44 protein-coding genes and 3 tRNA genes (2 of these 47 cut by a window edge) are annotated in these 57,671 nt (G+C 39.9%); 21 read left to right on the forward strand and 26 right to left on the reverse strand.

The window, feature by feature from the left end:
• Window positions 1-150 carry the 5' portion of a BamA/TamA family outer membrane protein gene (locus C1721_RS13490; RefSeq protein ID WP_234347469.1) on the reverse strand. It extends 1,137 nt beyond the left edge of the window, so only the first 150 of its 1,287 coding nucleotides appear in the window; its start codon is at window positions 148-150; its stop codon lies off the left edge, out of view.
• Window positions 151-519: 369 nt separating this feature from the next.
• Here C1721_RS13490 and rlmB point away from each other — a divergent pair, with 369 nt between their 5' ends.
• The 7 genes from rlmB (at window position 520) to C1721_RS13525 (ending at window position 9,647) form a co-directional block, all read left to right on the forward strand.
• Window positions 520-1,263 (forward strand): 23S rRNA (guanosine(2251)-2'-O)-methyltransferase RlmB, encoded by a 744-nt coding sequence (rlmB, locus tag C1721_RS13495; protein ID WP_102408756.1) that lies wholly within the window; start codon window positions 520-522, stop codon window positions 1,261-1,263.
• A 29-nt stretch (window positions 1,264-1,292) separates the two neighbouring features.
• Window positions 1,293-1,673, forward strand: coding sequence for a RidA family protein (locus tag C1721_RS13500; protein WP_102408757.1), 381 nt, complete (start codon window positions 1,293-1,295; stop codon window positions 1,671-1,673).
• An 84-nt stretch (window positions 1,674-1,757) separates the two neighbouring features.
• Complete coding sequence (locus tag C1721_RS13505) at window positions 1,758-3,890, forward strand: hypothetical protein (RefSeq protein ID WP_234347471.1); 2,133 nt, start codon at window positions 1,758-1,760, stop codon at window positions 3,888-3,890.
• A gap of 13 nt (window positions 3,891-3,903) precedes the next feature.
• Window positions 3,904-5,619 carry an N-acetylmuramic acid 6-phosphate etherase gene (locus C1721_RS13510; protein ID WP_102408758.1) on the forward strand — a complete coding sequence of 572 codons (1,716 nt, stop codon included), beginning with the start codon at window positions 3,904-3,906 and terminating at the stop codon, window positions 5,617-5,619.
• Window positions 5,620-5,711: 92 nt separating this feature from the next.
• Entirely contained in the window at window positions 5,712-8,486 is a 2,775-nt protein-coding gene (locus C1721_RS13515) for an alpha-L-rhamnosidase (RefSeq protein ID WP_102408759.1), read from the forward strand.
• Between the two features lie 40 nt (window positions 8,487-8,526).
• On the forward strand, window positions 8,527-8,871 hold the full coding sequence (locus tag C1721_RS13520) for a glycoside hydrolase family 78 protein (protein ID WP_102408760.1): 345 nt from the start codon (window positions 8,527-8,529) through the stop codon (window positions 8,869-8,871).
• The gene (locus C1721_RS13525) at window positions 8,850-9,647 is read left to right on the forward strand and encodes an alpha-L-rhamnosidase-related protein (RefSeq protein WP_159063593.1); all 798 of its coding nucleotides are present in this window, start codon (window positions 8,850-8,852) and stop codon (window positions 9,645-9,647) included. The genes C1721_RS13520 and C1721_RS13525 overlap by 22 nt, the downstream gene beginning before the upstream one ends.
• A 1-nt stretch (window position 9,648) precedes the next feature.
• Here C1721_RS13525 and C1721_RS13530 read toward each other — a convergent pair whose 3' ends face one another.
• The gene (locus C1721_RS13530; RefSeq protein ID WP_102408762.1) at window positions 9,649-11,463 is read right to left on the reverse strand and encodes a YgiQ family radical SAM protein; all 1,815 of its coding nucleotides are present in this window, start codon (window positions 11,461-11,463) and stop codon (window positions 9,649-9,651) included.
• A gap of 214 nt (window positions 11,464-11,677) precedes the next feature.
• Between C1721_RS13530 and C1721_RS13535 the strand changes: the two genes are divergently transcribed.
• Window positions 11,678-12,679 (forward strand): malate dehydrogenase, encoded by a 1,002-nt coding sequence (locus tag C1721_RS13535; RefSeq protein WP_102408763.1) that lies wholly within the window; start codon window positions 11,678-11,680, stop codon window positions 12,677-12,679.
• A gap of 83 nt (window positions 12,680-12,762) precedes the next feature.
• Here C1721_RS13535 and C1721_RS13540 read toward each other — a convergent pair whose 3' ends face one another.
• On the reverse strand, window positions 12,763-14,049 hold the full coding sequence (locus C1721_RS13540) for an O-acetylhomoserine aminocarboxypropyltransferase/cysteine synthase family protein (protein ID WP_102408764.1): 1,287 nt from the start codon (window positions 14,047-14,049) through the stop codon (window positions 12,763-12,765).
• Window positions 14,050-14,219: 170 nt separating this feature from the next.
• Here C1721_RS13540 and C1721_RS13545 point away from each other — a divergent pair, with 170 nt between their 5' ends.
• Complete coding sequence (locus C1721_RS13545) at window positions 14,220-14,681, forward strand: Lrp/AsnC family transcriptional regulator (RefSeq protein WP_102408765.1); 462 nt, start codon at window positions 14,220-14,222, stop codon at window positions 14,679-14,681.
• A gap of 59 nt (window positions 14,682-14,740) precedes the next feature.
• On the opposite strand, the gene C1721_RS13550 is transcribed toward C1721_RS13545, so the two are convergent.
• The 7 genes from C1721_RS13550 to C1721_RS13580 all read right to left on the reverse strand — a co-directional run bounded on the left by C1721_RS13550 (window position 14,741) and on the right by C1721_RS13580 (window position 23,955).
• Window positions 14,741-17,233, reverse strand: a complete 2,493-nt coding sequence (locus C1721_RS13550; RefSeq protein WP_102409477.1) for a S9 family peptidase — start codon at window positions 17,231-17,233, stop codon at window positions 14,741-14,743.
• Window positions 17,234-17,248: 15 nt separating this feature from the next.
• Window positions 17,249-17,827, reverse strand: coding sequence for a class I SAM-dependent methyltransferase (locus tag C1721_RS13555; RefSeq protein WP_102408766.1), 579 nt, complete (start codon window positions 17,825-17,827; stop codon window positions 17,249-17,251).
• Entirely contained in the window at window positions 17,824-18,630 is an 807-nt protein-coding gene (gene ispE / locus C1721_RS13560) for a 4-(cytidine 5'-diphospho)-2-C-methyl-D-erythritol kinase (protein ID WP_102408767.1), read from the reverse strand. Before ispE ends, C1721_RS13555 begins: the two co-directional genes overlap by 4 nt.
• Window positions 18,631-18,794: 164 nt before the next feature.
• Window positions 18,795-20,231, reverse strand: coding sequence for an MFS transporter (locus C1721_RS13565; protein ID WP_102408768.1), 1,437 nt, complete (start codon window positions 20,229-20,231; stop codon window positions 18,795-18,797).
• 21 nt (window positions 20,232-20,252) lie between these two features.
• Window positions 20,253-21,563, reverse strand: a complete 1,311-nt coding sequence (locus tag C1721_RS13570; protein WP_102408769.1) for a bifunctional folylpolyglutamate synthase/dihydrofolate synthase — start codon at window positions 21,561-21,563, stop codon at window positions 20,253-20,255.
• Between the two features lie 110 nt (window positions 21,564-21,673).
• A complete protein-coding gene (locus C1721_RS13575) occupies window positions 21,674-22,357 on the reverse strand; it encodes a response regulator transcription factor (protein ID WP_102408770.1) in 684 nt (227 codons plus the stop codon).
• 14 nt (window positions 22,358-22,371) lie between these two features.
• Complete coding sequence (locus tag C1721_RS13580) at window positions 22,372-23,955, reverse strand: sensor histidine kinase (protein ID WP_102408771.1); 1,584 nt, start codon at window positions 23,953-23,955, stop codon at window positions 22,372-22,374.
• A 194-nt stretch (window positions 23,956-24,149) separates the two neighbouring features.
• Between C1721_RS13580 and C1721_RS13585 the strand changes: the two genes are divergently transcribed.
• The 5 genes from C1721_RS13585 to C1721_RS13605 all read left to right on the forward strand — a co-directional run bounded on the left by C1721_RS13585 (window position 24,150) and on the right by C1721_RS13605 (window position 31,438).
• Window positions 24,150-26,504 (forward strand): outer membrane beta-barrel protein, encoded by a 2,355-nt coding sequence (locus C1721_RS13585; protein ID WP_102409479.1) that lies wholly within the window; start codon window positions 24,150-24,152, stop codon window positions 26,502-26,504.
• A 320-nt stretch (window positions 26,505-26,824) separates the two neighbouring features.
• Window positions 26,825-28,150: a PhoH family protein gene (locus tag C1721_RS13590; protein WP_102408772.1), complete on the forward strand. Its 1,326-nt coding sequence runs from the start codon at window positions 26,825-26,827 to the stop codon at window positions 28,148-28,150.
• A gap of 92 nt (window positions 28,151-28,242) precedes the next feature.
• Entirely contained in the window at window positions 28,243-29,139 is an 897-nt protein-coding gene (locus tag C1721_RS13595; RefSeq protein WP_102408773.1) for a cation diffusion facilitator family transporter, read from the forward strand.
• A gap of 21 nt (window positions 29,140-29,160) precedes the next feature.
• Complete coding sequence (gene guaD, locus C1721_RS13600; RefSeq protein ID WP_102408774.1) at window positions 29,161-30,465, forward strand: guanine deaminase; 1,305 nt, start codon at window positions 29,161-29,163, stop codon at window positions 30,463-30,465.
• Between the two features lie 169 nt (window positions 30,466-30,634).
• Window positions 30,635-31,438, forward strand: a complete 804-nt coding sequence (locus tag C1721_RS13605) for an endonuclease/exonuclease/phosphatase family protein (protein WP_234347480.1) — start codon at window positions 30,635-30,637, stop codon at window positions 31,436-31,438.
• A gap of 87 nt (window positions 31,439-31,525) precedes the next feature.
• Here C1721_RS13605 and C1721_RS13610 read toward each other — a convergent pair whose 3' ends face one another.
• From C1721_RS13610 to C1721_RS13625, 4 genes are all read right to left on the reverse strand, one after another.
• The gene (locus C1721_RS13610; protein WP_102408775.1) at window positions 31,526-32,785 is read right to left on the reverse strand and encodes a phosphoglycerate kinase; all 1,260 of its coding nucleotides are present in this window, start codon (window positions 32,783-32,785) and stop codon (window positions 31,526-31,528) included.
• 93 nt (window positions 32,786-32,878) lie between these two features.
• Window positions 32,879-33,343 carry an alanyl-tRNA editing protein gene (locus C1721_RS13615; protein WP_102409483.1) on the reverse strand — a complete coding sequence of 155 codons (465 nt, stop codon included), beginning with the start codon at window positions 33,341-33,343 and terminating at the stop codon, window positions 32,879-32,881.
• A 54-nt stretch (window positions 33,344-33,397) separates the two neighbouring features.
• On the reverse strand, window positions 33,398-33,784 hold the full coding sequence (locus C1721_RS13620) for a GxxExxY protein (RefSeq protein WP_102408776.1): 387 nt from the start codon (window positions 33,782-33,784) through the stop codon (window positions 33,398-33,400).
• A gap of 60 nt (window positions 33,785-33,844) precedes the next feature.
• Window positions 33,845-34,381, reverse strand: a complete 537-nt coding sequence (locus tag C1721_RS13625; protein ID WP_102408777.1) for a GNAT family N-acetyltransferase — start codon at window positions 34,379-34,381, stop codon at window positions 33,845-33,847.
• A gap of 160 nt (window positions 34,382-34,541) precedes the next feature.
• Between C1721_RS13625 and panB the strand changes: the two genes are divergently transcribed.
• Complete coding sequence (panB, locus tag C1721_RS13630) at window positions 34,542-35,369, forward strand: 3-methyl-2-oxobutanoate hydroxymethyltransferase (protein WP_102409485.1); 828 nt, start codon at window positions 34,542-34,544, stop codon at window positions 35,367-35,369.
• A gap of 94 nt (window positions 35,370-35,463) precedes the next feature.
• The gene (locus tag C1721_RS13635; protein WP_102408778.1) at window positions 35,464-36,039 is read left to right on the forward strand and encodes a DNA-3-methyladenine glycosylase I; all 576 of its coding nucleotides are present in this window, start codon (window positions 35,464-35,466) and stop codon (window positions 36,037-36,039) included.
• A 36-nt stretch (window positions 36,040-36,075) separates the two neighbouring features.
• Here the strand turns inward: C1721_RS13635 and C1721_RS13640 are convergent, their stop codons facing one another.
• Window positions 36,076-37,365, reverse strand: a complete 1,290-nt coding sequence (locus C1721_RS13640; RefSeq protein WP_102409487.1) for a phosphatase PAP2 family protein — start codon at window positions 37,363-37,365, stop codon at window positions 36,076-36,078.
• A gap of 207 nt (window positions 37,366-37,572) precedes the next feature.
• On the opposite strand from C1721_RS13640, the gene C1721_RS13645 reads away from it, so the two are divergent.
• Together C1721_RS13645 and C1721_RS13650 are read left to right on the forward strand one after the other, a co-directional pair.
• Window positions 37,573-38,898, forward strand: a complete 1,326-nt coding sequence (locus C1721_RS13645) for a cobyrinic acid a,c-diamide synthase CobB (RefSeq protein WP_102408779.1) — start codon at window positions 37,573-37,575, stop codon at window positions 38,896-38,898.
• Window positions 38,895-39,461: a cob(I)yrinic acid a,c-diamide adenosyltransferase gene (locus C1721_RS13650; protein ID WP_102408780.1), complete on the forward strand. Its 567-nt coding sequence runs from the start codon at window positions 38,895-38,897 to the stop codon at window positions 39,459-39,461. Before C1721_RS13645 ends, C1721_RS13650 begins: the two co-directional genes overlap by 4 nt.
• Here the strand turns inward: C1721_RS13650 and ybaK are convergent, their stop codons facing one another.
• From ybaK to C1721_RS13700, 10 genes are all read right to left on the reverse strand, one after another.
• Window positions 39,462-39,956 (reverse strand): Cys-tRNA(Pro) deacylase, encoded by a 495-nt coding sequence (gene ybaK / locus C1721_RS13655; protein ID WP_102408781.1) that lies wholly within the window; start codon window positions 39,954-39,956, stop codon window positions 39,462-39,464.
• Window positions 39,953-42,082, reverse strand: coding sequence for a Tex family protein (locus tag C1721_RS13660; protein WP_102409489.1), 2,130 nt, complete (start codon window positions 42,080-42,082; stop codon window positions 39,953-39,955). The genes ybaK and C1721_RS13660 overlap by 4 nt, the downstream gene beginning before the upstream one ends.
• 72 nt (window positions 42,083-42,154) lie before the next feature.
• Window positions 42,155-43,510: an ATP-binding cassette domain-containing protein gene (locus C1721_RS13665; RefSeq protein ID WP_102408782.1), complete on the reverse strand. Its 1,356-nt coding sequence runs from the start codon at window positions 43,508-43,510 to the stop codon at window positions 42,155-42,157.
• A 5-nt stretch (window positions 43,511-43,515) separates the two neighbouring features.
• Entirely contained in the window at window positions 43,516-44,421 is a 906-nt protein-coding gene (locus tag C1721_RS13670; RefSeq protein WP_102409490.1) for a substrate-binding domain-containing protein, read from the reverse strand.
• Between the two features lie 69 nt (window positions 44,422-44,490).
• Window positions 44,491-44,564: transfer RNA gene (locus C1721_RS13675), tRNA-Arg, on the reverse strand.
• Window positions 44,565-44,573: 9 nt separating this feature from the next.
• A tRNA-Arg gene (locus tag C1721_RS13680) sits at window positions 44,574-44,647 on the reverse strand.
• A gap of 24 nt (window positions 44,648-44,671) precedes the next feature.
• Window positions 44,672-44,748 (reverse strand) — tRNA-Arg (locus C1721_RS13685).
• A gap of 76 nt (window positions 44,749-44,824) precedes the next feature.
• Window positions 44,825-47,143, reverse strand: coding sequence for a patatin-like phospholipase family protein (locus C1721_RS13690; protein WP_102408783.1), 2,319 nt, complete (start codon window positions 47,141-47,143; stop codon window positions 44,825-44,827).
• Window positions 47,144-47,315: 172 nt separating this feature from the next.
• A complete protein-coding gene (gene htpG, locus C1721_RS13695; RefSeq protein WP_102408784.1) occupies window positions 47,316-49,367 on the reverse strand; it encodes a molecular chaperone HtpG in 2,052 nt (683 codons plus the stop codon).
• Window positions 49,368-49,829: 462 nt separating this feature from the next.
• The gene (locus C1721_RS13700) at window positions 49,830-52,373 is read right to left on the reverse strand and encodes an ATP-dependent Clp protease ATP-binding subunit (RefSeq protein ID WP_102408785.1); all 2,544 of its coding nucleotides are present in this window, start codon (window positions 52,371-52,373) and stop codon (window positions 49,830-49,832) included.
• Between the two features lie 205 nt (window positions 52,374-52,578).
• On the opposite strand from C1721_RS13700, the gene gyrA reads away from it, so the two are divergent.
• Window positions 52,579-55,179 carry a DNA gyrase subunit A gene (gene gyrA / locus C1721_RS13705; RefSeq protein ID WP_102408786.1) on the forward strand — a complete coding sequence of 867 codons (2,601 nt, stop codon included), beginning with the start codon at window positions 52,579-52,581 and terminating at the stop codon, window positions 55,177-55,179.
• Between the two features lie 40 nt (window positions 55,180-55,219).
• On the forward strand, window positions 55,220-56,437 hold the full coding sequence (locus C1721_RS13710) for a tetratricopeptide repeat protein (RefSeq protein WP_102408787.1): 1,218 nt from the start codon (window positions 55,220-55,222) through the stop codon (window positions 56,435-56,437).
• 345 nt (window positions 56,438-56,782) lie between these two features.
• Here the strand turns inward: C1721_RS13710 and C1721_RS13715 are convergent, their stop codons facing one another.
• Window positions 56,783-57,139 (reverse strand): Hpt domain-containing protein, encoded by a 357-nt coding sequence (locus tag C1721_RS13715; RefSeq protein WP_102408788.1) that lies wholly within the window; start codon window positions 57,137-57,139, stop codon window positions 56,783-56,785.
• Between the two features lie 197 nt (window positions 57,140-57,336).
• On the opposite strand from C1721_RS13715, the gene C1721_RS13720 reads away from it, so the two are divergent.
• Window positions 57,337-57,671, forward strand: the start of a protein-coding gene (locus C1721_RS13720) for a helix-turn-helix domain-containing protein (protein WP_102408789.1). It continues 523 nt past the right edge of the window; the window shows 335 of its 858 coding nt (coding positions 1-335); it begins with the start codon at window positions 57,337-57,339; its stop codon lies off the right edge, out of view.

Raw genomic sequence — 57,671 nt, forward strand, 5'->3', positions numbered from 1 at the left:
GGAAACTGCAGACACAACTGTATCTTGTGAAATAACAGTCGTGTTATTTGAAGATTGAGACGGCGTAATTTCTTGTTGCTGTGCTTGAATGAAGTGGATAGATGCCATTCCTATTATTCCCAAGCAAATAAGTAACCTCCTATGATACATGTATTGGTTTGTTTAAGTTGATTTAAACTGAGCGGCAAAAGTACAAAATGGAAATGATAACTCCGAATGTATTGACATTTAAAGCATCTTTTAAGATAACTGACATATCTTTCTGTCTTTTTACTTCCGTATTATTAATAGGCCGACCTGTGTCAGCCTATAGATCGACATTAGTCGGCTTATAGGTTGACAAGGGTCGTTCTATAGACCGACAGCTGTCGGTTTATTAATAATTGCTTATCTCAGTGCTAGTATAATAGTATTCATGAACTAAAAAGTATAGTGTTTTCTTTGTATATTTGCGCAATGTTGTGATATATTGCACAGCTTGACAAATAAGCATTTGATATTCAATTAAGAATATAACACATGAGAGAAAATGAAATGGTTTTTGGCATACGTGCCGTGATTGAAGCTATACAGGCAGACAAAGAAATTGATAAGATATTAGTAAAACGGGAGTTGCAAAGTGATCTTTCGCGTGAACTGTTCGGCGTACTGAAAGGACGTGATATAGCCGTACAGCGTGTTCCGGCCGAACGCCTGGATCGTTTGACGCGTAAAAACCATCAGGGCGTAATCGCTTATATGTCTGCTATAACCTATCAAAAACTGGAGGATATTATTCCGTTCCTGTATGAACAGGGCAAGAATCCATTTATCGTATTGCTGGACGGAGTAACGGATGTACGCAACTTTGGAGCTATAGCCCGTACTTGCGAATGCGCCGGTGTAGATGCCGTTGTTATCCCTTCAAAAGGAAGTGTAACGGTAAATGCCGATGCGATTAAAACATCGGCCGGCGCTTTACATATATTACCTGTATGTAAAGAAAGAAGTATAAATGAAGCGATTCGTTTCTTGCAATCGAGTGGCGTAAAGGTATATGCCGCCAGTGAAAAGGCTGCCGAGAACTATACGGCTGTTCAATACGAAGGGCCTGTTGCCATAGTGATGGGGGCGGAAGATACGGGAGTATCAATGGAAAATCTTCGTATATGCGATAAAATGGTAAAGATTCCGCAATTCGGAACAATCGGGTCGCTGAACGTATCGGTAGCATCTTCTATTCTGATATACGAAGTGGTGCGCCAACGGATGAATAAACAATGATGTTATTAATTATATAAATGATAAACACGATGAAAAAAGTTATTGCGACAACAAATGCACCTGCGGCAATAGGTCCGTATAGCCAGGCTGTACAAGTGGGAAATATGCTGTTTGCTTCCGGCCAACTGGGTATTGATCCGGCTACAGGGAATTTTGTAGAAGGTGCTGTTAAGGAACAGACAGCACAGGCTTTTAAAAATGTACAGGCTATTCTTTCTGAAGCCGGTTATACTATTAACGATGTAGTTAAGACTACTGTTTTTCTGGCTGATATGGGTGATTTTGCTGCCATGAATGAAGTGTATGCAACACCGTTTGACGGAGCTTTTCCTGCACGTTCGGCAGTGGCTGTAAAGACGTTGCCTAAAAACGGCCTGGTAGAAGTAGAAGTGATAGCCGTTAAGGCTTAATTATATTTAGAGGGAATACGTCAAAGCATACAGGAACGTATTCCCTTTTTTATTTTGAAAATAAACCACAAAATAACAGCAAGAATGAAATTATATAACCACAAATCATTACTGCAAATATTTATTTTATTTGTTTTCCTGAGCCAAAACATACTGGCTCAAAAAGTCATAAACATCTCTGCTCACACGGACAACGACCTTTTTCTGCTACTTACGGAAGAGGGAATGGATGTGAAACGTTATGATACTCCGGCTCAAACTATTGAAGAAGCCGCTAAAGGAAGCGGCGTAATTATAACTGCAACCGGATATCCTGATAGGCCAACCGTAATCACAAAAGAGCTTTACGATTTGGCCGCGCGAAAGCATTTAAGGTTATATGTAGAGTTTGTAAACGAATATCCCGGAATACAAATCGCGAAAGATTTATACACAGGCAAGTTGGAACGGGGCGTTATCTCTTCTAAATTCTTTTTACCGTTACAACCCATGAGCCTGTTGGCATTGAACGATTGTCATATTTATAAGGCAGAAGTGAAGAATCCATATATTTCATTTGCTAAAGTTGCAGGTTATGACGTGGCCCAGTATGGCTTATCGGATACGGAGGTTTTTCCTCTTTTATTTAAAGAGAAGAATACGATGATAGCAATGTCGTGCTTATCTAATTTTAAAACAGCTCGCTATGCTCCGAACGCTTCCTGGAAATCGGTTTGGGAACATATACTTTCATGGGTAACTAACCGGAAAGATATTTCCTTAACCAAATGGGAATCCGATCCGCAACCGTCTTATGCGGAGAATGCCATACTGCCGGAAGATGCCCGCACTACATCCATACGGAAAGGGGCAGGCTGGTTATACAATGGTCGTTTCCTTATTCATCCTTCATGGAAAGAACGGGCTTTGGAGATACAAGGAGACGGATTAATGCCTGTTGGTCCGCCTGTTCCTTTGGATGCGCTGGTAGGGAATGGCAGCGACGGTGTTTTGGAAGGACATGCTTCTACTATTTATTATGATGGAACAGAGCAATACCGTTACTGGCTACGTAACGATGTACAGGGGGAAGTGGCATTTTTGTTGGCTTCCGCAGGGAGCTTACTTAATAATGATAAATATGATGAAACATCGGAACATTTGATGGATTATATGTTTTATGAAGCCAATTTCAGACAAGGTCCTCGTGCCAACAAAGACAGCGCTTCATATGGTTTGCTGGGCTGGTCTGCCACTCATCCGTATGTTTTTTATAATGATGATAATGCCCGCTCACTGCTTGGAGTAATAGGAGCTTCGGCTTACTTAAAGAATGAACGTTGGAATAAATTTGTTGTAGAATGTATTTTGGCCAATCTAAGAATATCCAGTAAGCAAGGTTTCCAGGGTGGACGATTGGAAGAACCGCAGATATTGGAAAACGGCTGGAAGTTCTATGGTGAGCGGGATTACGTTAATCCGCATCCTCACTTCGAGTCATGGATGTGGGCTTGTTATTTGTGGCTGTATAATAAAACCGGATATAAACCTTTGTTGGAGAAGGCTAAGACGGCTATCCGTATCACAATGGAAGCATATCCTGATAAATGGGGGTGGACAAACGGCATTCAGCAAGAACGTGCCCGTATGATTCTTCCACTGGCTTGGCTAGTCCGCGTAGAAGATACGCCGGAACACCGTGCTTGGCTGGACACGGTTGTACAAGAGGTTTTGAAGAATCAGGTTGCGTGTGGCGCTATTCGTGAGGAATTGGGAAGCAGTGCTACGGGTATGTTTGGAGGTGCTAAATCGAATAAAGATTATGGATTGCATGAAGCTCCGTTAATTGCTAAAAACGGAGATCCGGTAGCGGATATGTTATATACATGTAACTTTGGATTCTTTGCGTTGAATGAAGCCGCTCATGCCACCGGCAACCCGCAATATAAAGAAGCGGTTGATAAACTATCAGACTTTTTAATTCGTATTCAGGTAAAGAGTGATAAGCATAAAGACCTTGATGGAGCATGGATGCGTGCATTTGACTATAACCGTTGGGATTATTGGGCTTCTAACGCGGATGCCGGATGGGGAGCTTGGTCTACGCTTACCGGTTGGATTCAGAGCTGGATTGTTGGTACACAAACCTTAGTAGAGAAGAATCAGTCTTATTGGGATATTACGCATGATATAAATGTATCGCAAGAGATGCAGGATGCTATGTGGATGGTGGAATAATACATAATTGAATATGAAACGAGTATATTTATCTTTAGACATTGGGGGTACGTGGGTAAAAGGCATTGCCGTACCTTGTAAGGACCGTATAGAAGAGTACAAAATAAATCCGGAAGAAATAAAACGGGTAAAGAGCCGTTTGGGAGTAAATAAAACCGCAGATGATTTTATTGCCGCGCTTCAGGAGTTAATGGATATATTGGTGTGTCCTGATTGTAAGGTATGCGCTATTGGTATTTCTGTAGCCGGAATAGTTGATTATGCCGGAACTAAAATATTATTCTCGGCAGATCATTTAGCTCCGTTGCGGGGTAGTAAATGGATTGATTGGCTCAAAGATAAATATCATGTTCCTGTAGTTTTGTCAAATGATGCGGATGCGGCGGCTGTAGGAGCGGCGGCAGCGGGATACTTAAAAGGATTCCGTACTATAGGCGTGATGCCTATAGGAACAGGCTTAGGATTCTCCCTTTGGAGAAACGGACGCAGGTGGGCTCCGTTTTATAGTCATCCATTGTTGGGCAGTATAGAAACACCTGCCGGCAGTTATGATGAATTAGCCAGCGCTTCTTTATTGGCTTCTGTACATCCGGATAATAACTTGGTTGCTGTATTCAAGGAAGAAGCATATCAAAAGGAGGTGGAAAGTTATCTGGAACGTTTGGTGCAGATCATACGGACTACTTACTATCTTTTCCGTACGGATCTCATATTGATAGGAGGCGGCTTGGCCCACGTGGTACAGATCGCGGATTATCCTTTGGTGGAACGGCTGACGACTAAGTTGCAAAAAGAACCGGTCTTGACCGGAGATACTATAGAAATCCGCTTAATGCCGGAAGCGAATGAATTGCCTTTGCTGGGCATGCTATTAATTGCCGCCGGCGAACAACATGCTCAGTCATTACAAAATATTCCCGAATATAAAACGCTTGTTACGGAAGAACCTTACGATTCTTCTATCCATTTGCATAAAATGGGAACAACGGAACTTGCTTCTCTTTTATGGAAAACAGAACAGGAAGCAGGCAATATACTATCAGAATCTTTAACGGATATAGCAGAAGCCGCAGACAGGATAGCCGACTGCTTAAGTAAAGGCGGCCGTCTTATATATGTCGGTGCCGGAACCAGTGGGCGGTTGGCTGCTGTAGATACGGTGGAAATAGCCTGTACTTTCGGATTTCCTCGCGAACATGTTCTTACATTAATAGCAGGAGGAGTAGCGGATGCTGCTATTGATATTGAGACAAACTTTGAAGAAGATGCGAGCAGTGTGCCTGAAATGGTATTGGCTAACGTATCGGAAAAGGACGTTGTGATTGGCATCTCTGTAAGCGGATGTGCTTATTTTGTGCAGTCGGCATTGGCCTATGCAAAGACGGTGGGCGCTTACAGTGTTTTTATACAGGAAGATGTGTCGTCAGTTCCATTCAGCGACAAAGTTATTGCTTTGCGTACAGGCAACGAGGTGGTAGCCGGTTCTACCCGTATGAAGGCTGGCACAGCTACCAAAAAAGTACTTAATTTCTTATCAACCATAGCAATGATACGGCTTGGGAAAGTACATGGCAGTTATATGACGGAAATGGAATGTATAAACAATAAACTTATCCAACGCGCGAAGAAGATATTGCATGTATTATTCCAATTGCCGGAAGAAGAAGCTGTCAGGCTGCTGGAATCCCATAATTACAAATTGAATGATGTAATAAAGGAATTATTATAATAGAAACGAGTGTGTGTCTTAAGAAGGATATGTAAAACTTGTATTTATGACAGTAACAATTTCTTTCTTGAATTTAATCTGATAATAGAATTATGAAAACAAAGATGACCTTTATTCTCTGCCTGTTTCTTATGCTGATTTCTTGTAATAATAAGACAGGAATATCAAGTCTCAAGTGTGAAATGTTAACCAATCCTTTAGGTATTGATTGTTTAGCTTCGAGATTGAGTTGGGTTATTACCGGAGAGGAGAGAGGTATCAAACAACAAGGGTATCATATACTTGTTGCTTCTTCTTTGGAGCTGCTGGATAAAGAACAAGGAGATTTATGGGACTCAGGAGATGTTGTTTCCGACCAATCAATTCAAGTTGTATATGCAGGAAAAACGTTAAGTAGCAGGCAGACCTGCTATTGGAAAGTGAAAGTTTCTACTACTAAAGGCGAAAGTTCATGGAGTGAACCTGCTTATTGGTCTATGGGGTTGCTGGATGAAAAAGACTGGCAAGCACAATGGATAGGTTTGGACAGAGCTTTCGAATGGGATAATCCGGATACGCAATATACAAGATTATCTGCCCGCTATTTTAGAAAAGAATTTATGACAGAGAAGCAAATGAAGAAAGCAACTCTATATCTGTCAGGCCTCGGATTGTATAAATTGTATCTAAATGGTGATGTCATTGGAGATCAGGAATTATCGCCGACTCCCACTGATTATTCAAAATCTATTAAGTATAATACATTTGATGTAACAGAACAACTCCTAAATGGAGAAAATGCGATTGGTGTTGTTTTGGGTAACGGACGATTCTTCTCGATGCGTCGTCGGGATAATTATTATCCACCCGGACATCATTGGTTGTATAATGTACGTAATTTCGGCTTCCCTAAAATGATATTGCAACTGGAGATTGAATATACTGACGGGGAAAAGCAAGTAATTGTGAGTGACAATACCTGGAATGTTACTGCCGATGGCCCTATAAGAAGTAATAATGAATTTGATGGGGAAGAATATGACGCAACTAAAGAAATGGCTGGATGGAATCAACCCCGATTTGATGACAGTATTTGGCTGCAAGCTGATCTGACAGAATCTCCGGGCGGTAAATTAGAAGCACAAATAAATCCGAATATAAGGATTATGGAAACTATTAAACCTGTTGGAATTAAAGAACAGGCTTCCGGAAAATACATCATGGATATGGGACAAAATATGGTGGGATGGCTACAAATGCGCGTAAAAGGCCAGAAAGGAGATTGTGTCACCTTACGTTTTTCCGAGACCTTAAATCCGGATGGCAGTCTTTATATGGCAAATATACGGGAAGCGCAAGTTACCGATAAATACACCCTAAAAGGAGGGAATGAAGAAACATGGCAACCGATGTTTACTTATCATGGTTTCCGCTATGTTGAAATAACCGGATATCCGGGAATTCCCCGATTGGAAAGCTTTGAAGGGAAAGTCCTTTATGATGAGATGGAGACTGTTGGTACTTTTGAGACTTCGGATTCTACGATTAATCAAATATATAAGAATGCTTATTGGGGAATAAGAGGCAATTACCGTGGCATGCCTACCGACTGTCCGCAACGTGATGAACGGATGGGATGGTTAGGTGATCGCGCAACCGGCTCATTGGGGGAAAGTTTTATTTTTAATAACAATAACCTCTATGCCAAATGGCTGGACGATATAGAGCAAGCCCAACTTGAAAATGGTAGCATACCGGATGTTGCGCCTAATTATTGGGATGCGTATAATAATAATATGACCTGGCCTGCCGCCTATATCATTATAGCAAATATGTTATATGAGCAATATGGAAATTCAGAACCAATAGCCAAGCATTATGCTTCAATGAAAAAATGGTTGGATTACATGAAAGAGAATTTTATGGTTGATTATCTTATAACACGCGATACATATGGAGACTGGTGTCTTCCTCCTGAACGACCTGAAATTATATTCTCGGAAGATCCGGCAAGGAAAACGGATGGACTATTGATTGGTACGGCTTTCTATTATCATTTATCAAATTTAATGAACGGTTTTGCAACCCTTTTGGGAAAACCGGAAGATGCTGTCTATTTTTCCGAACTGTCAAAGAATATTCGGCAAGCGTTTAATGACAAATACCTGAACAAAGAAGTTCCTCAGTACAGTAACAATACCGTTACCGCTAATTTAATGCCACTCTGTTATGGTATGGTTCCGGCTGAATATGAAAAAGAAATATTTAAACAAATCGTAAGTAAAACGGAAAATGATTTTAACGGACATGTAAGTACCGGCTTAATAGGTATCCAATGGTTAATGCGTGGATTGAGCGAACATGGGCGTGCTGATCTGGCTTTTCGTATCGCAACGAATCGTGATTATCCAAGTTGGGGCTACATGGTTGAGAATGGAGCAACTACTATTTGGGAACTATGGAATGGTAATACAGCTGATCCGGCAATGAATTCGGGAAACCATGTGATGTTATTGGGAGACCTCGTTACCTGGTTTTATGAATATTTAGCCGGTATTAGAAATAAGCAAGGATGTATAGGTTTTAGTCAAATAGAGTTGAAGCCGTATCCGGTGGACGGACTAAATGAAGTAAAGGCATCTTTTCTTTCTCCATACGGTTTAATTCAAAGCGCATGGCTAAAACATGGAAATGACTTTCAATGGGATATAACTATTCCTTGTAATACGACTGCACGTGTTTGTATTCCCGCAACAACAGGGGACGCTATTACTGAAAATAATAGAAATATATCTGAGGCGGAAGGAATTGAATTTGTAGGTATGGAAGGTGAATATGCGGTCTTCAATGTCATGTCGGGATCCTATCACTTTGTATCGTCCAAATAGTTTTTATGAATAGATTGTCTTCATTATTAAAAATCACTTCATGAGAAGAATAGAAATACTTGTTTGCTTTCTAACTGTATTTACATTATTGGGAAATGCTGAACCTTTTAAGCTAAAGGGATTAACATGTGAGTATATAGAAAACCCGTTGGGAATAGATGTATATACTCCGGTACTTGGTTGGCAATTGGAGTCGCAGGCACGTAATCAGACGCAATCGGCTTATGAAATACAGGTATCCTGTGAGGAAGGAGACTTGAAAGATGGGAAAAGGTTAGTTTGGAAAAGTGGGAGAGTAAACAGCCCTCAGAATATAAATATCGTTTACTCCGGTAAAAAACTAAAGCCATTTACCAGATATTATTGGCTGAGTTCGCCTCTCTAACAAAACATACTAAAGACACAGAAATATACAGCCAATTAGCGTCTGAGATAAAAGACGCTTTTATTAAAGAGTTTCTGGAAATTGGTACAGGTAAAGTCGGTAATTATACCCAAGCCGCCCAGGCAATAGCTTTATTTTATGATTTACTTCCTGATAATGAAAAGGAAGCCGCCTTCGATGTCCTGCTACAAGCCATTGATAAACGGGACGGACATGTATCTTCCGGAATCTTTGGTGTGCCGGCTGTTTTAAGTGTGTTAAGCCAAAATAACCGGAATGATATAGCTTATGGAATGGTAACGAAGAAGACTTTCCCAGGCTGGGGCTATATGCTGGAATCCGGTGCAACCACATTATGGGAAACTTGGAAATATTCAGATAATGTATTTTCCCAGAACCACCCGATGTTTGGAAGTGTAGGAGAGTGGCTCTATCAATCTTTGGGAGGAATTCATCCGGCAGCTCCCGGATTTAGTAAAATAATAATTAAGCCACAGCCTGCGGGTGACCTTAATTGGGTGAAATGCAGTTACGAATCAATCTATGGAACGATTGAAAGCAATTGGAAGAAGGAAGAAGGCTTGTTTGAACTTCAAGTAACTATACCGGCTAACACATCGGCACAGATTTATCTGCCGTCTTCCAAGAATGCAACCATAACAGAAAACGGCCATTTTATAAATTCATCACAAGACGTAAAGGCTATATTCTATTCAGATGGCTATACGCTGCTGGAAGCAGGTTCCGGTTCTTATAAATTCAAGGTATGGAAATAGTTTACCTTCCGAACAGTTTGTTGATAAGGTCTTTTCTTCCCATCTTTTGTAAAACCTGTGTTATCTGCCTGCGGAACTCCGGCTTGTACCAAAAGAAGAATTGACGTTGCGCCAGTTTCTGTTCCTTGCTTCGTGCCGTATATACCTTCTCCAACGTATAAGGATGATAGCCGGTGTAATACATTTCGGTGGCCAGCGTCATAGGGGTGGGGGTGAAATCCTGTACCTGTTCCAGTTGGAAGTGCAAGCCTTTGGTGATAACGGCCAGCTCCGCCATATCTATTTCCGTACACCCCGGATGGCTGGAAATGAAGTAAGGAATGAGTTGCTGGTTTAGCCCATGTTGCTTATTAACCTTATCGAATATCTTTTTGAACTGTCCGAACAATTGGAAAGACGGTTTGCGCATGAGGTTCAACACCTCGTCTTGCGTATGCTCGGGCGCTACTTTCAGACGACCGGAAACGTGGCGGACTATCAACTCTTCCGTATAGGTGCGTGCGGCCTGGTTCAACTCTTCATCTGCATAACGGTGTAACAACAAATCGTAACGCACGCCGCTGCCTATAAAAGAACGTTTGATTTCCGGCATCTTGTCTACCGCGTTATAAATATCCAGCAGTGGAGTATGATCTGCGTTCAGGTTTTTGCACACTACCGGCGAGATACACGAAGGCTTCTTGCATTGGCTGCATATACGTTCATCTTTTCCTTTCATTCGGTACATATTGGCCGAAGGTCCGCCCAAATCACTCAGATAACCCTTAAAGTCGGGCATCTCCGTCACAGCCTTTACTTCCTTCAATATGGATTCTTTGCTTCGGGAGACAATAAATTTCCCCTGATGGGCAGAGATTGTACAGAATGCACATCCGCCGAAACAACCCCGGTGAATATTAACCGAGTGCTTTATCATCTCGAAAGCCGGTATCACTTTCCCTTTGTACTTTGGATGCGGCAAACGGGTGTAAGGTAAATCATAAGAAGCATCCAGCTCTTCTTCCGACATGGGAGGAAAAGGCGGGTTCACGACTATTGCCTTTTTACCAACCTTCTGCAGAATCCGCGAAGCATTGTATTTATTCGATTCCTCTTCTATGTGCCGGAAGTTCTTTGCCTGTTTTAGTTTATCTTTCAGGCATTCTTCATGCGAGTAAAGTTCTATATCTTCCGGCAATGCAGCCTCCTGTTCTGCCAGATAAGCTGTTTGCCGTATATCTTTTATCCGGTTGAACAGTTCACCGGCTTGCAGTCGGCGTACCAATTCTTTAAGAGGCATTTCTCCCATTCCATATACGAGCAGGTCGGCAGGGCTGTCGGCCAGGATGCCCGGACGCAGTTGATCTTGCCAATAATCGTAATGGGTAAGGCGGCGCAGGGAGGCCTCTATTCCTCCCAGTACAACAGGAACATCGGGATAGAGTTCTTTTAATATCTTCGTATATACGATGCTTGGATAATCCGGACGCATGCCGGCGCGTCGGTCGGGCGTGTAGGCGTCGTCACTGCGCAAGCGTTTGTTGGCCGTATAATGATTAATCATGGAATCCATAGCTCCGGCAGACACTCCAAAGAAGAGGCGGGGAGCGCCCAGCTTCTTAAAATCCCGGTAGTCGCCACGCCAATCCGGTTGCGGAACAATGGCTACGCGAAGCCCTTCGGCCTCCAATGTCCGTCCGATAACGGCCGCGCCAAAAGAGGGATGGTCTACGTAAGCATCGCCGCTAAAAAGGATTACATCGATGTAATCCCAGCCTCGCGCTTCCACTTCTTTCTTGGTTGTTGGCAACCAGGCATCAGGTCTGAATGTTTTCATGCTGCAAACTTACATAAACATTTTTGATTTTTATGTGAGTTAAATCCAAATCAAGGTTACTTATGCTTTTGCCGTGTACGGCGCAAAAGTTTTGCGGTGATAACTTCCTATTATGGAATATTCATATTAGTGATTGGCTTAATTGGCTATTAACTTATATCTTTGTTGCCAGGTAGAAAACAGTTCACATTATATATACTTAAAACATTATTTTATGAAGATGCTAACAGACGAGAAACTCACCATCGTGGGTGCAGCAGGTATGATTGGTTCAAACATGGCACAGACTGCCATTATGATGGGTTTAACTTCAAACATTTGCCTGTACGACCCGTATGCTCCGGGATTGGAAGGTGTAGCGGAAGAATTATTCCATTGTGGTTTTGAAGGTGTGAATATCACATTTACTTCCGACATAAAGGAAGCATTAACCGGTGCCAAATATATTGTAAACTCCGGAGGTGCTGCCCGTAAAGCAGGTATGACCCGTGAAGATTTGCTGAAAGGCAATGCTGCTATTGCCGAAGAATTCGGTAAGAATGTAAAAGCATATTGTCCGGATGTTAAACACATTGTCGTTATTTTCAATCCTGCTGATATTACCGGCCTTATTACATTATTGTATTCAGGTTTGAAACCTTCTCAGATTACTACTTTGGCAGCATTGGATAGTACACGTCTGCGTAGCGAACTGGCTAAACATTTCGGACTTTCTATGGATTTGGTGGAAAATTGCCGTACGTATGGCGGTCATGGCGAACAAATGGCCGTATATGCTTCAACTGCTAAAGTAAATGGCAAGAAGCTGATAGACATCATTGGCACTGCCGACTTGACGAAAGATCAATGGGCCGAGATCCAGGCAAAGGTAACCAAAGGCGGAGCGAATATAATTGCTTTGCGCGGTCGTTCTTCTTTCCAAAGCCCGTCGTATGTGTCTATCGAGATGATTGCCGCCGCTATGGGAGGTAAACCATTCCGTTGGCCTGCCGGAGCTTATGTGTCAAACGGTAAGTTCGATCATATCATGATGGCTTGGGAAACTTCTATTACAAAAGAGGGTGTTGCTCTGAAAGATGTAAAAGGAACTCCCGAAGAAGAAGCTGCTTTGGAAAAGAGCTATGAACATCTTTGCGCTTTGCGTGACGAAGTGATAGCGATGGGCGTGTTGCCTGCAATTTCAGAATGGCATAAGCTGAATCCGAATATCAAATAAGTTTTTCTTACATAACAAACTTACTATATAAATCCCGCCTGTTGCGTATGCAGCAGGTGGGATTATCATTTAAATACTGGTTACTAAATCGCATCCAATGCTTGTGAAATATCATCCAGCAGGTCTGCAATATGTTCCGTTCCGATGGAAAGGCGGACAGTTCCCGGAAGGATATGTTGTTCTTTCAGCTCGGCTTCACTCAATTGGGAATGAGTAGTGCTGGCGGGATGAATTACCAGTGATTTGACATCGGCAACATTAGCAAGCAGGGAGAATATTTCAAGGTGGTCGATAAACCGTTGTGCATCTCCGGCTCCGCCTTTTATATCTATAGTAAAGATAGAACCTGCCCCGTGAGGGAAATAACGCTGGTAGATAGCATGGTCGGGATGTTCCGGCAGGCTTGGATGGTGCACGGCCGCCACTTTGGGATGTTGCTTTAAATAGTCCACTACCTTCAACGCATTTTCCACATGGCGTTCTACGCGCAGTGACAAAGTTTCCAATCCTTGTAATAACAGAAAGGCGTTAAAAGGACTTATTACTGCACCGGTATCGCGTAACAATATTGCACGGATACGTGTTACGTAAGCCGCTTTTCCGGCAACGTCCGCAAATATGGCTCCATGATAGCAAGGGTCGGGCTGCGTTAATTGCGGAAACTTGTCGGAAGCAGTCCAGTCAAAACGTCCGCCGTCCACAATTACTCCTCCTAATGAAGTTCCGTGTCCGCCAATAAACTTGGTGGCGGAATGTACTACAATATCTGCTCCGTGCTCAATAGGACGAATCAGAAACGGCGTACCGAATGTGTTATCTACAATAAGTGGAATCTGATGATCGTGCGCTATTTTTGAGACTGCATCTATATCAATTATATTGGAGTTCGGATTGCCCAGCGTTTCAATGAAGATAAGCTTTGTTTCCGGACGAATAGCACGCTCGAAGTTTTGTAAGTCAGAAGGATTTACAAACGTAGTTGTTATCCCCGAGGCAGGAAGAGTATGTGTCAGAAGATTATAAGTCCCACCGTAAATTGTATTGGCGGCTACAATATGGTCTCCTGCTTTCGTTATATTCTGAAAGGCGTAAGCAATAGCAGCCGCGCCTGATGCAACAGCTAATGCGGCAACACCACCTTCAAGAGCTGCAATGCGTTTTTCTAATACATCTTGGGTAGAGTTTGTTAGACGCCCATAGATATTACCCGGATCTTGTAAGGCAAAACGTGCAGCCGCATGTGCGGAATTATGAAATACATATGATGTTGTCTGATAAATAGGCACAGCACGTGCATCTGTTGCGGGATCGGGTTGTTCTTGTCCAACATGAAGTTGTAACGTCTCAAAATGCAATTGTTTTGTATTCATCGTCTATTATCGTTTAGTTGTTTATACTTTGCAAATCTATACTTAAAGAAAATAATACACAATACAATGCGTAAATATGAAAAATATTCCTATTTTTGTTTGCTTACATAGAAAATGTATCGTTTATAGACGGTCTAGTGAAATGAAAACAGAATATTATTCTAAATGAGATGGAAACGTTAGATCAAACAGACTTGCAAATATTGCGGATATTGCAGGCAAATTCCAATCAAACGACAAAAGGATTGGCTGCACAAGTGAATTTATCGTCTACTCCGGTATTCGAACGATTGCGCAGATTGGAGAATGAAGGTTATATAAAAAAGTATATTGCCGTACTGGATGCAGATAAACTGAACCAGGGTTTTATGGTATTTTGTAATGTTAAATTGAAACAGTTGAATACGGCTATCGCCCATGAATTTACAGAAGCTATCCGTCATATACCGGAAGTGACGGAATGCTATAATATCTCCGGAGATTATGATTATCTGCTAAAGATCCGTGCCCCTAATATGAAAGCATATCAGGAATTTCTTATTAATGTATTGGGGAAATTGGATTGTCTGGGTTCTTTGAAAAGTGTATTTGTTATGGATGAAGTGAAGCAATCCTATGGTTTTCCATTATAGGGTATGAAATAAGAAAGATTAAAGGGGATTTGTTACGTAAACAAATCCCCTTTAATTTATTATAAAGTCCGTTCAGGATACATAGCTGTCCACCATTCCGGTTCGTCTTTCAGCCATTTAGCGAACCAGGCAAAAATTGTATTTTGCCATCCGATTCGTTTACTATATCCCATAATACCGTGGTTTTCTCCATCTACCTGGACAAATTCTACCGTTTTACCTAAAATCTTCAAGGCGGCAAACATCTGTATACTTTCTCCTATAGGTACGTTTGTATCTACGTTACCATGAAGAAGCAGGATTGGAGTATTTATTTTATCGGCATTAAACAAAGGACTTTGTTTGGTAAAGAATTCCGGATTATTCCACGGATATGTGCCTTTGTTTGCTACCGAGCAATATCCATATCCCCAATAACCTTCTCCCCAATAACTGCTTAAAGCACTGATTCCTGCATGACTGATAGCAGCAGCAAATATATCCGTACGTGTCTGCAAGTATTGTGTCATAAAACCGCCGTAGCTGGCACCGATACAACCAATCTTTTTGTCGTTCACGAAATTATGTTCTTTACAGAACAACTTTGTTCCTTTAATGATCTCGTCGGCAGTTTTTATTCCCCAAGCATTTACGTGACGAGCGGCAAACTCTTGTCCGAAACCGGTTGTCCCACTTGGATTCAATGTATAAACAACATACCCCAAGGCTGCATACATGTGCATGGAATAACGCATCTCCAACATACGGTTTGTAGGGGCCGTTCCTCCATAATAATACACAATCATAGGATATTTTTTACTCGGATCAAAGTGAGGAGGCAAGTAATAACGTCCCTGAATAGTTGTACCGTCGTCAGAAGTAAAATTCCAATCATGTACTTCTCCTAATACAATATCTTTTAATTTGTCGGATGAAAGATCATACATGAGCTTACTCTTTCCGCCTTTCAAGTCATAGGCATATAAACGATTGGCATTAGAAGCGCTTTGCCCATAATAAAATAATACGGGCGCAGCATTTGCCAATGAATAGCCTGATATAACCTCTTCGGAGGTGACAATTTGCTTGATCTTACCATTAACCGGATTGCAGGTGTAGATATACTGGCAATCCTGATCTTCCGTCAGAATATAAATTTGTCCGTCATAGCGGTTCCATACGGCATTCATTACATTCGGATTGAAGTCTTTTGTAAGCGGGGTTGCTTTACGATCAGTAAGATTATATATGAATAACTGCCCGTCGAAATCATTAGATAATTGTCCTTCTTTAATGTTCAGGCCGATACCATCAAACGCATCTCCCGATCCGGTTACCAATAGTTGTTTCCCATCAGGAGAGAACGCAGCCTGATTAACATACGGAGCTTTTTCCCAAATCGTATCGACAGCCATATTTGTTAAGTCCATCTTGTATAAAGAACTGCGTGTGTGTGGCAATTCCGTATATGTATTCTCGTCTATACTGAATAGCAGGTAACGACCGTCTGCACTAATATCATTAATATAAGTATCTTGATAACCGAATGTCAGTTGTTCGTAAAGACCTGAACGAAGATCATAACGCCAAATGAACGAGCGATCACGGAAGCCGGGCAGACGATCATTCGGTTCCAGTACCCGGATTAATTCATTTCCTTCTTTAGGCCCTTCCTCTTCAACTGTAAAAAGCAAAGATGCTTCATCCGGAGTAAACTTAAACGTACCTTCCGGCAGATTATCAACCAAAACAGTTTCCCTCATGTTTGTAGGATCGACGGTTATCAGTTCTTTTCCATTCAAACCTTTACGGGTATAATATAACAGATTGCTTTTGGGCATCCAACGGGCATTAGTCAAAAATCCGTTATCTTGTAGTAAAACACGTCCGGTAGTCGCATCCAGCAGCTGACTGTATGATTCGCTCTTGCCTTTAGGGAAACGATTGATATATTTAACTAATGTATATTTACCATTGGGAGAAACAGCTATGCCCCGAAAATCTTTCCCTTCTAAAATATTATTTAATGTGTAACGCTTTTCGGGATTTAGGGAAGCTATAACTTCGGCATTGTCCTTGCTTTTGAATACAGTTTTAAGAGTAGCATTGCAAGTATCAGTCTCTGTCGTTAAATATTTAATGACAATTTCATAACGACGAGGCTCCATAGTCAGATCAGAAGATGATCCCACAGGATTGTCATTTACATATACCTCAAATGCTCCGTTTCCGGTTACTTCCAATGTCCCTTTCACATAGCGGTCACTATTAAGAAAGAAAGAGAATAGATGAAGAGCGTAACCTTTTTGAGGGATAGCAAAAGAAACAGTGCCGGCAGTGTCTGCTTGAAGGACTTCCGATGAAGATAACGCGCGGTCAAACGGTAATGTGGATTTGAGCAGGTTCTTTACTTCATACGGCTTTCCGTTTACGTTCATTGTATCAGCCATAAACGGCTTGTTTACGGTAATTGGGCCGACATGTTTATATTGCATTACTTTCACATCCTTTGCCGCATATAGCGTTGGAATAGAAAGAAATAAAACTAGAATAAAACAGATTTTCTTTTTCATATATATCATTTGTTTTTATAATTTACGTTTACCGCTTACTAAATAATACTGATCAGTGTCATGTATTGTCTGTATATCAAAATACGGTTTCATCCAGTTAGCCAACTCTTGTGCAGAAGGTAGGCCAAACGATAGTTTACTGGCATGTTGGTTATGATGTGCATTTATTTTATCTCTCCCTTCACTATGACATATAACCAATTCTCCTTCCGGTAAAAGCAATGCTGCTAAATGCCGGATTATTTCCTGCTGATGTTCAAAATGAGGGAATACGCTATAAGCAATAATATAGTTGAATTGCTCCTTGTTTATATCCAGTACATCTATATTACGAAAGTCTACATTTTTTGCGGCATATTTACTTTGTGCACGTTCAATCATTAGAGGGGAGATATCTATTGCAACAATCATGGAAGGGGAATAGGGCAACAAGAACTGTTCAAGTATGCCTGTTCCGCATCCTACATCTAAAATACGCATTCCCTTATGCAAAGAAGTTTGCTTTAATATCCGGTTTATCTTATCCGGATCATGGGTGCAAAGTTCATCCCATCTATCGGCTATAGTGTCAAAAAAGTCAGCTATTGTATTCATAGCTTTCCCTCCCAGACAAAGCTATCTTTAAAAGATTCTTTAAGATCGGTCGGTTCTTTAAATAAGCCGAATACGGAAGAGCCGGAACCAGACATGGAAGCGTAAACCGCTCCATTATTATATAATTCGTTCTTAATATTTCGGATAACAGGATACTTTGTAAATACACTTATCTCAAAATCATTTACCATAACCTCTTTCCATTGGGTAACCGGCATCTTTATTATTTCTTTCAAATATTTTTCAGGGGATTTGGGAGAAACAAGAGAATAGGCTTCCGGTGTGGATACTGCTACGTCCGGTTTTACCAGGCACATATAATAACCTTCTAAAGATAAGGAAACAGGATCAAATATATTTCCTGTTCCGCAGGCAAACACAGGAGTGTTACGTACAAAAAAGGGGCAGTCTGCTCCAATAAAGGATGCTGTTTCTTCCAATTCATCATCCGGTATATTTAATTTGCAGAAATCATTAACCAACTTCAACATGAAAGCGGCATCGGCAGAACCTCCTCCCAAACCAGCTCCAAAAGGGATTGTTTTCAGCAAATGAACTTCCAACGGGGGAATTTCATACTTTGTTTTCAGTAAATTCAGTGCCTTTACTACCAGATTTTTCTCTATAGGAGCATCAACGGGAATACCTGTTTGATGAAAAGAGAACGTTTTTGCTGCTACTATTTCCAGTGCATCTTTTACGGGAACCGGATAAAACACAGTCTCGATATTATGATAACCGTCCGGACGTTTGCTTACTATATTTAAGCCTAGATTTATTTTGGCATTGGGAAAACAAATCATATTTACTGATATTATATATTAGATAACAAAAATAGTAAGATAAATTGAATATATGCCATTCAGAAACGGATATAAATTCTTACCGGATAGTTCGTATATATAAAAAGGGGAGGTGCGAATAATCTATCCTGCACTTCCCCTGATATCCATAATAACATTTTAGTCTACGGTTCGGCAATCATTTCTTCTGCCAGGATCTGAGCTTCTTCTTCCGGTTTCTTAATATTGGGCAACTCCAGTCCATACCCTTTTATTCTGTCTTCTCTTTTTAATAATAAAGAAATTATAAGGGCAAGGATTCCAAAGCATGTAAATATCATCATAGGTATGGTATAGTCATACGTTGGCTTTTCATTTACATATCCGGTAATACAATAAGCATCGAGTACTTTACCGATCAGATAAGGCACACCCATTAATCCCCAGTTCTGTACCCAGAAAATTAAAGCATAAGCCGTACCCAGTTTGTTTTCCGGTATGATCTTCGGAACAGATGGCCACATTGCCGACGGTACCAATGAAAATGCGATACCCAGTAATAGAATCAGGCAAAGGGCAATAATCCAGTTATTCAATGCCGGAATAGAGAACATAAGATGGATAAACACCAACATGATAGCACCTATAACCATAATAGTAGCACCTTTTCCTTTACGGTCATACAAATTACCAAAGAACGGAGTAAGCAAGATGTTTCCGAATGGTAATAATGCGGGAATAACACCAGACCACTCCGGGTCTATACCGAATTTATTAATCATCAGGCTTGGTGCATATTTCAAGAATGGAAATACAGCGGAATAGAACAATACGCAAAGTAAAGCTACATACCAGAATCCTTTCATCGTAACGATAGAGAATATGTCGGAAAAACGGAATGGTTCTTCTGCTTCCTCTTCTTCGTTATAAGCATCTTCCGCATCACGGCGCTTATCCATTACTACAAATACAATGAATGACAACAAGCCAATGCACAATAAGATTAATCCGATAAGAATCGGCATACTGATTGAATTATTGAATGCTTTGCATAACAGTGGGGTAGTACCTATTGCCAAGCCTGTACCAATACGGGCACAAGCCATTTCCAGTCCCATGGCCAATGCCATTTCTTTTCCTTTAAACCACTTTACAATGATTTTAGAAACAGTTATACCTGCTATTTCTATACCCACACCAAATATGGCATATCCCAATGATGCAACCAGTAAAGTATAACCCCATTCAGTGCCAAAGATAGAAACTGTAGCTCCTCCGAAATCATGTGAGATACCAAACCACTTAATGAATACGCCGATAATCATTATGGATGTAGCCATAAGACCGGTGAAACGCACCCCCATCTTGTCAAGAATCATACCACCGAAAATCAGCATCAGGAAGAATACGTTGAACCAACCGTAAGCACTGGTAAATTTACCGTAATCGTCTCCACTCCAGCCTAGACCTCCACTCATTACTGGGGTTTGGAGCAAATCTTGAAGCGGAGCCATCATATCCGTTATAAAGTATCCGCATAGCATTGTAAATGCCACAAGTGCCAAGACACTCCAGCGAGCGGTTTTCGACTCGCTTAGTTTACGTTGAATCTGTTGTGTCATAATATTTGTTTTTGAATTAAGTTATTTACTTGTTTGAAATAAAGGAATAGCATCAGCTACCACAAAGGTACTTCCTCCAATAAATATCATATCGTCTTTATCAGCACGGCTTAACGCTTCCTGTACAGCCTCTTTTACCGTATTGCACACAATACCGGACAAACCATGGGCTACGGCTTTCGCCGCAAATTCTCCGGCCGGCATGGCACGTTCTACAGAAGCTTGGGTAAAGAAGTAGGAGGCATCGTGAGGCATCATAGAAAGCACGCCGTCAATATCTTTGTCGTTTACCATGCCTACAACCATATAAAGGTGTTTATATTTCGGCATTATCTGATTGTTCAAATAGGAGGAGAGATGTTGCCAACCGCCAACATTGTGTCCGGTGTCGCAATACACTGTCGGATTCTCATTCAACTTTTGCCAGCGTCCCATCAAACCGGTTAACTCCGTAACACGCCCGAAACCTTCACGTATGGCATTCAATGGGATTTTCAGGCCTTGTTTAATCAACAGCTTCAATGCACCTATCACGGTTTGTCCATTTACCCCTTGAGCCATACCTCCTAATTCACCCAATAACACACCGTATTCTTTGGTATCAAAATACCAGCCTTCGCGATCGTATAACATATGGGATTCATTCAGTAAATCCATATTCTGAACGAAGTAAAACGGAGCACCGTTCGCTTCGGCCGTACTGGCAAATACATTGAGTACACTTTCTTTTTTCGCTTCACCCAGCAACACGGGAACATGTTTCTTGATAATACCGGCTTTCTCGGCAGCAATCTTTTCTTCCGTATCTCCCAGAAATTGAGTATGATCGAGACTGATATTTGTTATGATACTTAAAACAGGTGTAATAATATTCGTACTGTCCAATCGTCCTCCCAAGCCTACTTCTATTATAGCAATATCTACTTTTTCACTGCGGAAGTAATCGAAAGCCATTGTAGAGGTAAGTTCAAAAAAGGATGGATGAAGCGGTTCAAAAAAGGAGCGATAGCGTTCAACAAAGCCGGTTACATATTCTTTCGTTATCATACTTCCGTTTACCCGGATACGTTCTCTGAAATCAACCAGATGGGGAGAAGTATATAACCCTACTTTATATCCGGATTGTTGAAGAATGGCGGCAAGCAAATGGCTGACAGAGCCTTTGCCGTTTGTTCCCGCTACGTGGATCGTTTTATATGATTTGTGAGGATTGCCTAAATGATTATCGAGAGCTATACTTGTATCTAAACCGGGTTTGTAGGCAGAAGCGCCGCTATGCTGAAATACAGGAATACTGGTATATAGATAGTGCAATGTATCTTCGTATGTCATTTTATTGTAGTTTGAGTTGCGCAAAAGTACTCAATTTTATTATACCATTGCCTGCCTTTACGTTCTTTTTCGTGATAGTTTGTCACCTTCGAGCACGAATATGAACTGCCTCAATCAATAATCAGTTTATACCCGATTCCTCGAATATTTAATATTTTAATTGATTTATCATTCGATAATTTGTGCCTTAACTTCGTGATAAATACGTGAAGGCTACGGGAGTTGAAGAACGAATCGTCTCCCCAAAGATCTAACAAGACTTCTTTCATCGGCATTATGCGATTTTGATTTATGCAAAGCCGTTTTAGTATTTCCGATTCCCTATTGCTTAATAATTTCTTTTCTCCGTGGCAGGATAAGGTTTGCGTAATAGAATCAAATACATATTCGCCGAGAGTAAATGTTGTTTCTTCTACCGGACAGACAACTATTTTATGTAGCAATGCTTTGATGCGGACAACCAGTTCTGCCATGCCGAAGGGTTTCTTCAAATAATCGTTTCCGCCTAATTCAAATCCTTCAACCACATCATTGGCAGAAGATCGGGCAGACAGAAAAAGAACAGGGATGGTGCATCTCTTTCTCCGTAATTCACAAACCATTGAAAAGCCATCCTTCTTAGGCATCATGATGTCTGTAACAATAACATCCGGATTTACCACTTTAGCTAGATATAACCCCTCTATGCCATTGTATGCTAACGTAACATTAAAGCCTTCGTCATCCAACGTGTCTTTTATAATCATGGCCAATGTTTTTTCATCTTCTACCAGTAAAACCTTTATCTTATCCATATCATTGCGGTTTATTATGTATATTTAAAATGTAATGTAAAAGTAGAACCTTTTCCTAAATGACTTTCCACTGTAACCGTTCCACCATGTTTAGCCATCATGTCTCTCACATAATACAGTCCTAATCCGTAGCCTTTTGTATTATGGAGATTTCCGTTGGGCACACGAAAGAACTTGTCAAATATATGCTTTTGATTTGTTTCACTGATACCTCTTCCGTTATCAATTACGGAGATACAGACTTCTTGCTCGTTTTTTGTTGCTTCCAGAATGATACAACAGAGTTCTTTATCACAATATTTGATAGCATTGTCTACCAAATTACTCAACATATTATATATATGTGTATGGTCTGCCAGCACATTCAGATTATCAGATACATTCAGTTTAAACTCAACCTCTTTACCCGCCTTTAGCCTGTACTGTTCTGCCAATGAAGTAACAAGACGGCTGATGTTTATTTCTTCCGGATGTAAATGGAATGTACTCCTGTTTTCTACGGCAAGTGCAAGAATCTGCTCAACCAATCCCGTAAGGTGGATAAGTTGATCTTTTACAACAGTCAGGTATTTCCGTTGTTTGTCACTAACTGAATCACTAAAGTTTAATAAGGCATCTACGGCAGCATAGCTTACTGAAATGGGCGTCTTTAATTCATGCGTCATGTTATTGGTGAAGTCAGTCTTCAATTCCTCCATTGTCTTTTGTCTAAGGATGGTACGAAGCAGATAGATAAAGGCTATCACGATTAATATAAAGAGTATAACGGAAGATACTAATATTCCGCTCATTTGCTTTAATATTATATATGATGGAGATTTAAGATATAAACGGTAATACAGTAAATTATCCGTAAATATCGGATAGTCAAAATATACGACATCTTTCCATCTGGAAAAATCTTTGTCGGAAACGAGCGGTACATTGACAGTTGTATCCGACGGAAGCTTGTCTTTATAAGCCTTTTTCAGTATTTCATTACTACCCAGGTTCATCCAACCTTTAGCTTTTCTTTCGCCTTCCGGCTGATAGGCAACAATAAGTTCATGTTCGGTAACTATATTTCTTGCTATAAGTTCTTGTTTGAGAAATTTGTTATAATTGTCAAATACGATGGGTGATAAAGAATCTATATCCATATGCATAGCTCGTTGTATCATGTTTTCAATCTGCCCTATTGTTGTCAGATAGTCGGTTAGAGTAGAATCTACCGGAGTAGAATCATTTTCCTCGCTATAATCTATCTGCACCTGCATATTCGCCGAATGTTCCTGCATTTTGTAACCATCTAGGGCAGACATGACGGCATAGGGGCGTTTACGTGTGCTATCGGCCGGAGAATTGGATTTGTCATCCGAATAAATAGATATAGTTTCAGACTTGTGTTGTACAAGTACATCTTTATTCTTTAGCTCTTTGATACGTAGAAACATCTCTTTATAGTCCGCATTCTTCATTGCTTCCTGTATATTGATTTCCATTTGGCCATACAATGTCTTATACAGACCATGCAACCAATAGCCTTGAAATGCAACCAATCCGGCTAATGATAAAGTAATCAGTATGGCAATGAGTTTGAAACGCAAACGAGTGTTCATCAATCTTCCTGTTTTTCTAGCCAAAGATAAATAAAGTCTCGATAGGGCATTGTCTCATTCTCTAATTTATGTTCGATGATAAGACTAAATAACACTACTGGTAAGACTGGATAACACTTTATAATTAAGTGGTAACACAGTTTTATCCATAATCCCGGTTTCTTTGCTTTAATGAATTTATAACGATGAGCGATATGAAACGAATACTTTATTATTCTCTGTTCTTTCTTTTCATTTGCAACGGGATGTTAGTTGCACAAACTATTAACGGTAAGATTATAAACAAACAAAATCAACCTGTGGATGGTGTGGCTGTAATACTTCAGACATTGGATTCTGTATATGCTACAATATCGGATAGTCTCGGGCTATTTAAGTTCGGTAGACCGGCTAATCAGGCTTGTCGACTGCTGTTTCAACATCTTTTGTATGAACCGATTCAAAAAGAAATCTCTGCCGATGATGCCGGTATCATTATGCTAAACGATAAAGATTATGCCCTTGCCGAAGTGACTGTAAAAGCAGATCATCCGCAAGTAAAGGTGGAAGGTGGAAAATTATCCTACGATATACCGCAGCTTATGAAAGATAAAACGATCATTAATGCTTTTGAAGTCATCAAACAATTGCCGGGAATTACCGGTACGGGAGATGAAATACAATTGGCAGGAGCAGGTAATTTGCATATCATTTTAAACGGACAACTTACCACGATGTCGTTGGATCAACTTATCCGGTTACTGAAAACTATTCCTGCGTCCCGTGTACAAAAAGCCGAAATCATGTATGCCGCTCCGGCAAAGTATAATATAAAAGGTGCTGTTATCAACGTGATATTGGATAAAAACATGTCCGATACACCTTCTTTTCAGGGAGAAGCCGGAATAGATTATGAACAGCGTCATTATGCCGGAAGTAATGCACATACAAACATCCTTTACTCCAAATCGAACCTGAATATAGATTTTCTGCTGAACGGAGCTAAAGGACGCAACTTTGCCGGTGAAGATATTTTGGCGCGCCATACATTAAATAATGGTGTAACACAAGTGGAGCAGACCGGCCGTAGTACCCATCACGCAAATGAAGGAATTAGCCGTTTAGGTATAGATTATACGTTTAAAAATAAAGACAAACTGTCTGCCGCTTATTATCTGAATGCAGATAAATCAAGCAACAAACGCAATTCCAATACAATCTTTTCTCCACTGGAAGAAAAAACATCAACCACTAACCTTAGTAACAGCGAGTCGGACAATCATTCGACTTTACATAACATACATATACAATATGACGGACATAAAGAAGTAAAAGCGGGTGTGGACTTTACTCATTACAAGTCTCCATCTGATCTGCATTTTCTTGATTTAAGCGACAATGGTTCTAAAACAGACATGCTTAACTATACCAACCAAAATATATCCCGCTGGTCTGCATTTGCCAACCATACGGTTTCCGCAGGTAAAGAATGGTCGCTCAATTATGGCATTAATGCGGGTTATACATATTCTAAGAATCATTTGGAATACTCTTATGACGATGGAAATGGATATGAGCTTGACCTTGAGTCATTGGAAAATAATATACAGAAAGATTATACAGCCAATATCTTTGCCGAAGTCTCCAAATCTTTCGGGCAACATTTTTCTGCTACCGTCGGACTAAAAGGTGAATACTATAAATCCGATTACATAAAAAATACGAAGAAGACAAACTTATGGAATGACTGGACATTGTTTCCTACGGCAGCATTAAGTTATATGTTCTCGCCGTTTCATATTTTGCAACTGAATGTAAGCAGCGATAAAACATTCCCTTCTTATATGACACTTAGTCCGCAGTCTACTCCATTGAACTCCTATTCCGAATCGGTAGGAAATCCGGCTTTGAAGCCTTATAATTCTTACGAAGGCCAATTACTTTATATTTTTCGTCAGAAATATGTGTTGATGCTCTTCTGCCAATATATGCCGGATTACTTCACTCAGCTTCCCTTTCAAAGCGATACGGAATTAAAAAACGTATTTCGTTATGAAAACTTGAATTATAATTTTCAGGTAGGACTGAACTTGATTGTACCCTTCAAAGTCGGATCATTCTGGAACGGGCGTGTATTGCTGCAAGGTTACAGGATGCAGGAAAAGAGCGATCATTTTCACGGCATGTCATTCAACCGCAATACCTATGTGGGTATAGCCAGTACTTCCAATACATTCAAATTAAGCAACAAACCCGATCTCAAATTAGATATAGATGCCACCTATGTTGCTCCGGGTGCTATTCAGGGTATATATGATTTAGGACGCCTGTACAATATTACAGCCGGCGTGAAATGGACATTTGCCAAACAAAAGGGCGCGCTTTCCTTACATGCTAATGACATTTTTCGTACTTCAATCCCCACAGCTTCCATCAACCAGGGAAATCAATGGAGCCGTTTGAACAAGTTGAATGACGAACGCTGTATTCGTCTCTCTTTCAGCTGGAAATTCGGAGGATTTAAGGCAAAAAAGCATGAAAGTGTCAATACTTCACGCTTCGGTAAATAAAAAGGAACTGAATCTTTAATGATTTCTTCCCATATATTTAATCGGATCACCCTTGTGATCTATATAGATCACAGATGTGATCCAATTAGTAAGTGCCGAAGAGATGAATAAAATGTGCCGTTAACGTTTATAAAAAGTAAGAAGTTTATGGATAAAAAGATTTATAAGAATTGATTTATACTATAAAAGATTACATAAGGATGAGTATTGGTGTCCTAAAATAAGTATATTTGTAGGGAAGCCAAGTTGCTGTTATGCGCTTTTTCAAGAGCAGACAGTGCTTGTAGTTCAACATTAAATAATCATTAAATCGAAAGGTTATGGGAGCAAAGAAGAATTTTGTGCTTGATACTAACGTTATCTTGCATGATTACAAGTGTATTGAGAACTTTCAGGAGAATGATATTTACCTTCCTATTGTAGTGCTTGAAGAGCTGGATAAGTTTAAGAAGGGAAGTGACCAGATAAATTATAACGCGCGTGAATTTGTACGTGAGCTGGATTTGTTGACCAGCAACGATCTGTTCCTGAAAGGAGCGTCGTTAGGTCCGGGCAAAGGAACACTTCATGTTGTAACCGGTGATAAGTACCAGGAAAAAATAGCCCTTTCTTTTCCGGAAAAAACGGCGGATCACCGTATTCTTTCCTGCACATTATCTATTGCCGATAAAAATCCGAAAACTAAAACGATCCTTGTTACTAAAGATGTAAACTTACGGATGAAAGCCCGCTCGTTGGGAATCCTTGTTGAAGATTACATTACCGATAAAGTAATTAATGTGGATATATTTGAGCATGAGCAGGCAACATACGATAATATTGATCCGGATCTGATAGATAAAATATATTCATCTCCCGAAGGTGTAGATGCCGATCTTTTGGAAATAAGGTCTAAACTCGACCCGAATGATTGCTTCATCTTAAAGAGTGTACGCAACTCCGTATTAGCACGTTATAATCCGTACGAGGATAAGATAAAGAAGGTGGAAAAAGGTTCTAATTACGGCATACAACCTCGCAATGCAGAGCAAAGTTTTGCTTTCGAGGTATTAAATGACCCGAACGTCAAGTTAGTAGGATTGACAGGTAAAGCCGGTACAGGAAAGACCTTGCTTGCTCTTGCCTCCGCACTAAAACAGGTTGGAATGTATAAACAAGTATTATTGGCCCGTCCTATTGTAGCTTTGGCTAATAAAGATATCGGATTCCTTCCGGGAGATGAAAAGCAAAAGGTTGCTCCTTACATGCAGCCTTTGTTTGATAATTTGAACGTTATCAAGGCGCAGTTCGCACCGGGAGCTGCGGATGCCCGCAAGATTGACGATATGCAAAAGAACAATCAATTGGTGATTGAAGCATTGGCCTTTATCCGTGGACGTAGCTTGTCTGAAACTTTCTGTATTATAGACGAAGCCCAGAATCTGACTCCTCATGAGATAAAGACGATCATTACCCGTGCGGGAGAGGGAACAAAGATGGTGTTTACCGGAGATATACAGCAGATAGATTCACCCTATCTGGATGCCCAAAGTAACGGACTGGCCTATATGGTTGATAAAATGAAAGGGCAGGAACTGTTTGCCCATATCAACCTTGTTAAAGGTGAAAGAAGCCAGTTATCCGAATTAGCATCCAATATTCTTTAATGATTTATGGTTGACAGGTAGGGCAGAAGTTATTTATTTTTGCCAACCTGTCAACTATTAGTTATCTTTGAAGTTTCAAGGAACATCTTTATATGGAAAATCAGACCAGGAAAAAAGAGATAGTGAAGGTTACGCTGGTTGGTTCCGTCGGAAACTTCTTATTGCTTATATTCAAATTTATTGCCGGTATCATGGGGCACAGTAGTGCCATGATAGCAGATGCGGTACATTCACTCTCCGACTTTGTAACAGATGTGATTGTACTGTTTTTCATTAATATATCTTCCAAACCTAAAGATGAAAGCCACGATTATGGACACGGGAAATACGAAACACTGGCAACATCTATTATAGGAATCGTGTTGTTATGTGTAGGAGTTGTACTCTTTTGGGAAGGAATCAATAAAGTCTATGACTTCTTTATAAAGGGCGAAATGTTGGAAAGTCCCGGCAAAATAGCTCTTATAGCTGCTATTATTTCTATTCTTGTAAAAGAAGCCCTGTACAGATATTCGGTATTGATAGGGAAGCGCCAGAACAGCCAGGCGGTAATAGCCAATGCCTGGCATCACCGTTCGGATGCGTTATCGTCCATTGGAACGGCTATTGGTATTGGTGGTGCTATTCTGCTGGGAGAGCGATGGAGAGTGCTAGATCCATTGGCTGCCGTAATTGTTAGTATCTTTATTGTAAAAGTGGCATTTCAGTTAGTAATACCGGCTATTAATGACTTATTGGAAAAGTCTTTACCAAAAGAGGTGGAAGATGAAATCCTTTCCATCATATCGGAAATGCAGGAAGTAAAAAGTCCGCATAACCTGCGTACACGCCGTATAGGAAATGATTTTGCGATAGAAGTTCATCTTCGTGTGGATGGACAAATGACGGTAGCGCGTTCACATGAAATTATGTGTGATATTGAAAGGAAACTCCGGCAACGTTTCGGTATCGCCACCCACATAGCATTGCATGTTGAGCCTATAAAGTGAAAGGAAAAGAGGAAAAAGAGAATGAATAGAGAGGTTAGGTTGTTTCGTGGAGAAGTATTTTATTTTATATCCTCGCCGTTAGAAAGTAAGGATTCATATTGTTATTACCCGGATGGCGCTTTATTGGTTTCTGATGGGAAAGTGGCAGATTCCGGACCTTATGAAACGTTGCATGCCCGTTATCCTTCTGTTCCGGAAACCGACTATTCCGGCAAACTAATTATGCCGGGATTCATTGATTCTCATATCCATTACTCCCAGTCGGAGATAATCGGGATGCATGGTTGCCAGCTTTTGGATTGGCTGAACGATTATACATATCCTGCCGAACAAGCCTTTTCTTCCCGGGAACATGCCGAAAAAACAGCCCGTTTCTTTATACATGAATTACTGAAAAACGGAACAACTACCTGTATGGCATACGCAACTGTTCATCCGGAGTCTGTTGATGCCCTTTTTACCATCGCTTCCGAATATGATATGTGTATGCTGACCGGTAAAGTGTTGATGAACCGTAATGCCCCGAAAGGTTTGTTGGATTCTACAGAAAAAGGGGAAGCTGATACTCGTAGGCTGATAGAGAAATGGCATGGAAAAGGGAGAAACCGTTATGTTATCACTCCTCGTTTTGCCATCACCTGTACTTTGGATCAATTGGAGAGTGTCGGACGTTTGCATGCCGAATATCCCGATACCTATATTCAGACACATCTATCCGAGAACAGGGATGAGATAGATTCCGTACTTTCTCTATATCCGGGACATTCGGATTACCTGGAAGTATATGAACGAACAGGCTTGATGACCGACCGTACGGTTTTTGGCCATTGTATTCATTTATCTAAAGAAGAATGTGAACGTTTGGCTTCCGCCGGAGCTACCATAGCCCATTGTCCTACGTCCAACTTGTTTCTGGGAAGTGGACTTTTCAACATGTCTCTGGTCAATACCTTTGCTATTAAAACAACACTTGCCACAGATGTAGCGGGAGGAACCTCGTTCTCTATGTTCCGAACAATGGGTGAAGCCTATAAAGTGCAACAACTGAATGGTTATCCTGTTTCGGCATTGGAGTTACTTTATAAATGCACTCTGGGCAGTGCCAAAGCATTACACCTGGAAGATAAAATAGGTAGTTTTACACCCGGCAGTGATGCTGATTTTATTGTTGTAGATTATGCTTCTACAGATTCTCAACAGCTACGTAAAGAATATCTGCAACGCACCAATAATTGGAATATAGAAAACAAACTATTCGGATTGCAGATACTGGGAGATGATCGTGCTATTACTGCAACTTATTTAATAGGAAAGCAAGTTTTGTAATTATTTTAAAAACTTTCCGTTACATATAGCTATAATAAATGAATTTATTATATTTGTACATCTTCTTTTATAAATGATTTTATAAAAGAAGTAATGTTAGTGTATTATTGTTTTATAGAGAAAGTTCGGAATTGTATTAATTAATCTGTCAGGAAAGGGGAGTCATGTTATGTTAAAGTCAGCATTTAAAACATTCGTAATTACTTTGATTTGTCTTATTCCATTTTATGGAATGTATGCGCAAGAGCCACGTAATGGAGTTTCTTATAACGAAATAAAAACTAAAGATCCGTCCGCATTACGTTTTATGAGTTATAATATTCGTATCGGTATTGGTATGGATAACGAAGTGGATATTAAACGAGTTGCCGATGTGATCAATCGGGTTAATCCGGATGTTGTTGCCCTTCAAGAGGTAGATAGTGTAACCGAACGTGTTAATTGGGCTAACCAGATGATGCAGTTGTCCGAGCTTACAGGGATGTATCCTATATTTGGCCATGCGGTTGATCGTTCTAAAGGCAAATATGGTATAGGGATGCTAACAAAAATAAAACCGGAAAGTGTTCGTAAAGTACATCTTCCCGGTGATGAAGAACCTCGTATGCTGATTATATCCGATTTTAAAGATTATGCAGTATGCAGCACTCACTTTTCTTTAGTGGAAAAAGATAGAGTAACATCTGCCGGTATCCTTATTAAGGAATTGGAAGGAATGAATAAACCGGTTCTTGTTGGTGGAGATTTCAATGCTAAACCCGGAAGTGAACCGGTAGAGATTATAAAAGGAAAGTTCAACCTTCTTACCAGCGAGAAGTTTATTACTTACCCGTCTGACACTCCAAGAGTGTGTCTGGACTATATTTGGGGACTTAAGTTTAACAATCACAAATATAACGTTCTCCAGAGCGTATCTATAAACGAACCGATGGCATCAGACCATCTGCCACTAATGATAGATATAAAGCTCTAAACTCACATAGGCAAGGGAGAAAAAAATAAGGGTAGACGTGATGTCTGCCCTTATTTATTTTATATGGAATTCTATTATTCGTATGGATTAACCTTTAATAGCTGCGATACCCGGAAGAACCTTTCCTTCGATTGCTTCCAACAATGCTCCACCACCTGTTGAAACATAAGAAACACCGTTAGCCAAACCGAATTTGTTAACACAAGCTACAGAATCGCCACCTCCAACTAGAGAGAACGCTCCGTTCTTTGTTGCTTCAACAATAGCTTCGCCAACAGTACGAGAACCGTGAGTGAAGTTTTCAAATTCAAATACGCCTGTAGGACCATTCCAAAGAATAGTTTTTGATTTCTTGATAACGTCAGCGTAAATAGCTTCGGTTTTAGGACCTATATCAAGGCCTTCCCAACCATCAGGAATCTGATCAACCGGAGCAAAGTCTGTCTTGGCATCATTGCTGAAATCATCTGCAATCTTAGCATCAACAGCCAATACAAGGTTTACACCTTTTTCTTTCGCTTTTTTCATCAGGTCAAGAGCCAGATCCAATTTGTCATCTTCGCAGATAGATTTACCGATCTTACCACCTTGAGCTTTGGTGAAAGTATAAGTCATACCGCCGGTAATAATTAGGTTGTCTACTTTATTCAGGAGGTTTTCAATAATTTCAATCTTAGATGAAACTTTAGAACCACCCATGATAGCTGTAAACGGACGACGAATATCATTCATTACCTTGTCAACAGCTTTCACTTCTTTTTCCATCAGATAGCCGAACATCTTATGATCTGCATCAAAATAATCAGCTATTAAAGCCGTAGAAGCATGAGCTCGGTGAGCGGTACCGAATGCGTCATTTACATAACAATCAGCATAAGAAGCCAATCTCTTTGTAAATTCTTTCTGGCTCTCTTTAACGGCCTTCTTGGCAGCTTTCTTTTCTTCGTCGGAAGCATCTTCGGCTAAACCTCTCGGTTTACCTTCTTCTTCTGCATAGAAACGGAGGTTTTCAAGCAATAAAACTTCACCTGGTTGCAAAGCAGCAGCTTTAGCACCGGCTTCTTCGCCAATACAGTCGTTAGCAAACTGAACATCTACACCCAACAAATCGGAAAGGTGTTTCAAGATATGCTTTAAAGAATACTTGTCTGTAACGCCTTTCGGACGGCCAAGGTGAGAACCTATAATTACGCTGCCACCATCAGCTAAAATCTTCTTCAATGTAGGAAGAGCGGCACGCATACGAGTGTCGTCGGTAATGTTGAAGTTTTCGTCCAAAGGAACGTTGAAGTCAACTCTTACAAATGCCTTTTTGCCGGCAAAATTGAAATTGTCAATTGTTTGCATAACTATTGTATTTAAGTTTTGTATTAAAATGTATCATTTAAGTGTGTGCAAACTTACGCAAAAATATTTTATTTACATGTTACAATTAGATAATTATTCGGTAAGTTTGAATCTCAATCTCAACCTTCCATCCGCATAATCATAATTGAGTAATTTGAAGTGACCTATTTCAGAAGTATTGTTTACGTGAGTTCCAATGCAGGCGCAAGCATCATAATCTCCTATGCGGACTATACGTAATGTTTCACTTACATTTTCGGGGAGTTTGCTTAAATCAACAAACTTTCCGGCTTCTTCAAGAGGCATGAAATCAATGTTGACTGGTAAATGTTGGTCTATTACTTCGTTTACCCGGCGTTCTACTTCTTCCATTGTTTCTGCCGAAGGCGCTTCTGCCAGTTGATAATCACATTTACTTTTTTTACGTTCTATATGTGCATTCTTTGAACGTGGACATCCAAACATCCTTACCATTGTCTGGTTCAAAATATGCTCCGCCGTATGCATAGGTGCGATTGACACATCCTGAAACTTTGGAGCTGCTTGATTTATTTCCATAATAGACAAGTTTTTATTGCTTTTAGACATAAGAACAAAAGAACATATTTTTTCTTATGCGTTATTTTTGTGTTTATATTCTCTGAATTTTCTTTTTATTTTGATACGATCACCACCAAAGTTTATTAATAAACCGTGGTCTGTATGGGTAGCAGTTAAGTAATTTACTAATTGGGTTTCGTGTATAGGAAGAAGATGCTGTACCGCTTTAAGTTCAATGATTATTTCTCCTTCTACGATTATGTCCGCTCTAAATTGTCCTACAATTTCACTTTTGTAATATACATTTATAGGAATTTCTGTATCTGCATTAATACCTTTTTCTTTTAATTCTATCGTCAATGCTTTCTGATAAACATTCTCAAGAAAACCTGCAGCAAGGTGTGTTCTTACATTATAAGCACACTGAATAATAGCTTTTATCAAACTTTCTATTTCCATATTTCTTTTTTGTTCTTATGTTCTTTTGTCTAAAAAATAAGATAATGTGTCTCTAAATAATTATATTTCTTCTTTTAATATCCCGTACACATTTATATCCACATATTCGCCGGATGCAAGCAATTCACCATGACGGATAGTGCCTTCCAACTTGAATCCAAGACGTTTGGGTATCGCATTGCTTGGATGGTTGCCTACAGCACAGCATATCTGAATTCGATGCATAGAGCGTTCCCGGACCGCCCATTGGCATAAATATTTTACACACTGCGTCATTAATCCTTGCCCTTGATGTTCAGGCAACAACCAATAACCTATTTCTGTACGGTGGTTATTATTGTCTGTATTAACAAATCCGATAAGGCCACAAAATTCGTCGTTCTTTTCTATCACGAAAACAATATTTCTTTCATCATAAGGAACGGACAGAGTTGCGGACAGGAAAGCGGCTTCATCTTCAACTTTTTGCAATTTAGGTACAAAAGGCAACCATGTTTTCAGATAATCTCTATGAGAATCTATTGCTTGCCAGATTACTTCCGCATCTTCCAGTGTGGCTTCACGAATGGAGTAGTATTTGCTGATTTTTGTTTTCATTATCTTGTTTTTGCATTAATAGAAGCAAAGATAGAAGCTTATCTTAATTAAAAGAAACTTTATCTCGATGATTTATAAAAATGATCGGGATGATTCTCTTTATTCATATTTAAAAGTATTATACGTACATTTGCCGGCAGTAACACTAAAAGGAAAAATTATGTCAGTTGCAAAAAGAGATTTAGAGGATAATAGAAAGGTGACCACCCATCGCCTGATGGAAATGAAACAACGTGGAGAGAAAATTTCAATGCTAACGGCTTATGATTATTCAATGGCGGCATTGATTGACCAGGCAGGAATGGATGTGATATTGGTAGGTGATTCTGCTTCAAATGTAATGGCAGGTAATACAACTACATTGCCAATTACACTGGACCAGATGATTTATCATGGAAAGTCTGTTATGAAAGCTACCAAACGGGCACTTGTAGTAGTAGACTTACCTTTCGGAACTTATCAGGGTAACTCTAAAGAAGCTCTTGCTTCGGCTATCCGTGTAATGAGGGAAACACATGCGGATTGTATTAAGCTGGAAGGCGGTTCGGAAATAAAAGAATCTGTCGAACGTATTTTATGTGCAGGCATTCCTATTATGGGGCATCTGGGCTTGACTCCCCAATCAATCAATAAATTCGGCACCTATACTGTTCGTGCCCGTGAAGAAGCGGAAGCAGAGAAGTTAATAAAAGATGCTCATCTTTTAGAAGAGATCGGTTGTTTTGCTTTGGTATTAGAAAAGATTCCGGCTGCTTTGGCTGCACGTGTAGCTTCCGAACTTACAATTCCGGTTATAGGTATCGGTGCTGGAAACGGAGTAGACGGACAAGTATTGGTAATGCATGATATGTTAGGTATAAACCAAGGATTTTCCCCTCGATTCTTACGTCGTTATGCCAACTTGGCGGAAGATATAACCCGTGCTGTACAAGCCTATATTGAAGATGTAAAAACATTGGATTTCCCGAATGAAAAGGAACAATACTAAATAAACTTCTAATATACGGATTTAGTCAGAGTGTGGAGAATCGGCTAAAACAGCGTATGAATGTGCTTGATGCACTAATAAATATTGGCATAATATGGAAGATATAATAAATGCACGTTGCGGTTGGGCTGGAACAGACGAACTATACATAAAATATCATGACGAAGAATGGGGAAAACTTGTTACTGATGACAAAAGCCTATTTGAGTTTTTGGTACTCGAAAGCGCTCAGGCTGGGTTAGCCTGGATTACTATTCTCCGAAAACGAGAAGGATATCGAGAAGCCTTTCATCACTTTGACGTGAAAAAAGTAGCGCAAATGACATCAGAAGATGTCGAACGATTGATGCAATTTGACGGAATCGTCAGAAACCGATTAAAGATCAATAGCACTATCAAGAATGCAAAACTGTTTATAGCTATTCAAAGGGAGTTTGGCAGTTTCTACAAGTACACCTTATCATTCTTCCCTAACCAGCAACCTGTTGTCAATAATTATAAGACTCTGAGCCAGATTCCTGCCACATCACCCGAATCGGATGCGATGAGCAAAGACATGAAAAAGCGAGGCTTCAAATTCTTCGGTTCAACTATTTGCTATGCTTTTTTGCAAGCTGCAGGTTTTGTGAACGACCATTTAGAAGGCTGTTTCTGTAAAGCAATTCAATAGAATATGCAGAATCGTAACCGTTTTGCGGTTCTCACGTTACCATAACATTACGTTAACCGAAGCTCCGAGAGTAGTACTGTTTAGCGTTTTATGTTTCTCATAGCGAACTGATTCTTCTTCCCGATTAGTTAAGAAAGTAACGAACCGGAAAGGAAAACAGTTATAATCTAAAAATACTTTCACTGATAAATTGTGTTTTATTACATAAGTTAATGAAGCTCCTGTTCCGTAACTGATACCAAAGTTTGTTTTTACAGACGATAGTTTATATTCTTTTACTTCACCCGAATTATCCAGATAGAGGGCTGAAATTGTATTAGACGGAATAATATTTCCACCAATAAGCAGTTTGGAACCAACATGAAAACGATCGGTTAGAGGATATGAGAAATAAGGGCCTATATGGAGACTGGCTATATCTAACGGATCGGATTGTAAAGACTGTACACGCTTAACTATTTCTATCGGAATAGATTGAGATAACGGCTCCGTAAGAGACAATGGCATACTGGTAACAATAAGGCGACCTCCAATGCCTAGATAACGATTCATAAACCAGGCACCTTCAAAACCAGTTGTACTTCCCGGAGAAGCTTTCATTTTGATTTCAGGAGTTAATCTGAAACGCGTAGGCATTAATGAAAATCCCATATATAAGCTCAGAAAAGAAGGGTTACGATCAAAGTTATCATTATCAAAGTCTAAGTAACTACGTGTGATTCCTTTTTCTTTAAAAATAAGATCAGCAAGAAAATATCCGAGTTCGGTAGACAAGATACCGATACCTGCTCCAACCGTTACATCCGAAAGCCAATGTTTATTATTCATCATTCTTGATACGGCTGTAGCTGTAGCAATAGAATAAGCTCCCACGCTATACCAAGGACTACGGGTAAGTCCGTATTCTTTATGCAACATTGTTGCTGTCATGAAAGCCATAGCTGTATGACCGGAAGGAAACGAATTATTCTTTGAACCGTCAGGACGTTTAACATGGGTGCTATATTTTAGTGCATTTACTGTTACTCCCATTAAAACGGCGGAAAAGGCATCGGAAGCCAACATACGTCCCCAAGAATTACGTCCTTCTACACCAGCGGTCTTCATGGCAATCATTGTAACGGCAGGAACATATTGAAGATAATCATCATAGTGGTTTCGAAACTTGGGGATATACGAATTACGAAGGTTGTGGAAGTGATCGTCTTCACTTTTAATAATCAAACCGGATACAACAAGAGGAACTCCGATATAAGTTATCTGAAAAGCTTTGCTTGTTATGATTTTATCCGTTACCTGTTGAAAACGGTTCGGTAATACTGTCATAGGATAAGAAATAAGAGTATCACCCGGACATAAGTTTGATGCTCCTATACTGACAGCAAAAGGATTTCCTATTAGAAATAACCCTATGATACTTCTTATTCTAGAAAAAACACCGTTCATTGTTTCCCTTTAAATATGCAAAGGTAGTAAACATATATTACGGTTATGTGAATTATAATTATATTTGTCGACTTACAAATATAAAATATGAAATCTCATCTATTGATTGGGGCTACCTCTTCGGGAAGCGGAAAGACCACCTTTACACTAGGATTGCTACGCGCCTTGAAGAACCGTTCACTACAGGTACAACCTTATAAATGCGGACCTGATTATATTGATACCCAACATCACAAAATGGCAGCAGGATGTCCGTCTGTCAATCTGGATGGCTTTATGATGTCGGATGGGCATATAAAGGAACTTTATACCCGTTATTCTTTTCATGCCGATGTAGCGGTAACCGAAGGAGTGATGGGATTATTTGACGGTTCAGACCGGATGAAAGGGAGCAGTGCCGAAATTGCCCATTTATTAGATATTCCGGTAATATTGATCGTGAATGCTAAAAGTACAGCTTATTCTGCCGCTGCTATCCTGTATGGATTTAAGCATTTCTATAAAGGAGTAAGAATTGTTGGGGTCATATTTAATATGGTAGCATCCGAAGGACATTACGAATATTTGAAACATGCTTGTGAGGACGCCGGGGTAGAGGCTTTAGGCTATTTGCCTAAGCAATCGGATGTGGAGATTCCAAGCCGTCATTTAGGGCTTACCCTGGATGATAACTTCTGTTTTGAAACGTTTGCAGACCGTATTGCCAATCTGGTAGAAGACTTTGTGGACATAGATCGTCTTCTTGAAATAACAGCATGTTCCATTCCTTCGGAAATTACGCAGGCTAAAGACACTTCATGCACAAACAAAAACTTCCGCATTGCCATAGCCAAAGATGCAGCCTTTAATTTTATGTATGAAGAGAATTTGCGGTTTCTGCATCGTATGGGAACTGTAACTTATTTCAGCCCTCTGAAAGAAACCGCTATACCAAAAGCTGACTTTGTTTATTTACCCGGCGGCTATCCGGAATTATATCTTGGGCAATTAAGCGATAACCGATCCATGCTGGAATCAGTGAAACAATATGTAGAGGCAGGAGGGAAGTTACTGGCGGAATGTGGTGGTATGATGTATCTGGGAAACGAGATAACCGGGACAGACGGTAAGCCTTATCCAATGGCAGGCATACTAAATCAATCGGCAACGATGGAGAACATGAAACTTACATTAGGTTATCGTACTTTGATATATGATAATTATGAACTGAAAGGACATGAATTTCACTATTCCCGTATTTTGCCGCAAAAGAACCCGATACCATCAATCGCAAAAGCTTATACGGCAAAAGGACGAAAAATAGATACTCCATTATATAGTTATAAAAACATGTTGGCCGGATATACTCATTTATATTGGGGTGATCCGTCTCTTAACAATTGGTTTATTAATTTCTTAAAAAATAAATTATGAAAATATATACCCGGGGAGGAGATAAAGGACGTACCGGTATTTATGGCGGCGAGCGTGTGGATAAAGACGATATACGTATTGAAACAAATGGAACGTTGGATGAATTAAATGCCCAGATAGGCATCGTTCGCACTTTAATTCCGCAGGAGCACGAATGGCAGGGACTGTTGGGAAAGATTCAGCAGGAAATGATGACTGTAATGTCTCACGTAGCAACCCCATCTGCTATCCGGGAGAAGAACCCGAACCAGCTATCGGATGATCTGGTTTCTTTTTGTGAGCATCATATAGATGACCTCTCAGAGAAGATGGGAGAGAACAGCTATTTTGTATTACCCGGCGGAACTCCCGTATCTGCGCATTTGCACTTAGCCCGTACGATTGTTCGCCGTGCAGAACGTCGTTTGTGTACACTCAACCGGAAAGATCCTGTGCCGCCAACAATCATGCAGTTCATAAATCGATTATCCGATCTCTTTTTTACAATGGCACGTTACGATATGTTTATACAAGGAAATGCAGAAGAACGTTGGAAGTCCTTCCTGTATAAACGGAATAAATAACTATTCTTCTGTTATAACAATCAGGTCTGCAACAATTGTTTGTGCTTCCCTGATAAGATCGGATGGTGCTATCTGTATTTGCAAACCCCGTTGTCCGGCACTGACATATATTTTATCAAATCCCGTTACCGTCTGATGAATATAGGTTGGGAAATGTTTTTTCATACCAATAGGGGAGCAACCTCCACGAATATATCCGGTAAGAGGAAGCAGTTCTTTAACAGGGATCATTTCACATTTCTTGTTGCCGGAAACTTTGGCAGCTTTCTTTAAATCCACTTCATGATCTCCGGGGACGACACATACAAAATGACCGCTTTTGTCTCCGTGCAAAACCAGCGTTTTAAAAACCTGCTCAATATCTTCACCTAACTGTTCAGCTACATGAACAGCACTTAAGTCATTTTCGTCCACTTCGTAAGGAACTAACCGGTAAACAATCTTCGCTTTATCCAACAGGCGAGCTACATTGGTTTTATTTATCTTTTCTTTCATTCCGACAAGCCTTTCATTGATAATTGTACACGTTTACGGCTCAGGTCAATACTGAGAACTTTCACTTTTACATGCTGATGAATAGATACAATCTGGGTCGGATCACTAATAAACCGGTCGGCCAACTCGGATATATGTACCAAACCATTTTCTTTAATACCTATATCTACAAAGCATCCGAAGTTAGTTATATTGGTAACAATACCCGGCAAGATTTGTCCTTCTCTCAAATCCTCTATTGTCTTAATCGTCGGATCAAACGCAAATACCTGGATAGCCTGACGGGGATCTCTGCCGGGCTTATCTAATTCTTCCATAATATCCAGCAAAGTAGGCATGCCTACTTTTTCGGAAACATACTTTTCCAGCTTTAATTTACTCTTTAGCTTCTTGTCCGAAATAAGCTCTTCTACTGAACATTGCAAATCTTTAGCCATTCGTTCCACTATCGGATAACTCTCAGGATGCACTGCTGAGTTATCCAAAGGATTCTTTCCATTTTGAATGCGAAGAAAGCCCGCACTTTGTTCAAATGCCTTATCTCCCATACGGGATACTTTTTTTAAGTCCATACGAGAATTGAACGGTCCATGTTCTGCTCTATAGTTAACGATATTCTGAGCCAGGGCAGGCCCTAAACCGGAAACATAAGTAAGCAGGTGCTTACTGGCCGTATTTACATTCACACCTACCAGGTTAACACAACTCTCTACTGTCTGATCCAGACTTTTCTTTAAAGCACCCTGTTCCACATCGTGCTGATATTGTCCTACACCTATGCTTTTAGGGTCTATCTTGACCAGTTCGGCCAATGGGTCCATCAAACGGCGTCCTATACTGACCGCACCGCGCACAGTAACATCATATTCCGGAAACTCTTCTCGCGCAATCTTTGACGCCGAGTAAATAGAAGCTCCGTTTTCACTGACTACAAATACTTGTACCTTACGATCGTACCGAATGCCGGTAATGAATTGTTCGGTTTCCCTGCTAGCAGTTCCATTTCCGATAGCTATGGCTTCAACAGCATAAGTAGATACCAATTGGGCGATTTTAGCAGCAGCTTTCCCTTTTTCATTCTGAGGAGGGTGCGGATAGATTGCTTCATTGTGTAAAAGATTTCCCTGAGCATCCAAGCAAACCACTTTACAACCTGTCCGATAGCCGGGATCAATGCCCAATACACGCTTTTGACCTAAAGGAGGAGCTAAAAGAAGTTGGCGAAGGTTTTCAGCAAAAACACGTATCGCTTCTTCGTCGGCTTTCGCCTTACTTAAATTGGCAAATTCAGTTTCGATAGAAGGCTTCAACAGACGTTTAAAAGAATCATCTACAGCTTCGGTTACTTGCCCGGAAACTTCATTATATCCTTTTACGAAACGTCTTTTCAATCTATCCAGACAAGAATCTGTATCAGGAGAAATAGTTACACGTAATATCCCCTCGGTTTCTCCGCGACGTAAAGCCAGCAAGCGATGGGAGGAACAACGGTTCAGCGGTTCACTAAAGTCGAAATAATCTTTATACTTTGCCCCTTCGTCTTCTTTGCCTTTTATCACTTTAGAAGAAATAATAGCTGTATGACCGAATGAATTACGTACAATATTACGAGCATCTTCACTTTCGTTTACCCATTCGGCTATAATATCACGCGCTCCTTGTAAAGCTTCTTCCGCATTTTTTATTTCGCCTTTGATAAAGCTTTTCACCCGATCATACAAATTTCTTTCATTCTGCATCATGATAACCTTAGCCAATGGTTCCAATCCCTTCTTACGGGCTATTTCAGCTTTAGTTACCCGTTTCGGTTTGTATGGAAGGTAAAGATCTTCCAATTCCGTACTATCCCATGAATCTTCTATGCGTTTTTTTAGTTCAGAGGTAAGTTTTCCCTGTTCTTCAATAGAGCTGAGAATAGTATCTTTCCGCTTCTTCAGCTCAGTCAGTTTATCCAGTTGGTCCTTTATATTACCGATTTGTACTTCATCCAAGCCTCCTGTTACTTCTTTGCGATAACGGCTGATAAAGGGGATAGTAGCTCCTTCTTCAAGTAAACCGATTGTTCGCTCCACTTGTCCGGAAGGTATATTCAGCATACGCGAGATGAGCGTATAAAATAGATTCATTGCCATATTATTTATATTTACTATGCAAAGATAATAGATTACGTTCTATTTCTGTTTTTGAAGTTTAGTTCTTTATTCTAAACGGACTGTTTCATCAGCAAACAAAGTCTGTTCGTCCACACTATGCGAAGTAAAAAGAATTATTTGCCCGCTTTCCCTTTCTTTTGCCTTTATATAGGTAATAATGTGATTGCGTATAGCTTCATCCAGCCCTTTAAATGGTTCGTCCATTAAAATTACCGGAGATGGATAATAGGCTAATGCCCGTGCCAAAGCTACGCGTTGTTGCTGACCATAACTAAGAGCTTTTGGATATTGAAATAAGAAACCACCCATTTGCATCTCCTCTAAGATTAGTTTAGCATTTCTCAGCGCTTCCTCTTTTGGCATTACTTTAGACAAGGGTAAAACAACATTATCAATAGCCGTCAGCCAAGGAAGAAGTTCCGGTTCTTGAAATACGGATGCAAGACCACAATCACGATTAATCTCTATCTTCCCATGAATAGGCATAAGAGTTCCGTTTATCAGATTCAGCAATGTTGTTTTACCTGTTCCCGAAGGAGCGGATATACAGTAGATTTTACCCGGTTCAAATGAATAAGTAAAAGAGGAAACTCCATATTTATATCCGGTATCAACTAAACGAATGGGAGAGGGAATACATCTTTTTTCTTTCATGGAAGATACGTAACGAATAGCTGTCTTTTGCCTGGATAACCAGTCAATACTTTTATCGAATAGAAAACTTATAATAACAGCAACAGCTGTCCAGGCCATTAACTCCGGAACAGCAATAAAACTCTGTGCGCGCTTCATCTCGCTGCCTATTCCGAACGAGCATTGAGACAATACTTCTCCCATAATAATAGCACGCCAGCCAAATCCGGCAGCAGAAGCCAATCCACTATATAAAAAGGGCTTTAGCTGCGGATATGTTATTTGCATAAAAGTATTATACCGTCCTATATGAAAAAGGGAAGCCATAACTGTATAACCTGATCGCAGATTACGTATACCATTTGTGAGATTCTCCGTAAGCAACGGAAACATCGTAAGAAAAGCAATCATTAAAGGAATGCTTTCCGGATTCAGGAAAATTAATGCAATCAGGATAAAAGAGATTACCGGTACTGACCGCATAATAATGAATACCGGACGAAACAATTCATACAGTAGTTCATACTTGGCAAATAAACAACTAATACCCACTGCAGCTACAAGGGATAACAGGATACCCGCAATTCCTCGAATAACAGTTGCACCTATCGATAAATAAAAGCTTTTAGAGAACAACAGTTCTGCCAATGCTTGAAACAAGCGGGGGAGAGTAGGAATAAGTTCCGGCTGATTTAATATACGGGCAAACACTTCCCAACCTGCCAATATGAGGAGTATAGAAAAGAGTATGATTGCTTTCTTCTTCATTTTATTTAAGGTATAAAGCTTTCGGGTACTTTACCTCCTATAGCTTTGGGTTCATATTGTTCTATCAGACGCAGAAATGATTTTGTTGCGTCACAGGCATCGTTAGCCGTTAAGTAATGGATGCGACATCGTTTGAGACTTTCAACGGTAAGCATTCCGGGAGCAAATACCTGATGTTCTTCAAGTATGCGAATGGCATCTTCCGGATGTTCTTCTACGAAACGACAGGAAGATTGTAAAAGACTGTCTATGATAACCGTCTCATTCTTCAATACCGTATTATAAACAATAGCAGTCTGAGGAAAGCCTAAAGCACTGTTGTTCGCAGGATTCGTTAAATCGGCAAGTATATGCAATGTATTGTCTTTGCGTAAAGCCATACTTACAAAAGGTTCGCTTAACACAGCTGTTTGAGCTTTTCCAATAAGCAATGCCTGCATAATCTCACGGGCTGTTCCAAATGAATAATTGAGAGCATATTCCTCTCCGTTTATGTCCAGATAATAACGGGTCAGAATGTCCGGCGTAGTACCGGCACCAAATAAATGCAATACTTTTTTATCTGTTGGATTATCCCTTCCAACCAAATAAAGCGTACCCCATACAGGACAACCTAATAATGGATAATCAACACCTTTATTGTAGAGATTTACCGCGCTGATCATAGGAAGGGCAGCTATGTCTGTTTCCTTTTTAATTAAAGCAGCTTGTATGATATCAGGAGAATCTGCCAGAGTGACAGATACTGTTTTTCCGTCTATAACAGGAGGCGTTCCCATCCATTGGGCAAAAGCGATTGCCGAAGGCCCTCTTAAAACAGATACACGTATAACTTCTTGTTCTTTGTTTTTCTTAATATCCTTACAGCCTGCCATACAAAACAAAGCAAGCAACAGATAAATGTATTTCATATATAAAAAAACCATCATTTCACTATCACATTGTGTGATGTAGAGAAATAATGGCATATATTTAATTTGTGACCGCGACAGGATTCAAACCTGTAACCGGCTGATCCGTAGTCAGCTACTCTATTCAGTTGAGCTACGCGGCCAATTGAGAGTGACTCGCATAGGATTCAAACCTATAACCTTCTGATCCGTAGTCAGATGCTCTATTCAGTTGAGCTAGCGAGCCGTCCTTTTATACAACCTTTTAAGATGGTGACCGCGACAGGATTCAAACCTGTAACCGGCTGATCCGTAGTCAGCTACTCTATTCAGTTGAGCTACGCGGCCATTCTTGCTTGATTGCGAGTGCAAAGGTAGCGTTTTGTTTTATATATGCAAATATTTCATTCTGTTTTTTATATTCCTAATCTAACATTTTAGGATTGAAAATAAGGTAACCTATATTCAGTCCTACATTGAAATTCTTGCTGGGATAACTGTATCCGTTGGCATATAGACTAATAGAAAGGAAAGGCAATTGAAATACCATTGCCGCTTCACCCATATACTTGAATGAATGCATAAACTTACCATAATAAGGAACTCCCACATAGGTCTCGTTAATTGGTATTTCCCGCTTCTTAATTTCATACAAAGGAGCAAAACCATACATGTCTAAACGCAGGTGAAGTAATCTGCTGAACTTAATAATGGGAGAGAGACCGATTGCTACATATTGGTTTGCCCGAAAAGCCTCATTAAATACTATTTTACTGTGCGGAGTAGGGGTAAATGCCGGAGCTTGCAAAATAGATGATGTATAATTATTCATCAGGTTCTTGCTTGAAAGTACCATTTCCGCAAGGTAACCCATATTGAACAGGTTGTTCAATTCCTGATAGTACAACCAGCGTCCTTTCATCTGCAACCAACTATGAACCGTTCTTTCGGAAGGTTCACGCAATGCTTTATTGGTAGATGGTTGGTAGTTCTCTATACCTGTTACATATTGAGCCGTTACAAGTTGCTGACGTCCATTGATCGGAAATTGTTTGGCATTCAATGAATTCCGTTCAATACTAAGAGAGCCGCTGAACAAATCATACTTACTGTGGTCGAATACTGCATCAGGAAACGCTATTTTGGAGGTCTGCAAATAATAATCGTTTAGCTGGCCATACGCAAAACCTATTTCTGCTTTCGCTTTTGTAAGAAACGCGAAGCCAAGTTTCAGTTTCATAAACAACTCCTTCTGCTTGATAAAGGAAGGAACAACATCTTCATAGAACAAAGACTGGCTTTCGGAGAATCTTCTTTCCGAATACACTCCTTGCCAATTAATATAAGAAGGCAGGCGGGTTTGGAGATACATACGTCCGTTTAGCATTACTCCGCTAAAAGAGTTTCCTACCTGGAAATTTGCATTTACATCGGCAGCGAAACGCCCTAAATATTGATAACCCAACCCCAAATACAACTGGTTAGCCTGATGAGAAGAAACATTACCTCCAAAACCTACGGTAATTTCCTCTTTCATCTTTATATCCAGATACAGATCAAACTTTTTCTCTTTCCGGTTATATACAGCATGGGGCAATATCTCTTTTATTTTGGAATAAGTAAGCATTTTAAAGTAAGCCCTTTTAAATTCCTCCATAGAGAACTCCTGATTAATATCCCTATGTAGTTGGGCTTCTATATATTTACGCTGCGATTCGGAGACGCCTGTAACATAAATGTTTTTGAATATCAGGGGAGGAAGACTTTCTTTATAGGCTTTTCGACGAGCCATTACACTATCAATCGGCACACGGCGAGGTACTCTCTGTTTTATAGAGTCTATCATAGACATGGTACGCTTATAACCTATATCCATTAATTCCTTTGATTTCTGGAAGTCAAGAAGGGATACATTAGGGAAACTGAATTTAACCATCATACCGTCTTCTTCCGGAACATCGTAGTCCGTACTCTGCATAATCATGGTCTCCAGTTGACTGTAAGCATTATTGGAAGGCTTATTATTCCCTCCGGCAACAACAGAACCAAAGATAAAGTCAGGATGAAAAGCCTCTTTCATAGGACCTACAGGAAAATTGTCATAAATACCTCCGTCAAACAAAGGAACGCTGTCTTTCCAGATAGGCTGAAAGAAAAAAGGAAAAGTCATGGAGGCACGAACAGCATCCCCCAAATCTCCGTTCTTAAACACTATCGACTTCTTTGTATAGATATCGGATGCTACGCAACGGAATGGAACAAACAAGTTGTCGAAATTCCAACCGGCCTTAGCCGTTGCCTGAGAAAAGAGAGCCATAAAGGCTTGATTCATTTGGATCGGATTGATAAGGCTTTGGGGTAAAAAGCTGGCTTTGATCTGTAACGAATCGGACATATCAATTGAGAAATGCGCAAACTCGGGAGTAGGATAGGGTTCTTTGAAATAATAGATATATTTCTCTTCCACCGTACCGGTCTGCCAATAGCCGAACTCTTTAGACAGCATCAACTCCAACATCTCTTCCGGAGTATATCCCATAGCATACAAACTGCCTACGATAGCGCCGGCCGATGTTCCGGCTATATAATCGATAGGTATGCCGTTTTCTTCCAATGCTTTAATGATTCCAAGATGAGCGGCGCCTTTAGCTCCGCCACCGCTTAACACTAACCCTACTTTTTGAGCAGACAGTGGTTGTATGAACGAGAGAAGGAAGATTGTGAAGATTGCAAGCTGCTTCATGTATATGGCTTTAACGATGTTTCCGGATTCAAATGTACAGGTTTATTTTATTAAAATAAACACGGCTACTCATATTTTTGTTTGTCGGGAATAGGCTATAATAAAAAAACCGCTCCATTTCACGATGGAACGGTTTTCTGTCTACAAGCAGATATTATGTTATAAATGTAAGTTAACCTATCATTTGAACACTGCGTTTGATAAAGCGGCTTAAAGCTTCGCCTTTCAACATGCCGTTACCCAGCAGGGCCAAATCTATCAACTGGCTAACCATGTTATTAGAACCGGCATATTCGGCCAAAATCGTATTAGCCTGCTCGTTCAGTTCATCAATCTTATGATTGGTATTTGTCATATCTTCTTTTTCCTGAGCCGTAATTTCTTCTTCTTTTTTCTTGCTCTGGGCTTCACGAAGATCGGACTGACGGGCTTTCCAGCCTTTTATATCGTCAAGGATAGGTTTCAGCTTCTCACTGCAAGCATTTTCCTCGTCCGTCAATACCTGCTTAATAAGAGTATGATCCGTATTTAATACAAGGTTGTAACTGTCCGGCATTTCGCCATAGAAAGACATACCCGGCTGCATGGCAGACATTTCACGCATACGACGCATATATTCGCTCTGTGTAAGGACAACGGGGTTGACGTTTTCGCCAAGAGCCTCGAAGGTTACATAAAACTCCGTCTTATCCAGCTTTGGCAACCGGCTCTTGAACACTTCCTGCAAAGCATGTTTCTGATCTTCATCCAATGTTACCTTGTTGGTATCTTCTTTACGGATCAGATTGTCAATCGTATCACTGTCCACACGAACAAAACGGGTCTTTTCAAACTTTTGTTCCAATTGTCCGATAGCATGTACATCCAGCTGTCCATCCATAATTAAGACACTATAGCCCTTGTCTTTAGCGGCCTGGATATAACTGTATTGCTCGTCTTTATTTGTTGTGTATAAGTAAACCAGGTTACCATCTTTATCGGTTTGGTTTTCTTTAACCAATGTTTTATATTCGTCAAATGTATAATAAACATCGTCAACGTCTTTTAAAAGAGCGAATTTAGCGGCACGGTCGTAGAATTTTTCATCTGTCAGCATACCATACTGGATGAACAATTTCAGGCTATCCCATTTCTCTTCAAACTGAGGACGTTCCGATTTAAAGATTTCTTCCAAACGGTCTGCAACCTTCTTGGTAATATGGTTGGAAATCTTCTTTACATTCTGATCGCTTTGTAAATAAGAACGAGATACGTTCAGAGGAATATCCGGTGAATCCAAAACGCCATGCAATAAGGTCAAAAACTCAGGAACAATGCTTTCTACCGAGTCGGTAACGAATACCTGGTTGCAATATAATTGTATTTTGTTCCGGTGTAAATCTATATTGCTTTTGATACGGGGGAAATACAAAATACCTGTCAGGTTAAACGGATAATCCACATTCAGATGAATCCAGAATAAAGGCTCTTCGCTCATTGGATACAGATCACGATAGAACTTCTTGTAGTCTTCATCGGTCATGTCTGCCGGTTTGCGAACCCATGCCGGTTTGGTATCGTTTACGATATTATCTTCATCCGTGTCAACATACTTACCGTCTTTCCATTCCTGTTTTTTACCGAAAGCAATAGGAACAGGTAAGAAACGGCAGTACTTCGTCAGCAGCCCGTTAATCTTATCCTTATTCAGGAAGTCTTTATTCTCATCATCAATGTAAAGGATAATATCAGTACCACGGTCTGCTTTTTCTGTTTCTTCCATCGTATATTCGGGAGTTCCGTCGCAACTCCATTTCATGGCAACTGCGCCGTCTTTATACGATTTCGTCACAATTTCAACTTTCTTTGAAACCATAAAGGAAGAATAGAAACCAAGTCCGAAGTGTCCGATAATGGAAGCTGCATCGTTTTTGTATTTTTCCACAAACTCTTCTGCACCTGAGAAAGCTATCTGATTGATATACTTGTCTATTTCTTCGGCAGTCATACCAATACCCCGGTCGGAGATAGTGATCGTATTATCGTCAAATTTTACGTGAACAGTTAAATCGCCCAATTCGCCTTTAAAATCGCCGACAGAAGAAAGTGTCTTTAGTTTTTGGGTAGCGTCTACTGCATTTGATACTAATTCACGAAGAAAAATTTCGTGATCACTGTATAAAAACTTCTTGATAATAGGGAAGATGTTCTCACTTGTAACACCAATATTTCCTTGTTTGCTCATAGATATAATAGTTTTTTTTGATTTTTCTATCTATAGGTAAACAAAATAAATGCCAAAAAAGAAAAGTATAACTGACGACAGTGGAAGGTGACAAAACAGCAGGCAATGCACCAAAATGTCAGTATGGCTAATGCAATATTACAATGCTTTTGTTTTGTTGTTCGGCTTGTATTAGTTAGATCACAGTTGTGATCTGATTGGATCACCCTTGTGATTTATATAGATCACGGCTGTGATCCGAATAGATCATATTTGTGATCCAATTAGTTGTTCGTGACAAAAAGGATAAAAAGTATAATATTCCATACTTATTGATATTACTTTGTCGGGAATAAGTTCCTGATTTACATGGACAAATAGGGGATAGGCAATAAAAAAAGTTCATTCTACACTTTATAACCAATCTTGGTTACTTGTGTAAAATGAACTTTAGTAAGTTATTACGGCAGCTTAAAGCCGGCTTTACATTTCTTTCTTCTTAATATCAGTTACTATCTTCTGCTCTTCCTGGTTGAAGTCTACAGTGATAGTATCGCCGTTTTCAACAGATGCCCGGATTATGATTTCCGCCATTTCGTCTTCCAGATATTTCTGGATTGCACGCTTTAACGGACGAGCTCCAAACTGGACATCGTATCCTTTCGTTGCAATGAAATCTTTAGCAGCTTCTGTGATATGCAATTTATATCCCAGATTTTCCACACGTTTGTACAGACCTTCCAATTCAAGATCAATAATCTTGTGGATTGCTTCCTTGTCAAGCTGGTCAAACATAATTATGTCGTCCACACGGTTCAGGAACTCAGGAGCAAAGGCCTTATTCAACGCTTTTTGAATCACACTGCGGGAGAAATCCTTGTCCGGTTCACCGGCAAGTGATGTGTTGAATCCGACACCGCGCCCGAAGTCTTTCAACTGCCGGGTACCGATATTTGATGTCATAATAAGAATCGTGTTCTTGAAGTCGATCCGGCGACCTAAACTATCGGTCAAACGACCTTCATCCAGCACCTGTAACAACAGGTTAAATACATCCGGGTGGGCTTTCTCTATTTCATCCAGCAAGACTACCGAATATGGCTTACGGCGTACCTTTTCGGTTAATTGGCCACCTTCTTCATATCCTACATATCCCGGAGGCGCTCCAACCAAACGGGAAACTGCGAACTTCTCAAGATATTCGCTCATATCAATACGTATCAGCGCATCCGATGAATCAAAAAGATATTCAGCCAGCTTCTTTGCCAAATAGGTCTTACCAACTCCCGTAGGTCCTAAGAACATAAAGGTACCGATCGGCTTATTAGGATCTTTCAAGCCTACACGGTTTCGCTGGATGGCTTTCACGATCTTTTGTACTGCGTCATCTTGTCCGATCACTTTGCTTTTTAATATATCGGACATTTCAAGCAATTTAAGATTTTCGGCCTTTGCGATACGTTGTACAGGAACACCGGACATCATGGCAACGACTTCCGCTACTTTATCTTCGTCAACTATCTCGCGATGCTCTTGCAATTCCTTTTCCCACTTGGCTTTAGCCGCTTCCAGCTCTAATAAATACTGGCGTTCCTTGTCCCGGAAGCTTGCTGCCAGTTCGAAGTTCTGAGACTTTACGGCGGCAAGTTTTTCATTTTTCGTGTCTTCTATCTTTGCTTCCAGTTCTTCGATATTCTTCGGAACAACAATATTTGATATATGTACACGTGAACCAGCTTCGTCTAATGCGTCAATAGCCTTATCCGGGAAGTTGCGGTCGCTGATATATCGTTCTGTCAATTTAACACAAGCTTCCAGCGCTTCCTGCGTATAGATAACGTTATGATGTTCTTCATAACGGGGCTTGATGTTATTAAGTATCTGCAGTGTTTCCTCTGCTGTCGTAGGATCAACAATTACTTTCTGGAAACGACGCTCCAAAGCACCGTCTTTCTCTATATTCTTCCGGTATTCATCCAAGGTGGTAGCTCCGATACATTGTATTTCACCGCGTGCTAAAGCTGGTTTCAACATGTTGGCTGCATCCATTGATCCGGAGGCAGACCCTGCACCTACAATCGTATGGATCTCGTCTATAAACAAGATGATATTCGGATTCTTGGACAGCTCGTTCAATATGGCCTTGATACGTTCTTCAAACTGCCCGCGATACTTTGTACCTGCGACAATAGAAGCCATATCCAGGCTTATAACTCGTTTGTCGAACAATACGCGTGATACTTTACGCTGGATTATGCGCATAGCAAGTCCTTCAACAATGGCAGACTTACCAACTCCGGGTTCTCCGATCAATACCGGATTATTCTTTTTTCTCCGGCTTAATATCTGTGCCAGACGTTCTATTTCTTTCTCACGTCCTACAATAGGGTCCAGCCGGTTTTCGGATGCAGCACGAGTCATATCCGTGCCGAAATTATCCAATACCGGAGTATCATTGGCCGATTTAGGCTGAGCAGTTCCCGAAGCCTGAGGCGTTTCCTTACGGGCAGAGAAGCTTTCTTCTTCGTCATCTTCTTCGTCGTCCGTAAAGCCGTCACTTATTTCTTCGGCTTCATCCATACGATTCAAGCCTGTTCCGCTTACCAGATTGTTATATACGGCACGATAATTAACGCCTGCTTCATTCAATGTTTTGGCAGCTACATTAAATTCTTCCTTCAATATTGCTAAAAGAAGGTGTTCTGTGTCCGTCTCTTCTTTTTTAAACATACGGGATTCAAGCATACTCATACGCAAAACGCGTTCAGTAGTTTTACTGATAGCTATTTCGTGTTGTATTGTATCTTCGGAATCGAAAGTATTCTTTATCTCCTGTTCAATCTTTCTTTTTATATCTAAAGCGTCGGCGTTCAGGTCTTGCAGTATCTGCATGGCTTTCCCGTCGCCTTCGCGAATGATACCAAGCATTAAGTGTTCCGGCCCTATATAACTGTTCTGAAGCCTTGCAGCTTCTTCACGGCTATATTCAATTACGTCAATCAACTTTTTGGAATAATTATTCTTCATACTATATTATAATGTACTACAACTATGCAAAATTAATAATCTCTTTCAAGTAATCATCAAAATCCGTGCCATTATTCCAAAATAAGCGGAGAAAAGGGATATGCCACAAAATTTCATAATAAAAACTTTCGTTATACACGGAAAAGCATTACCTTAGTGCACTTTTTCAGAGGTAAGATATTGAGTGTAATTAATATAAAACTAAATGGTTGATCAAGACAGAATTATTAAGATTAACATCGAGGAAGAAATGAAATCTGCATACATTGATTATTCAATGTCTGTAATCGTTTCACGTGCACTTCCGGATGTTAGGGATGGATTTAAACCGGTTCACCGCCGTATTTTATTTGGAATGAATGAACTTGGTAATACATCCGACAAACCTTATAAGAAATCTGCAAGAATTGTTGGTGAAGTTTTAGGTAAGTACCATCCGCATGGAGACTCTTCCGTTTATTTTGCGATGGTTCGTATGGCACAAGTTTGGTCTATGCGTTACCCGCTGGTTGACGGGCAAGGTAACTTCGGTTCGGTAGATGGTGATAGTCCGGCTGCTATGCGTTATACGGAAGCCCGTTTGAGCAAGCTGGCCGAAGAAATGCTTCGCGACATTGATAAGGATACTGTAGATTTCCAATTAAATTTCGACGATACATTAAAAGAACCGACTGTATTGCCTACGCGTATCCCGAACTTACTGGTAAACGGAGGTTCCGGTATTGCCGTTGGTATGGCTACAAATATGCCTACTCATAACCTGAGTGAAGTATTGGATGGCTGTATGGCCTATATCGATGCCCGGGGAGATATAGAAGTAGAAGGGTTGATGCAATACATCAAAGCTCCCGACTTCCCAACAGGTGCTACGATTTACGGTTATGCCGGTGTAAAGGAAGCATTTGAAACGGGTAGGGGACGTATCATCCTACGTGGTAAAGCAGAAATTGAACATGAGAATAATCATGAAAAGATAGTTATTTCCGAAATACCTTATCTGGTAAACAAGGCCGAATTAATCCGCTATATAGCCGATTTGGTAAACGATAAACGTATTGATGGTATCTCTAACGTAAACGACGAATCGGACCGTAGCGGTATGCGTATCGTTGTAGATGTAAAACGAGATGCAAATGCGAATGTAGTATTGAATAAGCTGTATAAGATGACTGCTTTACAGTCTTCTTTCAGTGTAAACAATATTGCGTTGGTAAATGGCCGTCCGAGACAATTGAACCTGAAAGACCTTATCAAGGCATTTGTTGAACATCGCCATGAGGTAGTAATCCGCCGTACTAAGTTCGAGCTGAAGAAAGCCGAAGAAAGAGCCCATATTCTGGAAGGTCTGATTATTGCTTCTGATAATATTGATGAAGTAATTGCCATTATCAAAGCGTCAAAGAGCCCGCAAGAAGCTATCGAACGTTTGATGGAACGTTTTTCTTTGTCGGATATCCAGGCACGTGCAATTGTTGAAATGCGTCTTCGCCAGTTAACCGGTTTGGAGCAAGACAAGTTGCGTGCTGAATACGAAGAGATAGAAAAATTAATTGCCCACTTGAAGGAGATTCTGGAAAATGACGACCTTTGTATGCAAGTGATCAAAGATGAACTGCAGGAAATTAAAGATAAATTCGGCGACGAACGTAAGACAGACATTGTATATGCTTCCGAAGAATTGAATCCGGAAGATTTTTATGCCGATGACGAAATGATTATCACCATTTCTCACATGGGCTATATTAAACGTACGCCTCTTAGCGAATTCCGCGCTCAAGGTCGTGGTGGTGTAGGGGCTAAAGGCTCGGAAACACGCGATGCGGACTTTGTAGAATATATCTATCCGGCTTCCATGCATGCAACTTTGCTGATATTTACGGCAAAGGGAAGATGTTATTGGCTGAAAGTATATGAAATACCGGAAGGCGCTAAGAACTCAAAAGGTCGTGCCATCCAGAACTTACTGAATATTGAAGCTGATGATAAAGTAAATGCCTTTATCCGTGTTAAAAAGTTAACAACCGATACCGATTTCATCAATTCTCATTATTTATTGTTCTGTACAAAGAAAGGTGTTATAAAGAAAACATTGCTGGAAGCATATTCACGTCCTCGTCAGAATGGCGTAAATGCTATTACTTTGCGCGAAGATGATGGATTGATCCAGGTTTGCATGACAAATGGTAATAATGAAGTATTGATAGCCAACCGTAATGGTCGTGCTATTCGTTTCCATGAAAGCGCAGTTCGTGTAATGGGACGTACGGCTACCGGTGTGAAAGGTATGACTTTGGATGAAAAAGATTCTGATGAAGTTGTAGGAATGGTTTGTGTAAAGAATAAAGAAACAGATACCATTTTGGTTGTATCCGAACAAGGATATGGCAAACGTTCCAATATCGAGGATTACCGTATTACGAACCGTGGAGGTAAAGGTGTAAAAACTATCAATATCACGGAAAAGACCGGTAAGCTTGTTGCTATCAAAAACGTAACAGAAGAGAATGACCTTATGATTATTAATAAATCAGGTGTTGCCATTCGTGTAAAAGTTTCGGATTTGAGCGTAATTGGCCGTGCAACGCAAGGTGTTCGTCTTATCAACCTGGAGAAACGAAATGATGAAATAGCTTCCGTATGTAAAGTGATGTCTGAATCAGAAGAAGAAATGACAGAACAAAAAGCCGAACAGGAAGCTTTGGAAGAGAGAACCGTAAATGAAAATGTTGTACCTTCAGATACAGACTTCGATAGTAATGATGATAATATCGAAGATAACGATTCGGATGATACAACAGAAGAATAATTTAAACAAATAGAAATATTAATCTCAAATTAACATCGCAATGAAACGAGTATTATTAACAGTTGCACTATGTGTTGCAGCATCTGCCTCTTTCGCTCAGAAAAAAGCCGTAAATGAGGCTCAAAGTATTGCAAAAGGAGATAAGCCTGAATTTAATGAGGCTAGAGCTCTTATAAAGGGAGCATTGGAAAATCCGGAGACTAAAGACGACGCTAAGACTTGGTATGTTGCTGGTTTTATTGAAGATCAGCAATTCAACAATGAAAAAACAAAACAAATATTGGGTCAAACGCCGGATGAAGCTACCATGTATTCAGCTTTAGGAAATGTATTACCTTATTTTGAAAAGGCATACGAATTAGATCAGTTGCCTAATGAAAAAGGTAAAATCAAACCTAAATACACAAAAGATATGAAGGGTATCTTAAGTGCAAACCATTTGTATTATATCAATGGTGGTGCTTATTACTTCGACCAGAGAGATTATAAAAAAGCATATGATTTCTTCGATCAATACTTGAAAATTAGTGATATGCCTATGTTTAAAGGCGAGCAAATTGCAGAAAGAGATTCTAACTACTTGAATGTTCAATATTACGCTGCTATTGCTGCTTTACAAGTTCAAGATCATGATTTAGCAATTGCTACATTGGAAAAAGCTAAAAAAACAGGCTATAAAGAGAATGAAATCTATCAATATCTGTGTGGAGAATATGATCAGTTAAAAGATTCTGTAAACTTGGAGAAGACTCTGGAAGAAGGTCTTGCTAAATTTCCAGAGGAAAAATACTATTTGATGAATCTTATCAACATCTATATTTATTCTAACAGAAACGACAAAGCGCTTGAATATTTGAATACTGCCATCCAACAGGAACCAAACAATCCTCAGTTATATAATGTAATGGGACGTGTTTATGAAACTGGTTTGAAAGATTATGATCAGGCAGAAACTTATTTCAAGAAGGCTTTGGAGCTAGATGCAAATTATGTTGACGCTCTTTCTAACTTAGGTCGTATATATTATAACCAAGGTGTGAATAAGCAAGGAGAAGCAAATATGATTAATGATAACAAGCAATATCAGGAAGAATTGGCAAAAGCAAAAGAACTCTTCAAATTGGCTCTTCCGTATTTTGAAAAAGCTCACCAGTTAAAACCTGAGGAAAGAGAATATATGAATGCGTTAAGAGGCATATATTATAATTTGAATATGGGTAAAGAATTAGCCGATATCGAAGCTGAAATGAATCAATAATTATAGCAATAGCTAATATATTAAAGAAAAGGGTTGGGCTTATTACAAGCTCAACCTTTTTTATTGTATAAATATGTTTCTCATTACCCTATTAAACATAATCGGAATTATACTGTATCGTATTAAAAAGATAGACGCATCGTGTTTTTTTCATTTCAAGCATATTTTTTTATTCAATGCTGAACTTTTCATATATTCATTTGTTATAATAATGAAATCAATAAAATGAGCATTAAGCTCAATTTTATATTGAACTTGTTAGTAGTATTTGTTTTTTCATATAAGTAGAGTTTGTTATTTGTTTGGCTCGTATATAACTGTGAAGTTGTATACGAGCTTTTATTATTAGTCAGTGGCTCTAATAATATTGCATATCATTTCATAACGCAACTTTAGTTCTTTTATCTCTTCTGATATATTTACCAGGTCATTACTTCTGAGCTGTTCTGTCATGGGAGTTAATATATCCAATAAACAATCCAATCCGAGATTTGCAGCGACTCCCTTCATTGTATGCGCTTGCATAAAAGCCATCTGATATTCGTTAGACACAATACAGTTTTCCAAATTACTGAAACTATCATCTTTAAGAAATCTCAAGAGAAATTTATTATACATTATTTCATTGCCCATAAAGCGGTCTATAGCACTATTTATATCGACACCAGCAAGAATCAGTTGTTGTTTATAATTGTCTGTCATATGAATTATATTTACTTACTCATTAATAAAAAAATGATTCTGTTACTCTATTTGATTTTCTCGAAATCGTATAATTACAAAGTAAATACTATAAAGAACAAGATGCAAAATTCATTTTTTGCATTCGATGTTCCATTTTTGTGTTTTTCACTTTAATGGAAACAAATTATACTTATATTTGTGAGAAAATGATTTAAATGGAAACACAAATCAGTTGGTATGATATCCCCACCGACTTTATGGTAGAGAGATGTACTTCTGTTAGTCAACTTAGAAAATATATAAATTCGCCATATAAGGTTAAAGCCGGTATTTTTATTTTTTGTATGGATGGTTATATACAAACAGCAATCAATGCCTCTGAATGTACCATCAAACCGCTCGATATGGTAACAATCCTTCCAAACAGTTTCATACAATTACATGAAGTATCTCCTGATATTCAATTATATTTTGCTATTTTTTCTTCTAATTTTATGGGGCATATCAATTTCATAAAAACTTCAAAGAATTGTTTACCACTCATTTATAA

The organism is Parabacteroides bouchesdurhonensis (genome assembly GCF_900186615.1).
GTDB classification, from domain to species: domain Bacteria; phylum Bacteroidota; class Bacteroidia; order Bacteroidales; family Tannerellaceae; genus Parabacteroides; species Parabacteroides bouchesdurhonensis.

What these genes read in the sequence shown, in the direction of transcription:
- rlmB (WP_102408756.1), top strand. Translation starts at nt 520, where the DNA reads ATGAGAGAAAATGAAATGGTTTTTGGCATACGTGCCGTGATTGAAGCT.
- C1721_RS13500 (WP_102408757.1), top strand. Translation starts at nt 1,293, where the DNA reads ATGAAAAAAGTTATTGCGACAACAAATGCACCTGCGGCAATAGGTCCG.
- C1721_RS13505 (WP_234347471.1), top strand. Translation starts at nt 1,758, where the DNA reads ATGAAATTATATAACCACAAATCATTACTGCAAATATTTATTTTATTT.
- C1721_RS13510 (WP_102408758.1), top strand. Translation starts at nt 3,904, where the DNA reads ATGAAACGAGTATATTTATCTTTAGACATTGGGGGTACGTGGGTAAAA.
- C1721_RS13515 (WP_102408759.1), top strand. Translation starts at nt 5,712, where the DNA reads ATGAAAACAAAGATGACCTTTATTCTCTGCCTGTTTCTTATGCTGATT.
- C1721_RS13520 (WP_102408760.1), top strand. Translation starts at nt 8,527, where the DNA reads ATGAGAAGAATAGAAATACTTGTTTGCTTTCTAACTGTATTTACATTA.
- C1721_RS13530 (WP_102408762.1), bottom strand. Translation starts at nt 11,463, where the DNA reads ATGAAAACATTCAGACCTGATGCCTGGTTGCCAACAACCAAGAAAGAA.
- C1721_RS13535 (WP_102408763.1), top strand. Translation starts at nt 11,678, where the DNA reads ATGAAGATGCTAACAGACGAGAAACTCACCATCGTGGGTGCAGCAGGT.
- C1721_RS13540 (WP_102408764.1), bottom strand. Translation starts at nt 14,049, where the DNA reads ATGAATACAAAACAATTGCATTTTGAGACGTTACAACTTCATGTTGGA.
- C1721_RS13545 (WP_102408765.1), top strand. Translation starts at nt 14,220, where the DNA reads ATGGAAACGTTAGATCAAACAGACTTGCAAATATTGCGGATATTGCAG.
- C1721_RS13550 (WP_102409477.1), bottom strand. Translation starts at nt 17,233, where the DNA reads ATGAAAAAGAAAATCTGTTTTATTCTAGTTTTATTTCTTTCTATTCCA.
- C1721_RS13555 (WP_102408766.1), bottom strand. Translation starts at nt 17,827, where the DNA reads ATGAATACAATAGCTGACTTTTTTGACACTATAGCCGATAGATGGGAT.
- ispE (WP_102408767.1), bottom strand. Translation starts at nt 18,630, where the DNA reads ATGATTTGTTTTCCCAATGCCAAAATAAATCTAGGCTTAAATATAGTA.
- C1721_RS13565 (WP_102408768.1), bottom strand. Translation starts at nt 20,231, where the DNA reads ATGACACAACAGATTCAACGTAAACTAAGCGAGTCGAAAACCGCTCGC.
- C1721_RS13570 (WP_102408769.1), bottom strand. Translation starts at nt 21,563, where the DNA reads ATGACATACGAAGATACATTGCACTATCTATATACCAGTATTCCTGTA.
- C1721_RS13575 (WP_102408770.1), bottom strand. Translation starts at nt 22,357, where the DNA reads ATGGATAAGATAAAGGTTTTACTGGTAGAAGATGAAAAAACATTGGCC.
- C1721_RS13580 (WP_102408771.1), bottom strand. Translation starts at nt 23,955, where the DNA reads ATGAACACTCGTTTGCGTTTCAAACTCATTGCCATACTGATTACTTTA.
- C1721_RS13585 (WP_102409479.1), top strand. Translation starts at nt 24,150, where the DNA reads ATGAAACGAATACTTTATTATTCTCTGTTCTTTCTTTTCATTTGCAAC.
- C1721_RS13590 (WP_102408772.1), top strand. Translation starts at nt 26,825, where the DNA reads ATGGGAGCAAAGAAGAATTTTGTGCTTGATACTAACGTTATCTTGCAT.
- C1721_RS13595 (WP_102408773.1), top strand. Translation starts at nt 28,243, where the DNA reads ATGGAAAATCAGACCAGGAAAAAAGAGATAGTGAAGGTTACGCTGGTT.
- guaD (WP_102408774.1), top strand. Translation starts at nt 29,161, where the DNA reads ATGAATAGAGAGGTTAGGTTGTTTCGTGGAGAAGTATTTTATTTTATA.
- C1721_RS13605 (WP_234347480.1), top strand. Translation starts at nt 30,635, where the DNA reads ATGTTAAAGTCAGCATTTAAAACATTCGTAATTACTTTGATTTGTCTT.
- C1721_RS13610 (WP_102408775.1), bottom strand. Translation starts at nt 32,785, where the DNA reads ATGCAAACAATTGACAATTTCAATTTTGCCGGCAAAAAGGCATTTGTA.
- C1721_RS13615 (WP_102409483.1), bottom strand. Translation starts at nt 33,343, where the DNA reads ATGGAAATAAATCAAGCAGCTCCAAAGTTTCAGGATGTGTCAATCGCA.
- C1721_RS13620 (WP_102408776.1), bottom strand. Translation starts at nt 33,784, where the DNA reads ATGGAAATAGAAAGTTTGATAAAAGCTATTATTCAGTGTGCTTATAAT.
- C1721_RS13625 (WP_102408777.1), bottom strand. Translation starts at nt 34,381, where the DNA reads ATGAAAACAAAAATCAGCAAATACTACTCCATTCGTGAAGCCACACTG.
- panB (WP_102409485.1), top strand. Translation starts at nt 34,542, where the DNA reads ATGTCAGTTGCAAAAAGAGATTTAGAGGATAATAGAAAGGTGACCACC.
- C1721_RS13635 (WP_102408778.1), top strand. Translation starts at nt 35,464, where the DNA reads ATGGAAGATATAATAAATGCACGTTGCGGTTGGGCTGGAACAGACGAA.
- C1721_RS13640 (WP_102409487.1), bottom strand. Translation starts at nt 37,365, where the DNA reads ATGACAGTATTACCGAACCGTTTTCAACAGGTAACGGATAAAATCATA.
- C1721_RS13645 (WP_102408779.1), top strand. Translation starts at nt 37,573, where the DNA reads ATGAAATCTCATCTATTGATTGGGGCTACCTCTTCGGGAAGCGGAAAG.
- C1721_RS13650 (WP_102408780.1), top strand. Translation starts at nt 38,895, where the DNA reads ATGAAAATATATACCCGGGGAGGAGATAAAGGACGTACCGGTATTTAT.
- ybaK (WP_102408781.1), bottom strand. Translation starts at nt 39,956, where the DNA reads ATGAAAGAAAAGATAAATAAAACCAATGTAGCTCGCCTGTTGGATAAA.
- C1721_RS13660 (WP_102409489.1), bottom strand. Translation starts at nt 42,082, where the DNA reads ATGAATCTATTTTATACGCTCATCTCGCGTATGCTGAATATACCTTCC.
- C1721_RS13665 (WP_102408782.1), bottom strand. Translation starts at nt 43,510, where the DNA reads ATGAAGAAGAAAGCAATCATACTCTTTTCTATACTCCTCATATTGGCA.
- C1721_RS13670 (WP_102409490.1), bottom strand. Translation starts at nt 44,421, where the DNA reads ATGAAATACATTTATCTGTTGCTTGCTTTGTTTTGTATGGCAGGCTGT.
- C1721_RS13690 (WP_102408783.1), bottom strand. Translation starts at nt 47,143, where the DNA reads ATGAAGCAGCTTGCAATCTTCACAATCTTCCTTCTCTCGTTCATACAA.
- htpG (WP_102408784.1), bottom strand. Translation starts at nt 49,367, where the DNA reads ATGAGCAAACAAGGAAATATTGGTGTTACAAGTGAGAACATCTTCCCT.
- C1721_RS13700 (WP_102408785.1), bottom strand. Translation starts at nt 52,373, where the DNA reads ATGAAGAATAATTATTCCAAAAAGTTGATTGACGTAATTGAATATAGC.
- gyrA (WP_102408786.1), top strand. Translation starts at nt 52,579, where the DNA reads ATGGTTGATCAAGACAGAATTATTAAGATTAACATCGAGGAAGAAATG.
- C1721_RS13710 (WP_102408787.1), top strand. Translation starts at nt 55,220, where the DNA reads ATGAAACGAGTATTATTAACAGTTGCACTATGTGTTGCAGCATCTGCC.
- C1721_RS13715 (WP_102408788.1), bottom strand. Translation starts at nt 57,139, where the DNA reads ATGACAGACAATTATAAACAACAACTGATTCTTGCTGGTGTCGATATA.